The organism is Gordonia sp. DT30 (assembly GCF_049844915.1).
In the GTDB taxonomy this organism is placed as follows: domain Bacteria; phylum Actinomycetota; class Actinomycetes; order Mycobacteriales; family Mycobacteriaceae; genus Gordonia.
Genome location: NZ_JBNCLY010000006.1, coordinates 170,725 through 217,657, shown reverse-complemented (window position 1 = coordinate 217,657; position 46,933 = coordinate 170,725). Strand labels below are relative to the sequence as shown.

Here is a 46,933-nt window from a genome sequence, read left to right as displayed (position 1 = left end):
CATCCCCCTCGAACGGCCGCGCCGACCCACCATCACCGGCACCACGATCCGCACCCGTATCACCCGCCGGACCATCCCGGCGAGCATCCCCGACCGACGGACGATCCACCGGCAGCGGCCCGCCCCGCTCACCCGGGCCACCCCCAGACACCGGCCGGGCGCCTTCCGGAACCCCCGCCGAAACCTGCGACCCCACACCACGATCCACGCCCGCACCCTCAACACCCACCGCCGACGACACCGACTCTGCCCGCACCGCCGTCAACATCCGCGGCACCCCCGCACCGTCAGGCCGCGCCGACACCACCGCACCCGACGCCGCCGGATGCTCCGCAATCGCCGACACCACCGGACGGCCCCCACCAACACCCGACCCAGCACCCGATCCGGCAGCCGCCGCACCACCCGACACCGAGCCCGCGCCCCCCGACACATGACCCGCCGCAGCGACCGCGGCGGGCGCCGCCGCACCCGCCGCGGCCGGCGCCGCACCCCCCGACATCGCCGCTCCCCCCGACGTCGCCGCTCCCCCCGAGGCCGACGCCGACGGCGTAGCCGCTGCAGTCGACGAACCCGATTGCACCCCAGCACTTTCCGAACCCCCGTTCACCAAAGGAGCAGTACTGCCCGCCCCCTCACCCGACGCCGCCACCGAACCCTCGGGATGAGGCTGCGCCTGCGGCACCCCAGAACCAGCAGCCCCCTCACCAGAATCCCCACCACCATGCGCAGCCCCCGCAGCCACCGACGACCCCTGACCCCCCACGCCACCGCCGGACGCAGCCGCCTCGGCGGGTACGCCGCCGGACACGATCGCGCCATCCAGGTGCCCAACAATTCCGTGATCACCCAACCCCGCCGCGTCCCCGTGTGCCGGCGAACCACCCACCACACCGGTAACCGATTCCCGCCCAGTCAACCCCGCAGTCAGCCCACCACCCTCAGGCTTCCCCGGCAACGAACCCATCAACGACGACCCAAAAAACCCGCAGCATTGAAATGCCCGCCGGTCAACAACATCGCCCCACCATTACCCGCCGCACCACTGACATAACCGATCACCCCACCACGAGCCAAAATCGCGGCCTTCGACGTGTTCTCGGAGACCTTCCCGAACAGCCGGTCAGCGAACTTACTCATCCCCACACTCGACACCCCGCCGATCGCCCCACCCAACGCATACGACTCCACCACCATGCCGAGCTGCTTCACATCGATCTCCGACCGATGCCCCTGCGACATCTGATAACCCTGAATACCGAGTTCCTGCACCACCCCCAACGCCGACCACTTCAACGTCTCAGCCACAATCTTGCCGACCGTGGTCTGAACCAACTCCTTGATCGTGGTCACCGCAACCGTCTTACCGACCTGCTCCACGATCTCCTTGATCAACGTGCGTTCCATCACCGCGATCGCCGCACGAGTAATCGCCTGAACAATCGGAATATCGGCCAACGACCCGCCACACGTCTCCCACGCATTAGCGAGCGCAAAAGCAATCTGCACCGCCGCAATACCCAACGACGCCAAAATCGTCAACTTCGTGTACTGGATCTGAGTACCCGTCGCCGACGCCAACTCAGCCAAACCATCCATACCCTCGGCCAACTTGTCGACCGCATAATCACCCGAGAACATCTTCGAGAACTCATCAGCAATCGCCTGCGCCGAAGCACCCTCGATCACCGACAACGTCTCCTGAGTAACCGAATTCAACTCCGGAACCAAATCCCGCAACCGATCAGCATGCGAACGCCACGAATCAGCGATACGCCACATCGCATCCTCATCACCCTGCGGCCACTTCTCACCAGCCAGATACGACACCCACTGCAACGACCCCGGAATCCCGATCGTCACAATGCAACCCCACTCGCGTGAGAACGAAGCTCAGAACAACCGTTCACATCCCCGCCGAGTCGCCACCCCATCACAGTGGCTCCCCCCACGACGCACAGCAACTCGTCGAACGCGAACCCGAGTCGCTCGTCCGCCACACTTCCCCCACCTAGGCGCCCTGCACAGTCGTCCGCAATACTTCCACAGCCGAATGACCGCCGCGAGCGGACCCCGACACAGTTGTCGAACCGCGGCCTCGGCCTGCTTCGTGGTCGAGCCCACCAGCACGGCGCCCGCGACACCGCGCCATGTCGGCGCCGGAGACAACATCGCCACCCGGGCGCTCGGCCACGCGATATGCTGGCACCCCGGGGACAGCGTCGACGAAAAAGCCCCCCACCTGCCTGAGCAGGTGAGGGGCTGCCGTGGAGCTGCCGGGAATTGAACCCGGGTCCTCCGTCGGGTCGGCGGGGCTTCTCCGTGTGCAGTTCACTATGTCTCTACTCGGATCTCCCGGTCACGTGAACCAGCCGAGATGACGATCCCAGTCGCTGTTGGTTGTCCCATCCGCACCCGCGACCGGTGCGAACGGTGAGCTCTCAGAGATGATGCCGGCACCGGACTTGAGAGCAGAGTCCGGGCCGACAGACTACGGGCCCGCTGTCAGGCAGCGAGGGCGTAGTCGCGCTGATTCTTATCGGCGCTTAATTGGTTGCCGCGACGCTTATACGGTGGTCTCTGGCCTGCACCGACACGCTTCCCCCGCCTCGGCGTACAGAGTCGAAACCGATCAGCCCCGAGACAGGTGTCCTCCGATCTCTCGGCGGACAGTCCATTGTAACAACTCGTCGTGTCCGGTTCATTCCCTTATCCCCGGATCGTCATGTCGCCGGATCGTCATGTCGCCGGATCGCCCGTGTCACTGGATCGACAGCACCACCGTGTCGTCGACCCCGACCCGCACGGTCAGTGCACCGTTCGCGGCCTGATACCGGCGGCCCGTCCACGCGTCGACGGCGGAGACCGACGCGTCGCCGGTCAGTCCGAGGCTGGAGAGGGTCACCGTCATGGTCCGCGGGTGATCGGCCCGGTTGGTCAACGACACGACCAGCCCCTTGGCACCGAGCGCGCGGCTCCAGATCTCCGGGTCGTCACCGACCACGGCGCCGGCCCGGACGCGCTCGTCCTGATCGATGCCGATGATCGCCTCGTTGGCCAGGATGTCGCGGGTGCGGGCGCTCATCGTCGTTAGGTCGTTGCCGGCCATCAGCGGCGCGGCGGTCATCGCCCACAGCGCCATCTGGGTGCGTTCCATCGCGGGGGTGAGCTGATTGCCGACCCCGACGACGAGTGAGTCCATGTCGAGGAAGCTGCCGTCGGTCACGCGAGCGCCGATCTTCGATACGGCGTCGATGATGTCGACGATGCCCTGATTTCCCGACGCCGGCGTGGAGGTGGCGCCGGGCGGCCGGGTGGTCCAGGCGGCGGTGATGTCGTTGGTGGCGCGCGTCGTCGTCGCCACTCCGCCCCAATCGAATTCGGCGCCGGGCACCGATCCGGCGACGCCGCTGTTGGGGTTGATGCTGTAGACCATCCGACGTCCGGTGGCCCGGATGGCGTCGCGCATGGCGGTGAACGACGCGACCTGATCGTCATGGTCGGCGTCGCTCGAGCACCAGTCGTATTTGACGAGGTCGACACCCCAGGAGGCGAAGGTGCGCGCATCGGTCGACTCGTGGCCGCCGCTGCCGGTGGCGCCCGGACGGGTACCGCCGAACTGGGCGCAGGTCTTGTCCCGCGCGCCGGCGTAGATGCCGAACTTCAGCCCGCGCGAATGCACGTATGCGGCCAATGCGGCCATCCCCGACGGGAATCGGGCCGGGTCGGCCGTCAATGCACCGGCTCCGTCGCGGGTGGGCGCCGACCAGCAGTCGTCGACGACGACGTATCGATACCCCTTGGCGGCCAGGCCCGTCGACACCAACGCGTCGGCCTGCGCGCGCACGATCTGCTCGGTGATGTTGCAGCCGAAGGTGTTCCAGCTGTTCCAGCCCATCGGCGGGGTGGCCGGCAGGCCGCTGATAGCGGGCGGGTTCCCGCCGATGCGGGCGTTGTTGTCGGCGGTGTTCGGTGCACAACCGAGGACCAGTGCCGTCAATGCCACCAGCACCAGAAGACCGCGCAATACCGGCCCGCGCAGCACCGGTCCCCGCAATACCGGTCCGTGCGGCATGACCAGACGACGGCCGGTGGCCCGGTGCGAGGGCGTCGAGGCCGTCAGCACCGGATCACATGCCCTTGACGCGCCGGCCGATCTCGCGGGCGACCTCGCGTTGCGCGGTGCGTCGCGCGATGTCCTGGCGTTTGTCGTGGGCCTGTTTACCGCGGGCCAACGCGAGTTCGACCTTGGCGCGGCCGTCGCTGAAGTACATCGACAGCGGCACCAGGGTCAGGTTGCCGTCGCGGATCTTGCCGATGAGGTTGTCGATCTCACTCCGGTGCATCAGAAGTTTGCGGTTGCGGCGCGGCGCGTGGTTGGTCCACGATCCGCTGCCGTACTCGGCGATGTTGAGCCCGCGCAACCAGACCTCGCCGTCGTCGATGGTGGCGAATGCGTCCACCAGCGACGCCTTGCCCTCACGCAGACTCTTCACCTCGGTGCCGAGCAAGGCGATACCCGCCTCGTAGGTGTCGAGGATCGTGTAGTTGTGTCGCGCCTTACGATTGGACGCGATCAGGTTGCGTCCCTTTTCTTTCACCATGTCGGTGGATTCACCTCCTCACTCGCGAACGTAGACACGCAGCGTGACATATCCGGTCACCGCTGCCAACACAATTCCGCCGATGACGAGCCACGGCGAGACGAACAACACGTCGCCCGCGGTCACTCTGGGCACGATGTTGACCCCATACAACCCGGCCAGCGCCCGGTCGAAGAAGAACACCTTTGCCAGGAACAGTCCGCCGACCGCCAACAATGATCCGATCAGCGCGGCGATCACCGCCTCGAGCAGGAAGGGCAGTTGGGTGTACCAGCGGGTCGCGCCGACGAGTCGCATGATCGACACCTCGGTGCGTCTGGTGAAGGCCGCGATCTGCACCGTGTTGACGATCAGCAGGATCGCGGCGACGGCCAGGATCGCGGCCACCGAGAATGCGGCATTTCGCACGCCGTCGAGAACCCCGAAGATGCGTTTCACCAATTCTCGCTGATCGAGTGCGCCTTCGACCCCGAGGTCTTGTCTGCCGGCAAACGCGTTGTACGCCTCGTCGAAGCGGTCGGCATCGGCCATCCGGACCTTGAACGACGCCTGCGAAAAGGTGTCCTGGGTGATCTGGTCGGCGATCTCCGGAGAGGTCTCGGCGAACATCTCCTTGGCCGCCTGATATCCCTCTTGCGCGCTGACGTAGGTGACCGACCCGACGCCGGCCTGTTTCTCCAGGTCGGCGCGCAAGGTGGTGCACGGTGCCTGCCGGCAGTTGGGGTCGGCCTTGGAAACGTCCTCGTTGAGAAAGAACTGCATCTCGACGCGGTCGAGGAAGATCTGTTGACTCTTGTCGGCCATCTGGATCACCAGCAGTCCCCCGCCGAACATGCCGAGCGTGATCGCGGTGGTGATGATCATCGCGGCCGTCATGGTCAGATTGCGGCGGAAGCCGTTGAAGACCTCACTGAAGATGAAATTGGCTCGCATCGGATGTCCTTTGGTCGTCGTGGTGGCCTCGGTGACGGGTCGCTGGTCACGCACACGTGCGGATCGCGACGACGGCGTCAGCCGATGCCGTAGACGCCTTGCTCGTCGTTACGTACCAGTCGTCCGTTGTCGAATTCGAGGACCCGCCGGCGCATGGCGTCGACGATGTGCCGGTCATGGGTGGCCATCACGACGGTCGTGCCCCGCCGGTTCACCCGGTCGAGGACGTCGACGATCTCCTCGCTGGTCTCCGGGTCGAGGTTCCCGGTCGGCTCGTCGGCCAAGAGCACCAACGGCCGGTTGGCGATCGCGCGTGCGATGGCCACACGCTGCATCTCGCCGCCGGAGAGCTCGTAAGGCATGCGTTCGAGCTTGCCCTCGAGACCCACGTAGTCGAGCACCTCGGGCACGACCTTGCGGATCATCGACGGTGGCTTGCCGATCACCTCCAGCGCGAACGCGACGTTGTCGGCGACCGACTTCTGCTGCAGGAGCCGGAAATCCTGGAACACGCAACCGATCGACTGCCGCAACTTGGGCACGAGCCGGCTCTTGAGCGTGTTGACGTGGAAGTCGCCGACGTAGACGTTGCCCCTGGTGGGCTTGTCCTCCTTGAGCAGCAGCCGGAAGAAGGTCGACTTCCCCGAACCCGACGGCCCGATGAGGAATGCGAACTCGCCCTTCTCCACCTCCAGAGACAGCTCGGCCAGAGCCGGCCTACTGGCGGCTTTGTACTTCATCGTGACGTTGTCCAGCGTGATCACAGGGAGCAGTGTAACGACGACGCCTGAGAAGCCCGCTCAGGCGCACGTGGGGCGCGCCGCGATCCGAACCGGTCCGATCAGACGGTTCGAGAATGCCTGTTCATCGCCTCGCGAGGCCCGGCCTGCTGCATCATCGCGAGGGCACCGTCGTGGTCTCGGTCGTGGTCTCCCATGGCATTTGGAACCCGGGGACGATGCCGTTGGTCGGAGTGGTCGGTTGCCCTGATCCGGTTTCCGATACCGGACCGCCGCCCGAGCCGGGCCGGCTCGGCCCCGACGACGCGCCCGAGGACTCACTCGAAGACGAAGGCGACGACGACGTGCTCGACGAGGGGGTGGTGGACAATCTACTGAAGGTGGGCTCGGTGGTGCGGACGACCTGACGCGGCGCGTTGACCGGCTCGGGTGGCGGAGCATATCGCTGCGAGGTGTACCCGTAGATCACCCAGCACACGATGAACATCACGATCAACACGGTGGTGCTGGTCCTGATACGTGTGTGATAGAGATGCCCCCAGTTGCGTGCGCGCCACGCGCTGCGGTGCCGGCCGCCGCCGTTGTCGCCGCCCGCGGTGACCGGCCGTTCGCCGGCCTGCGTGGGTTCGGCCTGCGTGGGTTCGGCCTGCGTGGGTTCGGTCTGCGTGGGTTCGGTCTGCGTGGGTTCGGCCTGTGTGGGCTGGGCGTGCTCGCCCGCCGATTCCTCGGGGCCACCGCTCTGCTCGGCCGGGTGCTGGGGCGTGGAGGGTCCCGGGATCACCGGTATGGGGTCGGTGGCGGCGGGATCTCCGCGCCTGCCGACTTCCGGGCCGGGCCCGGATGCTCGCCTTTCATCCGGGATCTCGTCGTCGCGCCCGGGCCCGCCTTGGTGATGGGTCATGTCTGCTCACCTCGGCCGACGGGGTCGGCGGCGTGGGTTGCCGGCGGTCCGGCAGCCGCTTGAGCGTCGCGACCCGGTGCCACGCTGATGCCCTCCCGGGCGAGCGCGCGGACGATCGCGATCCGCAGCGCACGACTGACCTCGAACTGTTTGCCGGGCAGGGTCCGCGCCACCATGCGCACGGTGACCGAGTCGAGTTCGAGATCGGTCACGCCCAGCGAGGACGGCGCGTCGAGAAGCAGATCGTGCCACCTGGTGTCGTCGTAGAACTGTTGACCGACCCGGTCGAGCGTCTCGTTGGCCAGTCCGATGTCGGCCTCGGCCGGCACCGGCACGTCGACCACCGCGCGCGCCCAATCCTTCGACAGGTTGGTGGCCTTGATGATCTGCCCGTTGGGGACGGTGATGACCTCACCCTCGCTGGTACGCAGTTTGGTCACGCGCAGGGTCACGTCCTCCACGGTGCCATCGGCCTCACCGTTACCGGTGGTGGTCAGACTCACCACGTCGCCATAGCCGTACTGCTTCTCGGCGACGACGAAGAACCCGGCCAAGATGTCCTGTACGACGCGCTGGGCACCGAAACCGAGCGCCGCACCGATCACCGCTCCCGGTCCGGTCAGACCGGTGATCGGGATGTTGAGGATCACCAGGAAGCGGATCAGGACCACGATGATCACCGCGACGATGAGCACCCACGCCACGACGTCGACGAGGGCGCGCCGATGTTTGGAGTCCTCGGTCTGAACGATCAGATCACTGTTGTGGAAGCTGCTGTCGACGCGCGCGGCGTACTTGTCGGCCGTCCAGCGGATGAGCCGGATGACGATGAGGCCACCAAGCGTCCAGGTGACCATCTGCAACCCGTTGGTCACCAACCAGACGTAGATGGATCCGATCAGCTGTCGGGTGGCGTCCTGCGGGTTCGCCGCCGCCAGCAACTCAGGCGCCGACATCAACTCAAGCGCCGACATCGGCCATTCGCCAGCGGATACCCGCCTCGATGAACTGGTCCAACTCGCCGTCGAGTACGGCGGTCGGGTTGTTGCTCTCCACGTTGGTCCGCAGATCCTTCACCATCTGATAGGGGTGCAGGACGTAGGACCGCATCTGATTGCCCCAGCTCGATCCGCCGTCACCCTTGAGTGCGTCGAGTTCGGCGCGCTCCTCTTGGCGTTTGCGTTCGAGCAGTTTGGCCTGCAGCACCCGCATCGCCGACGCCTTGTTCTGCAGCTGACTCTTCTCGTTCTGACAGGTGACGACGATGCCGGTGGGCAGATGCGTCAACCGCACCGCGGAGTCTGTGGTGTTGACCGACTGACCGCCGGGGCCCGACGACCGGTAGACGTCGACCTTCACCTCGTTCTCGTCGACGTCGATGTGGTCGGTGGTCTCGACGACCGGCAGCACCTCGACCTCGGCGAATGAGGTCTGACGCCGTCCCTGGTTGTCGAACGGGCTGATGCGGACCAACCGGTGGGTCCCCTGCTCGACCGAAAGCGTGCCGTACATGTAGGGGGCCTTCACGGCGAACGTGGCCGACTTCAGACCCGCCTCCTCGGCGTAGGAGGTGTCGTAGACATCGACCGAGTAACCGTGCTGTTCGGCCCAGCGCACATACATCCGCATCAGCATCAGCGCCCAGTCTGCGGCATCGACGCCACCGGCGCCCGACCGGATGTTGACCAGCGCATCGCGCTGGTCGTATTCGCCCGCGAGCATCGTCTTGACCTCCATCGCGGCGATGTCGGTACGTAGGCTCTGCCGCTCGGCGTCGGCGTCGGCGAGTGCGGCGGTGCGGTCGTCGCCCTCCTCCGATTCGGCGAGTTCGTAGAGCACCGGCATGTCCTCGACCCGCTGGCGTAGTTCGGTGACCCGGCGCAGTTCCGCCTGCGCGTGGGAGAGCTCGCTGGTGACCTGCTGCGCGTGCTCCTGGTTGTTCCACAACTCGGGGTCGGAGGCCTGCATCTCGAGTTCCTCGATGCGGCGGCGCAGTTCATCGACGTCGAGCACCTTCTCCACGGTCGTGAGAGTGGCGTCGAGGGATTCGAGATCTGCGGTCACATCGGGATGCACGGTTACTCAGGGTACCGGCTACCGGGCCGGTGGTGGCATCTCGCCCGGACCGGGCGCCTGCGGCGGCAGTTCGCCGAAATGCCAACTGGTCTCGGCCTTACCCGGCTTGTAGACGACCGGATGGTACGAGCCGATCTGCGGCCACGGCTGGCCGTCGGCGAGCACCAACGTGCCGTATACCTCGGCCGGTTCGGTACCGGGACCGATGATGGTGCCCGAAACGGTGCAGTACGCGTCGCCCTTGCTGTCGGCCTCGGGCCGATCACTGACACCGGTCACGGTGAGCCGGCCCTGCACGAGTCCGGCGCCGCCGCGCGCCCCGCCGCCGAACCCGACCCGGCGGCCACGCATCTGCATGATCATCGCGACGGCGATGACCGCCAGGAGGATGGCAATCGTCACGGTGATCCACATGCGGCCAAGCTTACCGGGGAGATCAGCCGCGTTAGGCTGTCGCGCGTGACGACCATCCCCGACACCGATCTCGATCTCGCGCTGTCGTTGGCCGCAGCGGCCGACGAGCTGACGATGTCACGCTTTGGCGCCCTCGATCTGCAGGTGACGCGCAAACCCGACCTCACCCCGGTCTCTGACGCCGACCTCGCCTGCGAACGGATGATCCGCGATCGGCTGGCGCAGGCACGCCCCGACGACGAGGTACTCGGCGAGGAGTTCGGTGGCGAGGCCGCGCTGACCGGACGGCAGTGGGTGATCGACCCGATCGACGGCACCAAGAATTTCGTGCGCGGGGTGCCGGTGTGGGCGACGCTGATCGCGCTGCTCGTCGACGGGATTCCGGTGCTCGGCGTCGTCTCCGCACCGGCGTTGCGGCGCCGCTGGTGGGCGCAGGACGGCGCGGGCGCGCACGCGGAATTCGACGGCCGGACGCGTGCGCTGTCGGTGTCGCAGGTGGGTGAGGTGCCGTCGGCCAGCCTCGCGTTCTCGAGCCTGTCCGGCTGGGCCGACGCCGGTATCCGCGAGCAGTTCCTCGCACTGACCGACAAGGTCTGGCGTGTGCGTGGTTACGGCGACTTCTTCACCTATTGCCTGGTCGCCGAGGGTGCCGTGGACATCGCCGCCGAACCGGAGGTATCGCTGTGGGACCTCGCACCCCTCGACATCCTGGTCCGCGAGGCGGGCGGGCGGTTCACCGCGCTCGACGGGGCCCCGGGGCCGCGCGGGGGCAGCGCGGTGGCCACCAACGGATTGCTGCACGACGCGGTACTCGGCGCTCTGCGTCCACGCTGAGAGTCCCCCGGCGGCGACATCAAGCGCGCGGCCTCGGTATCTCGACGGCGGCGTAACGTCGGTCGCATAAGCGATACCGGGCGTGCACGGCAGCACGCCGAGGCGGAGATTCGGCGTAACTGGAGACTCGGCGTGACACGATTCGATCGTTCCCGACGCGGTTCGAGCGCGGCGCTTGTGCGGCACGGGTGGCTCGTACTACTGATTCTCACCGCCACCGTGATCACCGTCTTCTCGGTGATACGCCTCGGCTACGGTGCCGACAATTCGTCCCCCGCGCGCGCCGAGGACCGCCAACCGGTGTCGACACCCGAGCCGAATGCCACCGACGTGCCGGCGAAGCCCGATCCATGCGCAGGCAATACCGAACCGCGGCGGGTGACGGTGAGCATCTCCGCGCAGGACCTGTGGTTCTGTGAGCGGGACAAGGTGATCCGCTACTCGCCGGTCACCACCGGGACCGCCGAGCATCCGACGCCCACCGGCTCGTGGCGCATCCTCTACCACGAAACAGATCGGGACCTGTCCGGCCCCGGCTACGTCGTGTTCGTCCGTTATTGGCTTCCGTTCTCCGGCGACTTCGGATTTCACGACTCGCCGTGGCAGAAGTTCCCGTACGGCGACCGCGACCGGTACAAGACCTCCGGTTCACAAGGCTGCGTCCACGTGCCGGAGCCGACGATGGCCGCACTGTATGACTGGGCGGGCGACGGGACTGCGGTGACCGTCATGGCGTGATGGTGACCAAATACACTGCCGCCCAACAGTATTCAGAATTCGGATGAGGTCAGAGGCTGCTCGGCGCCTCTGGGTCGAGAACCCGGAATTCCGTTGCGCCGTCCTTCATCTCCGACAGCCGCGCGTAGTGGATGCCGGTGCCCGCGTCGGAGAGGATCGCCTGGTGGATCGGCACCGCGACGCGCGGCGCCATCGCGCGCAGGTAGTCCACCGATTCACTGAGTTTCATCCACGGTGCCGCCGACGGCAGTGCGAGCACGTCGATCGCCTCGAACGGGATGTAGAAGGCGTCGCCCGGATGCATGAACCGGCCGGCGCCCGCCGCCGAGTCGAGGATGTAGGCGATGTTGTCGACGACCGGGATCTCCGGATGGATCACCGCGTGCCGGCCACCGGTCATCCGCGCGGTCACCGTGCCGATCTCCACCTGATGCCCGGGGTGCGCCGCGGTCCACTCCCCGGCCGAGTCGGCATCGTTGAGTTGCGTGGCGGTCTGCGGGTCGGCAAAGCGCAGGGCCTGCGGATTGCCTGCGATCAGGTCGGGCAGCCGGGCGAGATCACAGTGGTCGGGATGCTGATGGGTGATCAGGATGGCGTCGAGTCCGGTGATCCCCTCGAATCCGTGCGACATGTTGCCCGGATCGAACAGGATCTTCTTTCCCTCGAGTTCGACCAGGAGACACGAGTGACCGAAGTGCGTGAGATGCATGGTCTCCACTGTGCTCCCGCACCCACCGCGGTGCCAGCCATCCGCGCTCCCGGCGTTGCGCACCGCGGACGTGACAAACTTCTTACCGCAGAGTAAGGTGCCATCTTACTGCCGGGTAAGATAGTGTTCCGGAGCCGGACCCTGCATCAATTGCTCTATACCACTGCGAGAAATGGTGAACATGTCAACTCACACCGAACCCCGCGACACCTCCGCCGTCGGGAAGAATCGGCATCCACGCAACTTCATCGGCACCGCGATGCGTGTGCTGACCACCGTGACCGGCTCCGAGTTCGCCGAGAAGTATCAGATCCGCGAGCCGATCAACCGGATCGCGTACCAGGCCACCAAGACCGGATTCCAGACCCTCGGCGCTGCCAACCGCGCATTCCAGAAGGTCCAGGGCGGCTCCGCACCGGCCAAGCGCCTGACCACCACCCCCAAGGGCTACTTCAACCTCAACCCCGACGACGAACAGCAGATGATCGCCGAGACGGTCAAGGAGTTCGCCGAGGAGATCCTGCGTCCGGCCGCCTATGACGCCGACGCCGCGGCCGCCGCGCCCGAGGAGATCGTCAAGCGTTCCGCCGAGCTCGGCATCACCATGATCAACGTGCCCGAGGAGTTCGAGGGAGCGGCCACCGAGCGCGGAGTGGTCACCAACGCGCTGGTCGCCGAAGCCATGGCCTACGGCGACATGGGTCTGGCGCTGCCGCTGCTCGCGCCGAGTGGCGTGGCCACCACGCTGACCAACTTCGGCAGCGACGGCCAGCAGAAGACCTACCTGCCCGACTTCGCCGGTGAAAGCGTTCCGCAGTCGGCCGTCGTGATCGCCGAGCCGCGGCCGCTGTTCGACGCATTCTCCTTGCAGACCAAGGCAACTCGCGTGCCCAGCGGGTACCGGCTCAACGGTGTGAAGTCGTTCGTCCCGGCCGCAGGCTCCGCCGAGCTGTTCATCGTCGGCGCCCAGCTCGACGGCCGGCCCGCGCTGTTCATCGTCGAGTCCGACACCAAGGGCCTGATCGTCGAGGCCGACCCCGGCATGGGCGTGCGCGCTGCCGGCATGGGGCGCCTGCTGCTGCAGGATGTCGCGGTACCCGAGACCGCGCTCGTCGGTGAGCAGACCGGCGACGCGGCATTCGCCGCTTACCGCGACGTCGTGCGTCTGTCGCGTCTGGGCTGGTCGGCGCTGGCCGCCGGCACCGCCAAGGCCGTCCTCGACTACGTCATCCCCTACGTCAACGAGCGCGAGGCCTTCGGCGAACCGATCTCCAACCGGCAGGCCGTCGCCTTCATGGTCGCCACGATCGCCACCGAACTCGACAGCATCCGTCTGGTCACGCTGCGCGGTGCATCGCGCGCCGAGCAGGGTCTCTCGTTCGCCCGTGAGGCGGCACTGGCCCGCAAACTGACCATCGACAAGGGCCTGCAGATCGGGCTCGACGGCATCCAGCTGCTCGGTGGGCACGGCTTCACCAAGGAACATCCGGTCGAGCGCTGGTACCGCGACCTGCGTGGCGCGGGCATCGGCGAGGGCATCGTCGTCCTCTGACGACGCCAGAACCAGCGAGGTAGAAGACATGAGCATCAATCTGGAACTGCCGAAGAAGCTCGGCGTCACCATCGATCAGGCCCATCAGGCCGCGGCGGAGATCTTCCGTCCGATCTCGCGCAAGTACGACCTGCGTGAGCACGACTATCCCGTCGAACTCGACACCCTGGCCAGCCTGTACGACGGGCTCGCCGAGACCGGCCAGGCCGGTGCGGGTGCCGACGCCGGCCGCGGCAAGGAGTCGTCCGAGCCCAAGCCCGCGGGCACCGTCGTCAACGGCGGCAACATGCAATCGGTCGTCAACGTCATGGAGACCTCGTGGGGTGACGTCGGCTTGATGCTGTCGATCCCCTACCAGGGTCTGGGCAATGCCGCGATCGCCGCGGTCGCCGACGACGAGCAGCTCAAGCGCTTCGGCAAGGTGTGGGCGGCCATGGCCATCACCGAGCCGAGCTTCGGGTCGGACTCGGCGGCGGTCACCACCACCGCCACCCGCGACGGCGACGACTACGTCATCAACGGCGAGAAGATCTTCGTCACCGCCGGGTCGCGCGCCAGCCACATCGTGGTGTGGGCGACCGTCGACAAGAGCCTCGGACGCGCCGCGATCAAGAGCTTTGTGGTGCCGCGTGAGCATCCGGGCGTCGAGGTGGCCCGACTCGAGCACAAGCTCGGAATCCGGGTGTCCGACACCGCGGTCATCCGATTCGAGAACTGCCGCATCCCCAAGGAGAATCTGCTCGGCAGCCCCGAGGTCGACACCAAGAAGGGCTTCGGCGGGGTCATGCAGACCTTCGACAACACGCGGCCCCTGGTCGCGGGTATGGCCGTGGGGGTGGCCCGGGCTGCGCTCGAGGAGTTGCGGCACGTCCTCGAGGACGCGGGCATCGAGATCGACTACGACAAGCCCGCCGTCGACCAGCACGCGGCCGCAGCGGAATTCATCCGCATGGAATCGGATTTCGAGGCCGCCTACCTGCTGACGATGCGCGCCTGCTGGATGGCCGACAACAAGCAGCCGAACTCGCTCGAGGCCTCCATGGCCAAGGCGAAGGCCGGCCGCACCGGCACCGACATCACCAACAAGGCGGTCGAATTGGCCGGCACGCCAGGCTATTCCGAGCGTCTACTGCTGGAGAAGTGGGCCCGCGACTCGAAGATCCTCGACATCTTCGAGGGCACCCAGCAGATCCAGCAGCTGATCATCGCCCGCCGTGTGCTCGGCAAGAGCAGCGCCGAACTGAAGTGAACTGAGTTCCATCACCTGAGCTCGACCGTCTGAGCTCGACCATCGGTGGCGCACTCCCTTGCGGGGTGCGCCACCGATTGCGTTGGGAGGACTCAGTACAACAGCGTGCGATAGTTGCTCTCGGCGTACCGCTGCTCCAGCGCCGCCTCGTCGAGTTCGGGCATGAGCTTCTTGGTCAGCTGTGCGGTACTGGGCAGGTCGTCGGGATGCCAGGTCTCCGGATGCCAGAGGCCTGAACGCAGAAAAGCCTTGGCGCAGTGGAAGAACACCTCTTCGACGGTGATCTCCAGCGCGAGGATCGGACGGCGCCCCTTGACCGCCAGCTCGTCGAAGTAGTCAGGTCCACCGCGGTCGTCCCCATCACGATGATCACAGTCGACGATGCGCGCAGTCCCGTTGATACGCAACGTGTCCCCGCGTCCCGGCACGATCGCGATCGTGCCGACGTGCGGATTCGCCAGGACGTTCAGATATCCGTCGACCCGCTTGTTGCCGGGCCGCTCGGGGATGACGATGGTGCGCTCGTCGAGCACATGCACCACCTTGCCGGGCGGATCCCCCTTGGGCGAGACGTCCATCCGGCCGGCGCCGTCAGAGGTGGCGACGAACACCATCGGCGACGCCGACAACCACTCGATGTGCACGGGCTCGAGCGCGGATTTCACCTTCTTCACCACCATCTCGGCGGGCTCGCCGACGATCGCGCGCAACTGTTCCTCGGTGGTGATCTCCATGCCGCCATGATGGCAGATCGGCCGCGACCCACTCCGGGGCGATCGTCAGCCGACGTCGGTATCGGCCGGCACCAGCAACAACGGCACGCGGCGTTTTCCGATCATCCGTTGCGCCACCGACTGGCCGAACCATCGATCGAGGTGTGACACCAGTCCCCCGCGTGGGCTGCCGATCGCCACCAACAGCGCCGAATACCGGTCGGCGACGGTCGCGATCAGGTCGGCTGCCGAGCCGTGACCGCTGTGATAGGTCCACGATGCCGGCAGCGTGTCGAGCAATTCTCGCGCGGCGAGCGCGTCCTCGTTGACGGTGGCGGCGAATTGCGCATCCCAGTCGGGCGCATCCGGATCGAGGGGCTCGTCATCGAGATCGACGATGTGGACGACGTGCACGTGTGCGTCGAGTTGATGCGCGAGCATCACCGCGAAGCGGACCGCGGCGACGCTGTCGGGATGGCGGTTCCAGCCGACGACGATGGCCGCCCGCGCGGCCACCGCCGGTTGTGGACCGCGCCGATGCCGACGCAGCGGGCCGTCGTCGTCGGACTGCCCGAATCCCCGGGTCTGCGAACCGTGTGTTCCTGCCATCCGTCGACCTCCTCAGATCGCCCACGCGAGGGCGAGTCCCCCGGCACACGCGGCCACCGATCCGACCACCGACCCCACCGCGTTGATCAGTCCGAGTACCCCGTGCCGTTGTTGGACGAGCCGGACCGATTCCACCGACGCGGTGCTGAATGTCGTGTAGCCGCCGCAGAATCCGGTGCCCGCGATCACCTGCAACTCGCCCGGAGCACCGTGCGAGATCACCAGGCCCGCAAGCACTCCCAGCAACAACGAGCCGGTCACATTGATGAGCAGGGTTGCCCACGGGAACGTCGTCGGCCGCCATTGCTTGATGGCGCCGTCCACCACGAAGCGTGCGACGGCACCGAGCGCGCCGGCCACCAGTACCGCGATCACCGTCATCGGACCTCTCCCTTCCACCACCGCAGCGCCGTTGCGGCCGCTGCGATCCCGAGCCAGGCGCACCCGATGCCCGCCACCACACTGATGGCGGCGTAGGCGATCCCGAGGCCGACCGCCCCATGGTGTCCGAGCTGTGTCGTCTCCAGCGCGAACGAGCTGTAGGTGGTGTACGAACCGCAGAATCCGGTGCCCACCAGCACCCGCATCCGGCGGCGCCACCCGTTGTCGGGCCCGGACAGTGCCAGCACCTCGAGGACCGCGCCGAGGAGAAAGGCACCGCTCAGGTTGATACCGAAAGTGGCCCACGGCCATCCGATTCCGTGGGTCGGGAACAACTCTTCGATGAGGTAGCGCAGACCGGTGCCGACGATGCCGCCGACGAAGACGAGGGCAACCGCCACCGGCTGCAGATGCAGCGGGCGCGGTGCCGGGCTGTCGGGATCGATGGGCACGGATGCGGCGAGCGCATCGGAAGCCGGTTCCGGGGTGAGATCTGCACCCACGACAAAGCTCCTTCCGTCAGGCGGAACAGGAACTATCAGCCGACGACGGCGGTTCGGGCCACGCGGCCCGGGCGAGATCCATCACCCGCGGCGAATACTACTCGACACGGATCTGCCGAGACCTGAGGGCGACCACGGCGGGCACACCGAGCCCGATCACGGCTGCCACCACCAGCCCGAGCACCGTCTCGCCGACCCGTTCACCGAGGCGACCGGGCGCGGTGCCCGCTGTCGTCGCACCCAGCATGAGGATGACGAGAAAGGTGGTGAACGTCGGCAGCACATACCATCGGCTGCCGCGGGTCCCGGCCGCCGTCGCGAGTGCGATCCCGACCATCACCGCGACGACCCATGCCGGCGCGTACTGCACCAAGATCACGGCAAGTGCGCCGCCGGTGACGACGGAAACGAACCGTCCCGCAGTTCGCCACAATTGCATGTCGGGGTCGGGGCGCATGACGAGAAGTGCGGCGGCACATGCCCATCCGACGTGATCGAAATCGAAGGCGTAGCCGATGCCCGCGGTGAGGGCACCGACCACGCCGACCCGCAGGCCGTAGTTCAGTCCGGGCGACCGGCCGCCGACGCGCCCGGCGGCGTCGGCAGGCAGCAGTCGACCGGGGATCACGATCGCGACCGTGAACGCCGCGGCCGCGCCGAGCAGGAACAGTCCGGTGATCCGTAGCCCGCTCTCGATGCCCGCCGAACTCAGACCGACCCCGGTCAGTGGCGGCGCGATGCCGATCAGCACCGCCGATACGCGGGGACCCGCCCAGGCGAGTGCCGACCACACCGCCAGCAACGGCAGCACCGCCATCACGGCGACCGCCACCACCGGAAAGGGCGAGACCGCCGAGCCGATGATGATCGGCAATCCGACGATCAGTGCCGTGCCCGGGATGATCAGCCTGGCCCGCCGCGAACGCGGGATCCCGGCGATGAGTGCGGGGATGAGGCCGATCGCGAGTGCGGCGCCCGCGCCCACATCGACCACCGCGGTCACCACGACTGCCGGAACGGCCGCGATCAATGCAGCCACCGCGGGCACCCAGTGCCAGGCCAGAATCGGTTGCGCCGGTGCGTCGGTGGTCACCCGCTCACGGTATTCGCGCCGGGCCGAGCATGTGCGGTATCCGCCTCGGGGGTTACCGAGCCGCCCGACGCCGGGGTTCAGTCGCCGAGCTGTCGTGCCAATGCCGTCAACACGTCGGCATCCTCGATGGTCGAGGGCACCGCGTACTCCTCGTGGTCGGCGATCTGGCGCATCGTCTTTCGCAATATCTTGCCCGAACGAGTCTTCGGCAGGCCCGGCACCACGGTCACGTCGCGGAAGGTTGCCACGGCCCCGATCCCGTCACGGACCATGGCGACCAGCTCATCCCGCAATGTGCCGGGGTCGATCTCGACACCGGACTTGAGGACCACATATCCACTCGGGCGCTGCCCCTTGAGATCGTCGTGAATGCCGATCACCGCGCATTCGGCCACCGCCGGGTGCGCCGCGACGACAGCCTCGATGCTGCCCGTGGACAACCGGTGTCCGGCGACGTTGATGACATCATCGGAGCGGCCGAGGACGAACACATATCCGTCGGCATCGATATAGCCGGAGTCGCCGGTCAGGTAGTAGCCGGGAAATGCGTTGAGATAGGAACTGCGATAACGCGGCTCGTCACGCCATAAACCCGTCAGGTTTCCCGGTGGCAGCGGTAGCTCGATGACGATGTTGCCCTCGGTCCCGGCGTCGACGACGTTGCCCGCGGCGTCGACGATCCGGACCTGGTATCCGGGCACGGGTACGGTCGGCGAGCCCGGCTTGATCGGCATCGGGTCGAGTCCGCGCAGATTGGCTGCGATCGCCCAGCCGGTCTCGGTCTGCCACCAATGGTCGACGACGGGCACGCCGAGTACGGCACCGGCCCACTCGTAGGTGTCGGGGTCGAGGCGTTCGCCTGCGGCAAACAGGGTGCGTAGCGATGAGACGTCGTATTCGGCAAGCAGTTTCGCGTCGGGGTCGGCCTTGCGGATGGCGCGGATGGCGGTCGGCGCGGTGAACAGCGCCTTGACCCGGTGCTCGGAGATCACCCGCCAGAACGCACCCGCATCGGGAGTCCCCACCGGCTTGCCCTCGTACATGATCGTCGTCGCCCCGGCCAGCAGTGGCCCGTAGACGATGTAGGAATGGCCGACGACCCAGCCCACGTCGGACGCCGTCCACCACACGTCGCCGGGACCGATGTCATAGATGTTGGCCATCGACCAGGTCAGGGCAACGGCGTGACCACCGTTGTCGCGCACCACACCTTTGGGTTTCCCCGTCGTGCCGGAGGTGTAGAGGATGTACAGCGGATCGGTCGCGGCGAGCGGCACCGGCTCTACCGGCGACGCCGACGTCAGCGCGTCGTCCCAGTCGAGCCAGCCGTCGTGGTCGGCGGCCGATCCGGGCACCTCGTCCCGATTCTTGACGATGACCGTGGCCGGCGGCTTCTGCGCGAGTGCGAGCGCCTTGTGCACGATCGGCAGGTACTCGACGGTGCGGCCCGGTTCGAGGCCACCGGACGCGGTGACGACGGCGACCGGCTCGGCGTCATCGATGCGGGTCGCCAATTCCGGCGCGGCGAACCCACCGAAGACCACCGAGTGCACCGCGCCGATCCGCGCGCACGCGAGCATCGCGATCGCCGCCTCGGGGATCATCGGCAGGTAGATGACGACACGATCGCCGGCCCCGACGCCCGCGGACGCCAGCACGCCGGCGAAGCGCGACACCTCCGCGAGCAGTTCGGCGTAGGTGAAGCGACGTACCGCGTCCACCATCGCCGAATCCCAGATGAGTGCCATGCGGTCACCGTGGCCGGCGGCGACGTGCCGGTCGAGCGCATTGAAACAGGTGTTGAGTGTGCCGTCGGGAAACCAGCGGTATATCGGTGCCTGCGAATCGTCGAGCGCGACCGACGGCGGCGTCGACCATTCGACCTCGCCGGCCGCGGTGAGCCAGAACGACTCACGATTGTCGATGCTTTGCGCAAACGCGTCGCTATAGCCGGCCACTGGCGTCCTCACGTCGATAGATCGCGCGGCAACCGGGTGCTGGGCCCCGGTCACCGCATTGCGGGTTCGAGCGTAATCAGCGCAGGCAGCGATTGCCCGGACTTCGTCCGGATCGGCGACGGTGTCACCCCAGAAAGGGTGTCACCCCAGAAAGGTGTCACCCCAGAAAGGTGTCACCCCGGCAGCTGTCATTCCAGATAGTTCTCGACCACATCGGCGGGCCGGGCCGACGCGTCGTCGGGATCTTGTCCGGCATGCCGCCGGGCCTGTCGCTGCCGGAGCAGGTCCCAGCACTGGTCGAGGGACACCTCGAGTTCACGCAGTCGGGTGTGCTCGGCACTCTTGCTGATCTCCCCTTGCCCGAGTTGCCCGCGCAACTCGTGCTCTTCGCCGATCAGCTCGATGATGTGGTCCCGGATGGACTTGTCGCTATTGCGAATCTCGTCGGCCATACCCTCGACCGTACCCGCGAAGTGAACTCAGCTGCTCACTTAGCGGCGTCGTATGCCTCGATGATCTCGCTGGCGATACGTCCGCGATCGCTGACCTCATATCCGCTTTCGCGGGCCCATTCGCGCACCGCTTTCAGGTCGCGCGACGACGAGCGGGATCCGCGTGCCGTGCGCGACCGGCGGGTTCCCGCCGAACGTGAGGCAGTGACGTATTTATCGAGATCCTCCCGGAATTGCTTGGCATGTGCCGGCGAGGTATCGAATTCATAGGTTTTGTTGTCGACGCTGAAGGTGATCGTAACCGCATCCTTCAACTCTTTTCCGTCAAGATCATCGACGTATGCGACAACGGTTCGGCGTGCCATTGCGAGCCCCCTCATAGAACTGTCAGTGTGAATGCAATCGAACGATAGCATCGCCGTGCATTTACTTCCCCTATCCGGGGCGCCATTTCCATCATTCGGCTCGAACATCAATAAATAGTTGACAACCGTCTATCTATTGAGGATTCTTCGCGGTCCACAAATATGGGACAGCCGCGACAATCTACGCAACGCCGACAGCGCTCGCCATGACACCGACAGCGCGCACCGGGTCGCCGACCGCGTTTCCGACGATACCGAGCAACTCACCCGGCGTTGCCCAAAGGGCGTCTGTCACAGGCCGAGCAGCGCCGTCACGTCGGCCGTGAGGGCAGTGATGCGTTCGGCGGCGGCCGCGTGCGGGACGTCCTCGCCGCGCATGATGACCTCGAGGTAGCACTTGAGTTTCGGCTCGGTGCCGGATGGTCGGACGATGACGCGGTCGTCGGCCGCGGTGCGGTAGAGCAGTCCGTCGGTCGGCTGCAGGCCCGCGCCGCCGTCCTCGAGATCTCGGGACTCGACGACCGGCGATCCGGCGAATGCCGCGATCGGTGCCGAGCGCAGCAGAGCCATCGCGTCGGCGATCGATTCGGGATCGTCGACGCGGAAAACCAGTGTCGCCGTTGCGTGTAGCCCATGTGTCCGAGCCAGCTGATCGAGCTGGTCCTGAAGGGTCTGGTCGGCCGCGGCGAGTTCTTCGACCAAACTGATGATCCGCACCGCGGCACCGATGCCGTCTTTGTCGCGCACGGCATCCGGGTCGGTGCAGTAGCCGATCGCCTCCTCGTAGCCGTACCGCAGACCGGGCGTGCGCGCGATCCACTTGAATCCGGTGAGCGTCTGCGCGAAACGCAGGCCGTGCGCCGCGGCGATGCTGCCCAGGAGCCGGCTCGACACGATCGAGCACGCCAGAGTCTCGCCGGGACGTGAGTCGTCGGCGGCGGCCTGTTCACCGAGCAGCGCACCGATCTCGTCGCCGGACAGTTGACGCCAGTCGCCGTCGCGGCCGACGGTGGCCACCGAGCAGCGGTCGGCGTCGGGGTCGAGCGCGACGACGACGTCGGCGCCGATCTCGCGCGCTCGCGCTATGGCGAGGTCGAGGGCGCCCGGCTCCTCGGGGTTCGGGAACGCCACGGTGGGAAAGTCGGGGTCCGGCCGGAACTGGGCGGTGACCGGGTGGACGTCGGGGATGCCGGCGGCCGCCAGCACCCGCAGCGCGGTCGTGCCGCCGACTCCATGCATCGGGGTCAGCACGACGCGCACGGTGGACGGCATCCGCGAACGCCGGTGCCCGGCCATCCGGGCGATGTAACCGTCGACGACCGACGCGTCGGCCTTCGCAATGTGCTCGGTGCTGCGCGCAATCGCGTCGGCCGGTGGGGCGGCCGCGATCCGGGCGGCGATCTGCGCGTCGGTGGGCGGCACGATCTGCACGCCCGCGCCGTCGGCATCGGTGGCCCGGCCACCGAGATACACCTTGTAGCCGTTGTCGGCGGCCGGATTGTGCGACGCGGTGATCATGATTCCGGCATCGGCGTCGAGCGCACGCACGGCGTAGGCGGTGACCGGTGTGGGGAGTTGCCTGGGCAGGGCGATCGCACGCAGTCCGGCACCGGAGAGAACCTCGAGAGCCGCATCCATGAAGGCCGAAGAGCCATGGCGCGCATCGCAACCCACGACCACAGTGGCATCGGCGCCGACCGTGTCGCGGAGATGGCCCGCAAGTCCGGCGGTGGCGCGAACGACGACGGCGACGTTCATCCGGGATACGCCCGCACCGACGCGCCCACGCAACCCGGCCGTGCCGAACTCCAGGGGTCCGGCGAATCGTGAGTCGAGGTCGGCACGGGCCGCCGCATCACCCGAACGCGCGGCGACGACGAGGTCGGCGAGTTCGGTGCGGGTCGCGTCATCGGGGTCGTGCTCGAGCCAGGCCGTCGCCCGGTCGATCACCGCGTCGATCCCCACACTCACTTCTCAGCCTTCCGGTCATTCGCGTCGACCCGAAGGTACCAAGCGGGAGACCGCTCGCCCGACACGGCGAGAAAGCGGTTCGGCCCCCGACCGCTGATGCGATCGGGGGCCGAACCTCCGTGGTAGCGGGGACAGGATTTGAACCTGCGACCTCTGGGTTATGAGCCCAGCGAGCTACCGAGCTGCTCCACCCCGCGTTGCGACACCCAGCATACCGGTCGCCGAAGGGTGAGACGATGCCACCCCTCGTCGGACCTCGTAGCGTCTGGACAGAGAAGCGCATGACCGAGGAGGAGCCCGTGCCCGAGGAGGAGCCCGTGCCCGACGTAGACCTGGACATGCTCGTCATCGCGATGTCCGACAACGGCGACATCGTCACCAACTACCTCGATCCCGCGACCGGCGACGACTACCGCGACATGGAAGTCTTCATCGCCCGGATCCGCGACGATCAGCTGTCCGAACAGTCGCGCGGGTGCCCGCGCCGCCCGCTCCTCGCCGTGGGTGCGCGACGGCGGCTCCTGGCAACTCCTGCACCACCAGGGCACACCGATCCCGCCGGTCGGGACATAGGTGGGACATAGGGACATAGGGACATAGCATTCAGGCCCGGGACCTTGATGAAGGTTCCGGGCCTGAATGGCGTTGGTAGCGGGGACAGGATTTGAACCTGCGACCTCTGGGTTATGAGCCCAGCGAGCTACCGAGCTGCTCCACCCCGCGTTGGTGAACACCACGTTACAGGGTGGTTCGTCGCGGATGCAAATCGGCTTCCGCACCGCTCCTGCAGGTCGCAAACCCGTGTGGCCCCAACCACATTCGAGCTCAGGACGTCAGCTACCACCGCCGGCGGCCTGGTACTGCTGAACCGCCTTGTTGAGCTGATCGAGCGCCTGCCCGTAGGCGCCGAAGTCGCCATTGGACTGCGCCTGCTTGAGCTTGTTGAGCGCGTCACCGATCGCATTCACGGCCGCGTCGCGCTGCGGATTGCTCGGTGTGGACGGCTGATTCGGCTGCGGAGCCGGCGCCGGTTGATCGGCGCCCGCCTGCGGGGCGCTGGGTTCGCCGTTGAGCGGCGACGTCGCGTCGGCCGGACTGATCCCGATCTGTGCCAGCGCCTCGGCCGTCGTGGCGGCATAGCCGACCTTCGGGTTGCCCGCCGCGGCGTTGTAGTACATCAACACCCGGTGCAGCTTGGGCACGCCACCACCGTTGTTGGTCTGCGTGTACAGCGGCTGGACGTAGAGGATGCCGCCGCCGCCGACCGGCAGCGTCAACAGGTTGCCGTAGGTGACCCGGGTGGTGCCCTCCAACTGTTTTCGGTCACCGAGCACGGCGCCGTAGTTGTTCATGTTGTCCTGGGCCTGCTGCGGGCCGACGCCGGACTGCCGGTCGGCCGGCAGCACCTTCACCGTGATCTGCCCGTAGCTGCCGGGATCCGACGACACCGTCATATAGGCGGCGAGGTTCTTTTCGCGGAAGCCGGTGTACACCGTCGTCAACTGGAACTGCGAATCGGTGCCGCTGCTCTCGCGCGGATTGCGCGCGGTGAAGTAGTACGGCGGCTGATTCAGCTGACGGCTGGCGTTGTCCTCGTTGCTCGGGTCCGGGGGCACCGACCAGAAGTTGTTGTTCTGGAAGAACGCCGTCGGATCGGTCACGTGATACTTCGCGAGCAGCTCACGCTGGATCTTGAACAGGTCCTCGGGGTAGCGGACGTGCGCGGCGAGATCGGTCTTCTTGTCGAATTCCGACCGCGGTTGCACCGTCCCCGGGAACACCTTCATCCAGGTCTTGAGGACCGGATCATTCTTGTCGAACTGATAGAGCGTGACCTTGCCGGTATAGGCGTCGACGGTCGCCTTCACCGAGTTGCGGACATAGGAGATCTGTTTGTTCGCCTGACTGCGCTGCGCCTGATTGTTGATCAGATCCTGCGCGTCGGTCGTCGCATCCTGCAGTGAGGTGCGCTGCGAATACGGGTAGTTGTCGAGGGTGGTGTACCCGTCGACGATCCATTTGATCGATCCGTCGGCCATCACCGCGGGATATGCCTTGGAATCGACGGTCAGCCACGGCGCAACCTGCTTGACGCGGTCGCGCGGATCCCGGTTGTAGAGGATTCGTGAATTGCTGTTGATGGCATCGGAGAGCAGGAAGTTGCGGTCGGTGTACTTCACCGCATACATCGCGCGCGTGAACCAATTGCTCAGCGACACACCGGAGTCGGCGGTGTAGGTGTATTGACGGCCGTCCTCGTCGTATTCGCGGGGGCCACCGGTGCCGCCGACGATCGAATAGTCGGGCGAGACATTGGCGATCAACTCACCGAAGTAGATCCGCGGCTGGGTCACCTTGATCGGCGCGGTCTTCTGGTAGTCGGGGTTGCGGATGGTCTGCAGGTCGCTGACGTTGAAGACGGGCAGGCCGCCACGGTCACTGCCCGACGTGGCGTCACCGGAGGCCTCGTCGACCTGATTGGCCGGTGCGGCGACGAACCCGTTGCCGTGGGTGTAGACGGTGTGCTTGTTGAGCCAGTTCTGCTGCTGATCACCATATTTGGTGGGATCGAGTTCGCGCACCGCGACGATGTAGTCGCGCTCTTGGCCGTCGACCTTGTATCGGTCGATCGCCAGTTGCGAGGGGAATCCGTAGAAGTTCTTCAGGAACTGGCGCTGATTGAACGTGGGTCCGATGACGTTCGGGTCGAGGATGCGGATATTCGACAGCGTCGGCTCGTCGGAGTTCACCGCCTCCGCGCTCGGCGCCGTGGCACCCCAGTCGGTCTGGTAGTCCACGTTGCGGTCGGCGACGATGCCGTACGCCTGCGTCGTCGCCGCGATGTTGCGTTTGATGTACTCCGATTCCTTCTGCGCGGCATTGGGCTTGACCGAGAACTGCTCCATCGTCAGCGGCCAGCCCACACCCATGACCAGCGCGGCCAAGAGCATCAGCACAGTGGCGATCGCCGGGATCCGCAGATCCTTGAGCACCACACCGGCGAAGAACGCCAGCGCGCAGATGATCGCGATCGCCATCAGGATCAGCTTCGAGGGCAGTACCGCATTGATGTCGGTGTAGCTGGCACCGGAGAAGATCTCCTGTTTACGATCGCTCGAGAGCAGGCTGTACCGGTCGAACCAGTAGGCGGTCGCCTTGAGCAACAAGAAGATCCCGGCCAGCGCGGCCAGTTGGATACGGGCCGAGTTCGTCAGCGAACCGCTACCCCCGCCGAGCCGGATGCCACCGAAGATGTAGTGGGTGATCAAACTCCCCACGAACGCGATGACGACGACGACGAAGAGGAAGTTGAGGATGAATGTGACGAACGGCAACCGGAACGCATAGAAGGAGATGTCGAGGCCGAACTGCGGGTCGGTCACCCCGAAGTCGGTGCTGTGCAAGAAGGTCTGCACGGTGGCCCACGATCCCTGGGCGACCAGCCCGGAGATCACGCCGACGAGGACCGGCGGAACGATCGCAAACCAGCGGATACGCCCCATCACCGCGGCCCGGTAACGCGCGAGTGGGTCGCCCGGACCGGATGCGGGGACAAACACCGGCCGGGATCGATAGGCCAGCGCGATCGCGCCGTAGATGATCGCGCCGACGATCACGCCGACGATCAGGAACAGCAGGATGCGCGTCCACAAGATCGTGGAGAACACCTCGGAATATCCGAGGTCGGAAAACCACAACCAGTCGGTGATCAGACCGACGATCCGTGGCCCGACCAGCAAGATGACCAGCAACGCCACCGCGATGCCGATGATGATCTTGCTCCTGCGCGACAGTGTCGGCAATCCTGCCGGCCCGCGTACGCCCACCTGTCCCACTCTCCAAAGTTCTCAATTCGGACATGCGCCTGCGACCGCTCGTTCGCGGCCGCAGGCGACGTGGCCCCACTGTACTGGGCACTGCGGCGCACCGACGCCATCACCGGCGCCGGGGCAACCCCGTCAAGGCACCAACGCAGGCGGGCGGTCGCCGAGTTCCCGACCACTCGCCTGCGGTCCCCGCCCGACGGCCGGGCATGATGAACAACGATGCCGCACGCCAATCGCTACTCCCCCGACGATCTCGGCCGCACGCTGCGCGAGGCTCTCGACTTCCTCGTCCCCGACGGACCCGATCAGACGCCCACGGTGTTCGCCCTGGTCCCGACACCTGTGCTGGCACAGATGCATCCCGAGCTCGTGGCACCCGACGACGACTCGGTGCTGAGCCTGCTCGCCGAGGAAGCGCTACCCGGGTCCGGCCGTGGGCCCGGCACCGAACCGTATGCCGCGCTCGAGGAGTTCCTGGCGACCGCATCGTGGCCGGAGTCGGTGGTCGGCGCCGCAGTGGTCCTCGACATCGTGGTGCTGCCGCCGGGCTCACAACCGGACCTGCCGCCCGAGCAGCAACCCGAGCGCCGTGCGGCCCGGCTCGCGGTCGGCGCGCTGCGCGGCGGGCCGCGCCTGGCGCTGCTCGAGCTGGTCCCCGAGAATCCGGACGAGGCCCGGGAGTTGCGCACCCACCCCGACCTCGCGTCGGATCTGCAGGACGCCCTGAGCGCCGCACTCGAGGACTGAGCTCCGGCGAGCCGCTCTCAGCAGTGGGGTGCCGGCTTGCCTGCGCCGATGGCGCCGAGCGCATCGAGCGCGGACGTCAGCGACTCCACCTTGACCAGCGTCAGTCCGTCCGGCGCATCGGAAGCCGCCTCGGTGCAGTTCTGGTCGGGCACGAGGAACACCGTCGCACCGGCGTCGCGTGCGGCCCGGGTCTTGTGGGTGATGCCACCGATGGGCCCGACCTCGCCGTCGTCGGCAATGGTGCCGGTACCGGCGATGAACTTGCCATGGGTCAACTGCGTGGTTCCGAGGCGATCGATCACGGCCAGCGTCAGCATCAAGCCGGCCGACGGGCCGCCGATGTCACCGACGTTGAAGGTGATCTTCAGGTTCGGATCGGCGTTGCGCACCTCGGGGGTGACGCCGATGTAGGCGACGGACCGTTCGCCCGGCCGCGCAGCCGCCTTGATCGCCACCATCCGGGTGATGCCGTCGCGTCGGATCTCGAAGGGGATCTCGTCGCCCGGCTTGTGCGCCCGCACCACCTTCTGCAGGTCCTCGGAGGTGGCCACCGCGGTGCCGCCGACCCGCACGATCACGTCGCCGGACTTCAGCACCGACGCGGCCGGTCCGTCCTTGGCCACCAGTTCGGCCACGAGCTCGGTGGGCCGATTGAGATACCGCAGCGCCGCCGCCTGCGCGGTGCTCTCGGAGTTGCTCATATCCTCGACGTTTTGCTGCTGGGTCTCCTCGGTGGACTGGTTCGGCGGAAACACGGTCTCGCGTGGCTGCACCGAATAGGTTCCCGACATCCACATCCCGATCGCCTGGAACAGCGACAACCCGTCGGTCACCGAGACCGTCGTCAGGTTGAGGTGACCGTCGGTGTGCTGGGTGGGGGCGCCGCTGATGTCGACGACGGGCAGCTCGCGATTGTCGAGTTCGATGTTGCCCAGGGTGTTCACGGTCGGGCCCGGGCCCAGCGCCACGAAGGGCACCTGCACCGTGGTGCCCACGACGACGAGCACCAGCAGGACCAGCACGGTGACTGCCACGGTCAGAACGCGGCGTGAGGAGGTCCCCTTCATTCCGACCACCCTAGGACATCGCCCGACAGGAAATCGCCCGGTGCGGCCTACGCTCAAGGCGAAATCGTCGAGGGGGTGGGCGCGCCTCGCTGACGGTACCGTGGAGACATGACTGATTTGCCCTTCGGTTTCTCGTCTTCCGGTGATGACGACGGCAAGGACGAGGACACCGGCGCCGGTAAGGGTGGCGCAGGCGGCTCGCAGAATCCGTTCGGCTTCGCGCTCGGCGGCGAGGGCTTCGACCCGTCCGCCGGACTCGATCCCTCGGCGCTGGGCCAGATGTTCAGTCAGCTGGGCAACATGTTCAGCGGGATGGGGTCGTCGATGTCGGGCCCCGCCGCCGGCGGCCCGGTGAACTATGACCTCGCCGCGAAGCTGGCTCGCCAGCAGATCGGCAACTTCACCCCGGTCCTCGGCAAGGAGACCGCGGCGGTGGCCGACGCGGTCCGTCTCGCCGAGGTGTGGCTCGACGACGTCACCACCCTGCCCGCGGGCATCAGCAAACCGATCGCGTGGACGCCGGTGCAGTGGCTCGACGAGACGATGCCCACGTGGAAGGGACTGTGCAATCCGGTTGCCGCACAACTTGCGAAGACCTGGGAGCAGAATCTGCCACCCGAGGCCGCGCAGTTCGCCGGCCCGATGATGGGCATGATGACCCAGATGAGCGGTATGGCCTTCGGGACCCAGCTCGGACAGGGTCTCGGCCAGCTGGCCAAGGAGGTCCTGACCTCCACCGACATCGGCCTGCCACTCGCTCCCGAGGGCGTCGGGGTACTGCTGCCCGAGGCCATCGCCACCTTCGCCGACGGACTGGATCTGCCCGCGCAGGAGATCATCGTGTTCCTCGCCGCCCGGGAGGCAGCGCACGTGCGGCTGTTCACCCACGTGCCGTGGCTGCGCCAGCGGCTGCTCGCCACCGTCGAGGAGTATGCGCGCGGGATCAGTGTCGACTTCTCCGGCATCACCGACGCCACCGCCGGGATCGATCCCACCGAGCTGTTCTCCGACCCGTCGAAACTCGAGGAACTGATCAGCTCCTCGGCGTCCTTCGAGCCGACCACCACGCCCGAGCAGAAAGCCGCCCTCGAGCGCCTCGAAACGTTGCTCGCCCTCATCGAAGGCTGGGTGGAAAATGTTGTCACCCAAGCACTTTCCGATCGAATCCCGAGTACGGCGGCATTGACCGAGACGATGCGCCGCCGCCGTGCCAGCGGCGGGCCGGCCGAACAGACCTTTGCGACCTTCGTCGGTCTGGAACTGCGGCCCCGCAAGCTGCGTGAGTCCTCGGCGCTGTGGCTGTCGCTGTTGCAGGCCTCCGATGTCGCCACCCGCGACAAGGTCTGGGAGCACCCCGATCTGCTTCCCGACGGAAATGATCTCGACGCCCCGGCATCGTTCATCGATCGGATGATCGGCGGCGGCACCTCGGAGCTCGACTCGGCGATCGCCGAACTCGAGAGGTCCCTGGCCGCCGATGCCGATGCCACCGATACCGATGCCACCGACCCCACCGATGACCCGGCCGGCCCCGACAAGGGCGACGACGAGGGCGGTCCGGCGACCCGCTGAGCAAGTCGGTCCCTGCCTGTGGATAACTGCGTCGGCGGCGGCCGATCGACGCCGGTCGATGGCAAGGTGATCGCATGACAGCGGCGGCCGCGACACCGTATCCCCCTTCGCGGCGGGCGTCCGTGCCCGCCGGCACCGCACTTCCCGTCCTCGTCGATGGCACGGCCGTGCTGATCCGTCCGGACAATCGGATACACATCGGGGCGGACCCGCACACTGCACTCGTACTCGAACTGCCGGCTCGGGTATCCGGTCGTGCGGTGGCAGCATTGCTCGGTTCTCTGCGTACACCGCGAACCCGAACCGAGATCTTCTCCGACCTCGTCGACACCGGACTGACCCGTGCCGATCTCGACACCATCCTCGACCGGCTCGTCGCCGCCGGGAAGGCGCTACGCCCGGCTCCGGGCTCCCGGACCTCGACCCTGCGGATCCGGGTACACGGCACCGGCCCGCTCACCGCCCTGCTGATGTCGTCGTTGACCGACGCCGGGTTCGGCGTCACGCGCAGCGCGCGCCGGCCGATGGTGCCGGCGAATGCGGCTGCCGTATCGCCTTTGGCCATACCCAATCTCGTCATACTGGCCGACCATCTCGTCCACGAACCGTGGATGGTCGAACGGTTGATGCGGACACGCACACCCCATCTGCAGGTGCGGCTGCGCGACGGAGCCGGTCTCATCGGGCCGCTCGTGCTGCCCGGCCTCTCGAGTTGTCTCGATTGCGCCGACCGGCACCGTGCCGATCGGGATTCGGCGTGGCCGGTGCTGGCCGCCCAACTCGTCGGAGCCACCGGCCACGCGTCCACCTCGATCGCCCGGGCCACTGCCGCTCTCACCCATGACCAGGTCGAGCACCTGGCCGACGCCTTGGCCGAGGACGGCACCGTCGGGCCTCCGCATTTGGTGAACCGGGTTCTCGAACTCCGCCCGCAGCCGTCGCGTCTCGAGAGCACGACCTGGTTGCCGCATCCGCTCTGCGGATGCCACGAGGTCACGGTGCCGCAGCAGGCGCGGCCCGGGCACCCGCCTGCCCGTCCTCTATCCTGAGGAGGCGAAAGGAAGCCATGACCGACATCACACGGGGGCAAGGTCGCCGTAACGCCAAACTCGTCTCGCTGCCCATCGGCATGGCCGGACGCGCCGCTGCCGGGTTCGGCAAGCGGATGGCCGGCCGGGACAAGGACGAGATCAACCAAGAGCTGCTGGAGAAGGCCGCCGACCAGTTGTTCGCAGTTCTCGGTGAACTCAAGGGCGGGGCCATGAAGGTCGGCCAGGCCATGTCCATCATGGAGGCGGCCATCCCCGACGAGCTCGGGGAGCCGTTCCGGGAAGCTCTCACCAAGCTGCAGGCCGAGGCGCCGCCGCTGTCGGCGCCGAAGGTACATCGGGTCCTCGACCAGCAGCTCGGCACCACGTGGCGTTCCCGTTTCCGGGAGTTCTCCGACGAGCCGGCCGCCGCCGCGAGTATCGGCCAGGTACACCGGGCGGTGTGGTCCGACGGCCGCGACGTCGCGGTCAAGATCCAGTACCCGGGAGCCGATCACGCCCTCAAGGCCGACCTGAAGACCCTCTCGCGCATGTCGAGCCTGATCCAGAAGCTCTCCCCCGGCACCGACGTCAAATCGATGATGGACGAACTCATCGATCGCACCGAGGCAGAACTGGACTACCTCGGCGAGGCCGACAACCAGCGCGCGTTCGCGAAGGCCTTCGCCGACGACCCGAAGTTCGTGGTCCCCAGGGTCGTGGCGAGCTCACCGAAGGTCATCGTCTCCGAGTGGCTCGTGGGTACGCCGCTGTCGAAGGTCATCACCACCGGCGACAAGGCCACGCGCGATCGTGCGGCCGCGCTCATGTCGGAGTTCGAGGTCTCCTCACCGTTCCGCGTCGGATTGCTGCACGGCGATCCACACCCGGGCAATTTCTTCATCACCGACGACGGACGGTTCGGCGCATTGGACTTCGGTGCCGTCGGCCACTACCCGAACGGTCTACCACCCGAGACGGGTCCGATCCTGCGCCTCGCGCGCGACAAGCAGTACGACGAACTCAAAGAGCACCTGGTCGCTGCGGGATTCATCCTGCGCTCTCAGGTGGACAAGGTCAGCCCGACCGACCTGCAGGCGTATTTGCGGCCCTATGTCGACCCGCTCTACACCGAGTCCTTCCATTTCAGCCGAAAGTGGTTGCAGCGCGCCGCCGGTCATGCGACCGATGTGCGCGGTGACGTGTACAAGACGTCGCGCCACCTCAATGTGCCCAAGCAGTACGTGATGGTCTTCCGGGTTCTCGCCGGCTGTGTGGGCATCGCCGCGCAACTCGACGCCGAGGCGCCGTATCGGTCGATCATGGAGAAATGGGTACCGGGCCTGGCCTGAACCGAAGCGAGTGGGGTGCGTCGGCTGCGACGCGATGGCCGGTCGGTCTGATGACGAAACCGGCCGTCCCCGAGCCACTTTCGTGACGGGAACGGCCGGTTCGCTCAGGCGGCATTCTTGCGCGGACGGCCACGCGGCCGCTTGCGTGCCACCACGGCACCGCGCTCGAAGATCTCGCCGCCCCATACGCCCCACGGCTCACCGCGTTCGATCGCCGCCCTCAGGCAGGCCTGCCGCAACGGGCAGTCGGCGCACATCACCTTGGCGCGCTCGAGGTCACGGGGATCCTCGGCGAACCACAGATCGGCGTCGGCGAGCTGGCAGGGCAATTCGGCCTGCCCCGCGGCCGGGACGGGCGCAACGCCGACCGCGTCGATGCGATCGGCGGACATACAGGATTCGAGAACGCACTCGGTCGTCATTGTTGTCTCCACCTCTACTCGGATTTCGGATGTTCTCGACCCGAGCCCCCGGTGGATCCCTGTCCCGCGTCGATGCGACGGGTGGGTGGTCAACCAGAAAAGGCCACGGGTTCGCTTGCGCGATTCGCCCGTGGCCGTCGTTCCGACGCGGTCAGCGTCTGAATCGGTGGTGATGCACGGGGAACCGCTTGTCGGCTCGTGCTGCGGCTACTGCCGTCAGTGCCCGAGCCGGTCGGCCGGCGGGCTGCGCCGGCGCGGCGGCGTGATGAGCGGCGGCATGGGCGCTCGCGTCCGGCCAGAAGCGGTCACGACGGGCGACGGGCTGCGAGCACATGGTCATGCCGCTGCCGATCACTGCTGCCGACTTGTCGGCGCCGAGAATGATTCCGTTCACTGATCCGCTCCTTTCTGGTCTCACGTGCTTACGGTCGACAGCCGTTGCCGTGGCGGCACTCGACCGTCCCATGCAGATGCTATCCCCGTGCTGATGCGTATAACAGCCTAAATGCGGCCGCCGGAATCGCACAACCTATTTTTGACCTGCGTTTTTGACGAGCTCGATGACGTCGGCGCCGTACTCGTCGAGTTTGGCGGCCCCGATCCCCGAGATCGACACCAAACCGGCCGGATCGGTGGGGCGCTGCTCGGCGATGGCCAGCAGCGTCTTGTCGGAGAACACGACGAACGCAGGCACCTTCTTGGTGTCGGCGCGTTCGCGTCGCCACTCCTTCAACGCGACCAGCAGATCTTCGTCGAGATCGGACGGGCAGGTGGCGCATCGGCCGAGCAGTGTCGCGGTCGAGTCGATGAGCCGCGACCCGCAGACCCGGCAGGTCGGGCCGCGTCGCGGGGTGCGCTGGGGGGCCACGCGTGCGGCCGGTGAATCGTCCGGGATGAGTCCCGACAGGAAGCGCGACCGCCGACGGGATCGGCCACCCTCGTTGCGTGCCGCGGCCCAGGATATCTGCAGATGTTCGCGGGCCCTGGTGATGCCGACGTAGAACAGACGCCGCTCCTCTTCGATCGCTTCGGGCGATCCCTTGATGGCCTGGCTGATCGGCAACGATCCGTCGGTGAGTCCGACCAGGAAGACCGCGTCCCATTCGAGGCCCTTGGCCGCGTGCAGCGACGACAGGGTCACCCCCTGCACCGTCGGTGGGTGCCGGGACTGCGACCGGGTGCGCAACTCGCCGACCAACTGCGTCAGCGTCAGATCCGGGGTCTCGGTGACCATGTCGTGCGCCAGATCGACCAGGGCACGCAACGATTGCCACCGCGCCTTGGCCTGCGCACCCGACGGCTCCTCGTCGTCGAGACCGAGTTCACGCAGCACCGCGGTGACCGCGGTCGGAACGTCGACGTCCTCGCGCAGCCCGCGCTCGGCCACCGCCTCGAGCCGGCGCATGGCCTGTCGTACCTCGGTGCGTGTGAAGAATGCCTCACCGCCGCGTACCTGATAGGCGATGCCCTCCTCGGTGAGCGCCTGCTCGTGGTTCTCCGACTGCGCGTTCACGCGATAGAGGATCGCGATCTCCGACGGCGCCACGCCATCGTTGATCAGCCGCTTGATCCGCTTGGCGACGGCGGCCGCCTCGGCCGGCTCGTCGGGGTAGTCGACGAAGCGGGGTTGTGGGCCCGCCGGCCGCTGGCCGACGAGTTCGAGTCTCGTGCCTGCGATGCGTCCGTGCGCGGCCCCGATGACCCGGTTGGCCAGGCCGACCACCTGCGGGGTCGACCGGTAGTCGCGGACCAGCCGCACCAGGGTGGCCTCGGGGAAGCGCCGCGGAAAGTCGAGCAGATGGTCGGCCTTGGCGCCGGTGAAGGTGTAGATCGTCTGGTTGGCGTCGCCGACGACGGTCAGATCGTCGCGCTCACCGAGCCACGCGTCGAGCAGGCCCTGCTGGACCGGCGTGACATCCTGGTACTCGTCGACGACGAAACAGCGGTACCGGGACCGGAACTCTTCGGCCACAGCGGGTTCGACGCGAATCATCTCCGTCATGTAGATGAGCAGGTCGTCGAAGTCGAGGAGCCGGTCGCCTTCTGGGGACACCTTCGAGTCCTCGTAGGCCGCATACACCTCCGCGACCTTTTCCGGCGCCGTCGGCGTCTCGCGCATCAGCTGCTCTGCCGCCTGCACATAACCTTCGGCGCCGATGAGCGAGGCCTTGGCCCATTCGATCTCCGAGAGCAGGTCGCGCACGGTGTCGGTGGACGTACTCAGCCCGGATCGGCGGGCGGCGCGGGCCATCAGCGGGAACTTGTTGTCCAGCAGTTCCCAGGACGCGTTGCCGAACACCCGCGGCCAGAAGAACCGCAACTGCCGCAGTGACGCGGCGTGGAAGGTCTGCGCCGATACCGACGGCCCGGACACGCCGATTCCCAACGACCGCAAGCGGGTACGCATCTCCCCCGCCGCCCGGGCGGTGAAGGTGACCGCCAGCACCTGCGACGGATTGACCTGCCCGGTATCGATGAGGTGCGCGATCCGGCGGGTGATGGTGCGGGTTTTACCGGTGCCGGCGCCGGCGAGCACGCACACCGGGCCGCGTGGCGCGAGCACCGCCTCACGCTGCTCGGGATCGAGGCCGTCGAGGACGCCGCCACGGTGGTGCGGCGGGGCGTCCGACACCTCGAGAGCGGATCGGGCAGAACGTTGCGGCACGCGTTCCACTATGTCAGCCGCCTATGACATCGGCGTCGCCGCGCTCCACAGTGCGGCGCGGTCCGCGGCTGCGCGGCCGACGTCAGACGCCGAGCTTCGACCGGACGTCGGCGATGCTCGGATTGGTGGCGGTGGTGCCGTCGGCATAGCGCACGGTGGGAACCACGTGGTTGCCGCCGTTGACGCTGCCGACGAACTCTGCGGCCTCTGGATTCGTCTCGATGTCGATCTCGTCCCACCCGATTCCAGCGCTGCGCAGACCGGTCTTCAGTCGTGCGCAGAAGCCGCACCAACTCGTCGTGTACATGGTCAGCTGGTCGGCTGGGTTCGTCTCGTTCGCGGATGCGTCACTCATGGGTGGGGTAACAGCATCGACCGGTGCGGTGTTCCATGACGGGGTGTTCCATCGGGCCTACGCGGGGGCGTGCGCCCAGCCGGTGATCAGGGCGTGTGCGATCGAGATGGTTCCCGGCAGCAGCAGACGCGGCCCGGGCGCACGCGGATCGGGGTCGTGCGGATCGGGGTCGCCTCGTTGCCATTCGTCGCCGCTCGCGAGCGCCTCGAGTATCTCGTCGCGGTGGAACCATTGCGCGTCACCGATCTCGCCGTCGAGGAACCGCAGCGGTTCGTCCGGGTCGCCGAGCGCGGTGAAGCCGAGCATCAACGACCGCGGGAACGGCCATGGCTGGCTGCCCAGGTATTGCGGCCCGGTCACGGTGATGCCGACTTCTTCGTGCACCTCGCGGATCACGCACTGCTCCAACGATTCCCCGGGTTCGACGAAGCCGGCGAGCGTGGAGTACCAGCGTTGCGGCCACACCGCCTGGCGTCCGAGCAGGATCCGGTCGGCACCGTCATGCACGACGGTGATGATGGCCGGATCGGTACGCGGGAACTCGTCGGCACCAGAGTCGACGTGGCGCCGCACCCACCCGCCGCGCGCCGGTCGCATCGGCCGACCGTCCACCGGCGAGAAGCGCGCCCGCTCATGCCAATTCAGCACTCCGAGTGCGGTGGCGAGCAGCCCGGCCTCATCGGCGGAGAGCCGGGCCGCGCCGCGGCGCGCATCGGCGGTGCGGCCGTCGAGCGCGTCGACGCGCAACGCCCAGAGATCGGTGTCGATGTGGGCGAGGAAGACCGCGTCCTCCGGCGGCTCGTCGGCGATCTCGGTCGCGGGCCGCCACGCGAGGCCATGCTCCCCGGTCACCGGGTATCGTCCGGCCGGATCTATCTGCAGGACCTTCGCGCTGGGCCAGCCCGAACGCATGCGATCGGGATCGTCGCGAACCTCGTCGGCGCGGTCGAAGGTGCCCTGGGTCAGCAGCGGCGGTTGGTCGAAGACGAAGGCACCCATATCAGTCGGACGGTCCCTTGCGGACGTACAGCAGCCGGTCGCCGGCCTCGATCTGTTCGACGACGCTGTCGTCGACCCGGTGCAGCACTCCGTTGCGCACGACCCCGAGCACGATGTCGCGGGTGTGTGACGGGGAGCCGCCGGTCTCGGTCGGGTCCACCTCACGTTCGGCGATCGCATATCCGGCGTCGGGGGTGAGCAGATCCTCGATCACCTCCACCACCGACGGCGTCATCGTCGCGATACCCAGTAGTCGTCCGGCCGTCTCCGAGGAGACGACCACGGAGTTGGCACCGGACTGGCGCATCAGATGGGTGTTCTCCGATTCCCGGATCGAGGCGACGATCTTTGCGCGCGGATTGAGTTCGCGCGCGGTGAGTGTCGCGAGCACCGCGGTGTCGTCGCGGTTGGTGGCGACCACGATGCTCGCCGCGTGTGCCACCCCGGCCAGCCTTAGCACGTCGGATTTGGTGGCGTCGCCACGCACCGTGACCAGCCCGTCGGATTCGGCGGCCTCGAGCACTGTCGGATCGGCATCGACGATGACGATGTCGGCGGGTTTGATGCCGTCACCGATCATCGCGTCGACCGCGGTGCGGCCCTTGGTGCCGTAGCCGATGACCACAGAGTGATTGCGCAAGCTGTTCCTCCAACGCTGGATCTTGAGTGCCTGACGCGACCGTTCGGTGAGCACCTCGAGGGTCGTTCCGATCAACACGATCAGAAACAGCACACGCAACGGGGTCACGAGGAGCAGATTGAGCAGTCGCGCCGACGGCGACAGCGGCGTGATGTCGCCGTAGCCGGTCGTCGACAGCGTCACCGCCGAATAGTAGAGGGCATCGAGGAACGACAGGGCGTTGTCCTGTACGTCGCGATAGCCGCTGCGGTCGAGATAGACCAGCACCGCGGTGAAGAACAGCGCGAAGATGGCGAAGACCACCCGCTTTCCGATGGCGCGCGCCGGGCTCTGTTGCAACTCCGGGATACGAACGACACCGACCAACGCATAGTCGGGCCCCTCGGAGAGGTCCTCTCCGCGAAATCGGCGGCGGAATCCGCGCGTCCTCATCGCTCGCCTCCGCGCGTGGACCGGGCCCCTGATGTCACAGTGTGGAATCTAGCTCATCTGGCCAGCAGAGCCGCGAGTGCCGCGGCATCCGGGAGCTCGGCCGGCGCCAATGTGCGCCCGGTCCGGACGTAGTGGAATGCGGCCGACACCCGCTCCAACTCGACGCCGGCGAGCTGCGCCCACGCGATCCGGTAGGCCGCGAGCTGGATGAACACCGACGAACTGTCGGCGGCCGGCTCGGCGCCGGTCTTCCAGTCCACCACCACCCACGACCCGTCGGGTTGGGCGAACACCGCGTCGATCCGCCCGCGGATGACCGTCTCACCGATGACGGTCTCGAAGGGCACCTCGACCTCGCTGGGGCTGCGCGCGGCCCACGGCGATGCCAGAAATGCCTCGCGCAGCGCGTCGAGATCGGCGTCCGACGGCGCGCTCTCGTCGGCGGCGCCGGGCAGCTCGTCGATGTCGAGCAGGCGGGTGGCCCCGAACCACCGCTCCACCCACGCGTGAAATGCGGTGCCGCGCCGGGCGATCGGATTGGGCCGGTAGGGCGTCGGGCGGCGCAGCCGGCGCGCGAACTCCCGCTCGTCGGTGTCGAGGTCGACGAGCTGGCTGACCGACAGATGTGCGGGTAACTCGACGTCGACCTCCGCCTGGTTGCCGCGCCCGTGTTCGGCGAGCAGCACCGCCACCTCGGCGCGCCACGCCGCGATCTCGTCGGCGGGGTCGGCGTCATCGTCATGGGCGTGACCGGCGTGCTCGGTGGCCGCGGCCGGGTCGGCGAACAGCACCGGCGCCCCTCGGTGCCGCAGTTCGTCGAGCACCAGGTCCGCGGCGGCCTGCACCGCGTCGCGTCGCGCACCGAGCCGATCGCCCGGCCACTCGCGCACGGCAGCGACCTCGGCCAGCGGGTTCGATGCGCCGTCGGGCGGATCGGCGGTGCGCACGTCAACCGCCAAACCCGCTGACTGCGTGGCAGTTCCGTTCTCGAGGGTGTCGGTGACGATGGCGAGCAGTTCGTCGAAGAACGGCGACCCGCCACGGGGCTTGTCACCGGTCTCCGACCAGTGATGCGCCGACACCAGCAGATCGTGGCGGGCACGGGTGATCGCGACGTACAGCAACCGGCGGTCCTCTTCGAGCCGGCGTTGCCCGATCGCCTCCTTGTGCTCGGTCAGGGCGTCCTCGAGTTCCTTGCGGTCACCGACCCGGCTCAGGTCGAGCACCGGGAAGCCGTCGCCGGCACCGGCGGGCCGGGCGGCCGCGAGCTTCGCGGCCTGTGGGCCGCGCGGTTCGGGGTCGGCGAGGTCGCCGCGCAACGGCCCGGGCAGTTCACGGGCGCTGCGCATCCACGTCGTCTCCCCCTTGGCCGACGGGAAGATGCCCTGACACAGGTGCGGAATGGCCACCACATCCCACTCGAGTCCCTTCGCGGCGTGCACGGTGAGGATCTGTACCCGCGCCTCGGCGACCTCTACCCGGCCGGGTTCGAGTCCCTTCTCGATGGTCTCGGCCGTGTCGAGGAATGCCAGCAGGCCGGGCAGATTCGCCCCGGGGCGGTCGGCGTAGCGCGTGACGTAGTCGGCGAAGGCGTCGAGGTGCTCGCGACCGGTGATCGCCCCGCGCATCCGGCGGGCCCGGATCTGCGCCTCGATCGCCACCCCGATGGTGTTCTCCACGTCGGCGACGAGCTCGGGCAGCGGCTGACCCATCCGGCGGCGCAACGACTCCAGTTGCGCCCCGAAGGCACGGATGCGGGCGTATCCCTCGGGGCTGTAGGCCGCCGGATCGCCGGGATCGACCACGGCGTCGGCGATCCCGGCGCGATCGACCACCTCGGTGGGCAGCACCGCGTCGAGGGCGTCGTCGAGCTCGGCGCGCGACGTCACCACCCCGCCGGCGGCGATCTGACCGGCCGCGAGGTCGGTGGCACGGCGCCACAGCGCCGCGAGGTCGCGCGCGCCGAGCTGCCAGCGCGCGCCGGTCAGCAGCCGCATCGCCGCGGTGCCTGCCATCGGATCGGCCATCAACCTCAGCGTGGCGACGACGTCGATGATCTCCGGTACGTGCAGCAGTCCGCCGATGCCGACCACCTCCGTGGGGATTCCGCGGCTCTCGAGTTCGGCGGCGATCGGTGCCGAATCCTCGTTGCGCCGCACCAGGACCGCGACGGTCGGCGGCCCCGCCCCGTCGACATCGTGATAGCGCGCGGCGATCTGGTCGGCGAGCCAGGCCCGCTCGTCGAGGACGGTCTCGGTCAGCGCGACCGTCACGCTGCCGGTATCGGCGTCGGGTCGTGGGCGCAGCACACTGACCGGAACCCCACGGCGGCGCAGTTCCTCGGACGCCTCGTTCGCCAGGCGCAGGGTCTGTACCGGATTGCGCCAGCTCGTCAGCAGCTCACGCCGGTGGGCGGGTGACCCGTCGGCGCGCGGGAAGTCGGTGGCGAACCGCGGCAGATTGGCCGCCGAGGCTCCGCGCCAGCCGTAGATCGACTGGATCGGGTCGCCGACCGCGGTGACCGCGACCGGATTCGCCGCAGGACCGGGGCGACCACCGAACAACGCCGAGAGCAGGACCCGCTGCGAATGCCCGGTGTCCTGGTATTCGTCGAGCAACACCGCACGAAACGATTGACGTTGGGCGGCAACCACTTCCGGGTTGGCGGCCACGAGACGTGCGGCAAGTGACATCTGGCTGCCGAAGTCGAGGACCGCCTGCTCGGCCATGGTGCGCATCAGGGCCGCCACCAACGGCAGGAGTTCGCGGCGTTCGTCGATCACCTCCTGGACGGTGCGCAACGCGGCATTGGGTCCACCCCGCTGCCGCGGGGCCTTGGGAAGGTCGTCGACCATGCGGTACAGCTCATCCCCCCACGTGGTGAGGGCGTCGAGGTCGACCAGATGCTCCGACATCTCACCGAACAACCGCAGCACCGCCTCGGTGACGCTCGCGGGCACCTTGGCGGTCGTCAGCGGCCCCGTCCAGGACGAGACGACGCCGAAGGCCATCTGCCACAGTTCTGTCTCCGACATCAGCGTCGCGTGCGGTTCCACGGGCAGCAGCAGCCCGTAGTCGGCGATGAGCCGTCCGGCATAGGCGTGATAGGTGCTCACCTCGGGATCGCCCGCACCCAGACGCGCCGCGAGCGAACCATCGGGATCCCAGTTGACCAGGGCCGGCGACCCGGCCAGCATCGACAGCCGCCGCCGGATGCGGGCGCCGAGCTCGCTGGCGGCCTTGCGGGTGAAGGTCAGCCCCAGGATCTCATCGGGCCCGATGATGCCGTTGGCCACCAGCCACACCACGCGCGAGGCCATCGTCTCGGTCTTGCCCGCTCCCGCGCCCGCCACCACCAGCAGCGGTTCGGTGGGCGCCTCGATGACCTCTACCTGCTCGGGAGTCGGCGGGGGCAATCCCAGCGCCGCGGCCAGGGAGGCCGCCGAAACCCTTGGGCGCGCGGCGGTGGGCGAGTCGACGCGGGTGCCCTCAGTCATCGGTGACCGCCTTTCCGCGCAGCTGCGCCGGACAACTGGTCGCCAGTGCGCAGTGCGCACAGCCCGGATTGATGGTCGCCTCGAAGACCGGCCCGATACCCGATCGTGCGGCCCGACGAACCAGCTCGCGCCACTCGTCGAGCAACTCTGGTGTCAGCGGCGGTTGTTCGCGTTCGGTGGCCCCGGTCGAGCGGTGCGCCGCCGACACGTACACCAGCCGGCCGCCACCGGGTTGTACCTCGGGACCGGGGAATTCGCGCGCCCCGCCGTGCGCGATGGCGACCTGATACGCGGCGAGTTGCGCGTGGTCGGCGGCGTCGGCCTTGGTGATCGCGGATTTGGCCGTCTTGACGTCGACGACCACCGGCCGTCCCGCAGCATCGCGTTCGAGCCGGTCCACCCGGCCGCGTAGTCGCACCGGCAGATCTGAGCCGTCCGCGGCCGGCGCGCCGGTCGCCGGTTCGTCGGACTCGACTGCGGGGGGGATGGTCGCGTCGATGACGGACTCGACACCCACCGAGGTGAGATCGTCGCGCGAGATCTTCAGCCAGTCACGGAAATTGGTGAGCATCGCCTCGGCCCGTTCGAGTTCGCGCGCCGAATACCAGGCGGCGCCGGTGTCCACCCGGTCCCAGATCTCGCGGAGCGCGGCGGTCACCTCGGCGGACTCGATCTCGCCGGCGACGGCCTGGACGAGGGTGTGTACGAGCGTTCCGGTCAGGGCCGGGGTGCCGTCACCGTCGCGGCCACCGGCGCGTTCGAGCATCCACCGCAGCGAGCACCGCGACAGCTGATCGACATTGGACGGTGAGAGCACCACCGGTCCGGCGTCCCGCGTCCACAGCGGCTCGTCGGTGCTCGGCTGCGCCAGCCCGAACCACTCCCGCGGATGCGCACCCGGAATATCCGAATCGGCCAGTTGCGCAAGCAGTTCGGCAGCCGCGCGGGTGCGCTCGTCCGGCTGGTCCGCGCCGGCGACGACGGCCGCACGCAGGGTCGCCACCAGCGACGGCAGCGACAGCACCCGCTCGACGCCGGGATCGATGGGCAGATCGGTGTCGGGCTCGGTGTCGAGTGTCTCCGGGTCGCGGGTGTCCGGGCCGCGGGTGTCCGGGTCGGGTCGCTGCTGGGCCCGCCGCGCGTCGATTCGCAGTGCGTCGGAGATCTCGGCGACAAAGCGTGACGGCGACGACTCGCCCCCGCCGTCCTCGACGGCGGTCACCAGCAACCGCCGGCGCGCGCGGGTGCATGCGACCAGCAGCAGCCGGCGTTCGTCGGCGAGCGCGCCGGCGCCCCGGGACACCTTGTCTATCGCCGCCGGATCCATTCCATCCAGCAGGTCCACCAATTGTGCTGTGCCGAGCACACTTCCGCGGCTGCGCAGCGACGGCCACAGACCGTCGAGCACACCGGCGACCGCGACGACCTCCCACTCGCGACCGGCCGCCGCGTGCGCGGAGAGCACCGACACCGAGTCGGCCACCGCAGCCGGCGTCCGGCTGTCACGAGGGATCTGCAACTGCGACAGGTAGTGCACGAATCCGCCCGGGCCGCCGGACGGCAAGGTGTCGGAGAAGTTCGCCGCCGACTCGAACATCGCCATCATGGCATCGAGGTCGCGATCGGCCTGTTCACCGGCCGGCCCACCGCGGATCGCCGAACCCGCCCAGCGCCGTTCCAGTCCGGTCGCCTGCCATGCGGCCCAGAGGATCTCCTCGACGCTGCGCCCGGCGCGATGTGCCGCCGCGCCGGCGCCGATGACGTCGAGCACGCGGGCCAAGGGCGCGGCCTCGTGTTCGGTCAGCGCCCGCAGATACTCCGCGCCGAGGCCCGGATCGCACAGGGCCAGCCGCAGGGAGGTGAGCGAGTCGCGCCCGGCCCGCTCGGCACCGGCCTTCTCATCACAGCGCCGGATTCCGCGCCGCAGGCGGCGCATCGAACCGGGATCGGCCATTCCGACCGGTCCGGTGAGGACGGCCAGCGTGTCCTCGGCGGAGAAGTCATCAGGCGAGAGGTCATCGGGGCCGGGATCGGCCCCCGCACGTGCGGCCCCCTCGCGTGCGGCCCACTCGCGTGCGGCCACCGCACGCAGCACCACCATCAGTGCGGCGACCGAGCGTTGCCGGTGCAACGGCAGATCGGTGGTCGGGGTGGTCAGCGGCACCCCGGCCGACCGGAACGCGCGGCGCAGCGCGGGCAGTGCGAGGTGCGCCGACCGCACGATGACCGCCATCTGCGACCACGGCACCCCCTCGAAGAGATGTGCCCGGCGCAGCAGATCGGCCACCGCCGTCGCCTCTTTCGCCGCGGAGCTGTACACGCGTACCGATGCGCCGCCGGGCGGAGTGGGGTCGTCGTCGGGCACCACCGGGAATCGGTGCGGCCGTGCGCCGGGCAGCCGGGCAGCCAGCGCCCGGCCGAGGACCGCGATCTGCCGGTGATGACGAAAGTCGGTGCGCAGCACAATGTCTCGCTCCCCACCCGACGGCGCCAGCGAATCGGCGAAACGTGGACTGGCGCCACGGAATCCGTAGATCGACTGGTCGGTGTCGGCGGCGATGATCGTCGAGTCGGTCCCGGTGCCCACCAGCCGCACCAACTGCGCGGCCTGCGGATCGAGGTGCTGGGCGTCGTCGACGATCAGGTGGCGGATGCGGCGCCGCTGGCCGGCGAGGAGGTCGGGATCGGTGGCAAACGCCGACAATGCCGATCCGACGAGTTCGGCGGCGTCGACGGCCGGTGCCGAGGCACCCGGCGTCTGCGAACCGACCGCTCCACGCAGCAGGACGTTCTGTTCGTACTGGGCGAAGGCGTGCGCGGCGGCGACCCATTCGGGACGTCGATGGCGTTTGCCCAGCGCGGCCAGTTCTTCCGGGCCGACGCCGCGTTCGGCTGCGCGCATCATCAGGTCCCGCAGTGCCTGCGCGAATCCGTCGGTACCCAACGCCGGCCGCAGGTGCGCCGGCCAGTAGTGCGCACCGTCCTCGAGATCACCGGCGAGCAACTCGCGCAGCACCACATCCTGCTCGGAGCCGGTGATCAGCCGCGGCGGCAGATTGCCGTGCGCCTGCGCCTGCAGACGCAGGATCGCGAACGCGTACGAATGCACCGTCCGCACCAGCGGTTCACGCAATGCCCCGCCCAGGACCGGGCCGTCGGACGCACCGGCCAGCACGCGACGGGTGATCTCCTCGCGCAGCGCCACCGCGGCACGCCGATCGGCGGCGAGGACGAGGACCGATTCCGGATCGGTTCCCGGCCGCGTGAGCCGCGCGACGGCCGCGTCGACGACGACAGCGGTCTTGCCCGACCCGGGACCACCGTGCACGCGAAAGGGCCGCCACGGTTGCGCCGACGCGTCCTCGGCAGGGCCGTGGGCGTCGATGACACGCTGCACGGCTACCGGCCACTCACGCGGGTGGAGCGCGCCGCCGCCGGCACCCACCAGATGTGCGCGCAGCGCGGTCCCCGAACGCTTCGGCGGGTGGTCGGGCCCCGAACGTGCCCGCGCCGACGACGCCGCGCCCCGCTTCGGGGACGCCGGCGCCGCCGGGGTCGAGAGACGCTCGCGAGCCATGGGTCCATGCAAGCACGCGACACCGACAGTCGTGGCGACCCACCCGGCCCGCCGCACGACCACAGCCGCACGACCACAGCCGGGCCGACGCCGTGCACCCGGCCCGGACGCGGCATCATTGTCCGGGTGACAGAACTTCATCACGTCGAGTTCGGCGACCACCGCGCACCGACGGTGCTGGCTTTGCACGGCCTGACCGGGCACGGGATGCGCTGGGCCCCACTGGCCACCGAGCAACTGCCCGATCTGCACGTCGTCGCACCCGACCTGATCGGACACGGCCGCTCGCCGTGGCGTGGCCCCTGGGCGATCGAGAACCATGTGCGCGCGTTGTCCGAATTCATCGACACGGTGATCGATCCGTCGGCGCTCCCGCTGGTGGTGATCGGCCATTCGTTCGGCGGCGCCCTGGCCATCCACCTCGCCAACCAACGCCCCGACGCCGTGCGCGGACTCGTACTGCTCGACCCGGCGCAAGGACTCGACCCGGAGTTCGCGCTGTCAGTGGCCACCGACAGCCTCGATCACTGGGACTACCCCGATGCCGACGCCGCGCGGACCGCCAAACGCGCGGAGGGCTGGGCGGCGGTGCCCGATGCCATCCTCGAGGCGGAGATCACCGAGCATCTCGTCGCCCGCCCGCACGGCCGGGTGGGCTGGCGGGTCAGTGCGCCGGTGGCCGCGGCGGCGTGGGGCGAGATGAGCCGGCCGCCCGCACTTCCACCCCGCGGCGTCCCGACGCACGTCGTCGTCGCCGACCGCGTCGACCCGCCCTTCGTGCGTCCGGCATTCCTCGCGGCGTGCGCGAGTGAACGCGCCGACGAGGTGCACGTCGTCCACGCCGACTGCGAACACATGGTGCCGTTCCTCGAGCCGGAACTGTGCGCGCGCTCGGTGCGCGCACTGCTGTGAGTGCGCTGCGGTGAGTGCGATCTCCGAGGAGGACGTCGAACGGGTGCGTGCACTCGTGGCGGCCATCCCCTGCGGGCAGGTGAGCACCTACGGAGACCTCGCCGCAGCGGCCGGCCTCTCGTCGCCGCGCATCGTCGGTTGGATCATGCGCACCGATGCCGCCGATCTGCCGTGGCATCGCGTCATCTCGGCGAGTGGTACGCCCGCACCACATCTGGCCGCGCGTCAGCTCGCGCGGCTACAGGAGGAAGGGGTACCGGTCCGCGACGGCCGGGTCGCCCTGCGCGAATGCCGCTGGGAGATCGACCCGGACGGCTGAACACCCGTCGGGCGCACGGCCGGAACACGCGTCAGCGCAGGAGTGCCGCCTCGGTGCGGTACGGGCTGACCGCCGCACGCATCCGGGTCACGATGAGGTCGACGATCGCCGGATCGGCGCCGAGCGGCGCGCCGACGACGTCGGCTCCGTAGGTGTGCAGCCGGTCGTGAAACAGACCGGGCGCCAACAGGTATGACGCCACCACGACGCGCCGGCCGGTGGCGCGGGCCGCGGCGATCGCGTCCGGAACGCTGGGCGTCGCGGTGGTGATGAATCCGACGCGGATGTCGCCGCCGATGAGACCCTCGAGCTGGCGGGCGGCCAGATGTACCTGGCCGCAGGCTGATCGGTCCGAGGAGCCGGCGGCCGCAAGAACGACGGCGTCACCCGGCCGCCAACCGGCCTCTATCAACCGGCGGCGCAGCACCCCGGCGATCGCCGGATCGGGGCCGAGCGCGCGGGTGACGATGGTGCCGGCGGCACCGGATGCCTGAACATGATCGGGAATGTCTTGGCGCACATGGTATCCCGACGCCAAGAAAGCGGGTACCAGCACCGCGGGCCGGGACAGGTCGGCGAGCACCTCGCTCGGCGTGGGCCCGAGGACGTCGACGAAGGCGGTGCGCGTCGGACCGACGACGGCCGACACCTTCTCCGCGATCTGGGCGATGACCGCCACACCCTGCGGATTGCGGGTTCCGTGCGCGACCAATACCGGCTCGACGTC

At 68.0% G+C, this 46,933-nt stretch carries 42 protein-coding genes, 2 tRNA genes, 1 other RNA gene and 1 riboswitch (1 of these 46 cut by a window edge); of the genes, 11 read left to right on the top strand and 34 right to left on the bottom strand.

Annotated features, from left to right (window positions below):
* From ACLQ3C_RS08730 to ACLQ3C_RS08680, 11 genes are all read right to left on the bottom strand, one after another.
* A partial coding sequence (locus tag ACLQ3C_RS08730; RefSeq protein WP_425704647.1) for a hypothetical protein occupies positions 1-502 on the bottom strand: 502 nt, incomplete at its 3' end.
* A gap of 464 nt (positions 503-966) precedes the next feature.
* The gene (locus tag ACLQ3C_RS08725; protein WP_425704646.1) at positions 967-1,863 is read right to left on the bottom strand and encodes a WXG100 family type VII secretion target; all 897 of its coding nucleotides are present in this window, start codon (positions 1,861-1,863) and stop codon (positions 967-969) included.
* 402 nt (positions 1,864-2,265) lie between these two features.
* Positions 2,266-2,640, bottom strand: a transfer-messenger RNA (tmRNA) gene (gene ssrA, locus ACLQ3C_RS08720).
* Between the two features lie 121 nt (positions 2,641-2,761).
* Positions 2,762-4,126 (bottom strand): glycoside hydrolase family 27 protein, encoded by a 1,365-nt coding sequence (locus ACLQ3C_RS08715; protein WP_425704645.1) that lies wholly within the window; start codon positions 4,124-4,126, stop codon positions 2,762-2,764.
* A 4-nt stretch (positions 4,127-4,130) separates the two neighbouring features.
* The gene (gene smpB / locus ACLQ3C_RS08710) at positions 4,131-4,604 is read right to left on the bottom strand and encodes an SsrA-binding protein SmpB (RefSeq protein ID WP_425704644.1); all 474 of its coding nucleotides are present in this window, start codon (positions 4,602-4,604) and stop codon (positions 4,131-4,133) included.
* 18 nt (positions 4,605-4,622) lie between these two features.
* The gene (gene ftsX, locus ACLQ3C_RS08705; protein ID WP_425704643.1) at positions 4,623-5,537 is read right to left on the bottom strand and encodes a permease-like cell division protein FtsX; all 915 of its coding nucleotides are present in this window, start codon (positions 5,535-5,537) and stop codon (positions 4,623-4,625) included.
* A gap of 77 nt (positions 5,538-5,614) precedes the next feature.
* Complete coding sequence (ftsE, locus tag ACLQ3C_RS08700; protein ID WP_425704642.1) at positions 5,615-6,301, bottom strand: cell division ATP-binding protein FtsE; 687 nt, start codon at positions 6,299-6,301, stop codon at positions 5,615-5,617.
* A gap of 130 nt (positions 6,302-6,431) precedes the next feature.
* A complete protein-coding gene (locus ACLQ3C_RS08695; RefSeq protein WP_425704641.1) occupies positions 6,432-7,178 on the bottom strand; it encodes a hypothetical protein in 747 nt (248 codons plus the stop codon).
* On the bottom strand, positions 7,175-8,134 hold the full coding sequence (locus ACLQ3C_RS08690) for a mechanosensitive ion channel family protein (protein WP_425704640.1): 960 nt from the start codon (positions 8,132-8,134) through the stop codon (positions 7,175-7,177). Before ACLQ3C_RS08690 ends, ACLQ3C_RS08695 begins: the two co-directional genes overlap by 4 nt.
* Positions 8,135-8,138: 4 nt before the next feature.
* The gene (prfB, locus tag ACLQ3C_RS08685; protein ID WP_425704639.1) at positions 8,139-9,254 is read right to left on the bottom strand and encodes a peptide chain release factor 2; all 1,116 of its coding nucleotides are present in this window, start codon (positions 9,252-9,254) and stop codon (positions 8,139-8,141) included.
* An 18-nt stretch (positions 9,255-9,272) separates the two neighbouring features.
* Positions 9,273-9,668 (bottom strand): hypothetical protein, encoded by a 396-nt coding sequence (locus ACLQ3C_RS08680; protein ID WP_425704638.1) that lies wholly within the window; start codon positions 9,666-9,668, stop codon positions 9,273-9,275.
* Between the two features lie 45 nt (positions 9,669-9,713).
* Between ACLQ3C_RS08680 and hisN the strand changes: the two genes are divergently transcribed.
* Together hisN and ACLQ3C_RS08670 are read left to right on the top strand one after the other, a co-directional pair.
* Positions 9,714-10,502, top strand: coding sequence for a histidinol-phosphatase (gene hisN / locus ACLQ3C_RS08675; protein ID WP_425704637.1), 789 nt, complete (start codon positions 9,714-9,716; stop codon positions 10,500-10,502).
* A gap of 132 nt (positions 10,503-10,634) precedes the next feature.
* On the top strand, positions 10,635-11,240 hold the full coding sequence (locus ACLQ3C_RS08670) for a L,D-transpeptidase family protein (RefSeq protein ID WP_425704636.1): 606 nt from the start codon (positions 10,635-10,637) through the stop codon (positions 11,238-11,240).
* A 49-nt stretch (positions 11,241-11,289) separates the two neighbouring features.
* Here the strand turns inward: ACLQ3C_RS08670 and ACLQ3C_RS08665 are convergent, their stop codons facing one another.
* Entirely contained in the window at positions 11,290-11,949 is a 660-nt protein-coding gene (locus ACLQ3C_RS08665) for an MBL fold metallo-hydrolase (RefSeq protein WP_425704635.1), read from the bottom strand.
* A gap of 181 nt (positions 11,950-12,130) precedes the next feature.
* Between ACLQ3C_RS08665 and ACLQ3C_RS08660 the strand changes: the two genes are divergently transcribed.
* Both ACLQ3C_RS08660 and ACLQ3C_RS08655 read left to right on the top strand, forming a co-directional pair.
* The gene (locus ACLQ3C_RS08660; protein WP_425704634.1) at positions 12,131-13,501 is read left to right on the top strand and encodes an acyl-CoA dehydrogenase family protein; all 1,371 of its coding nucleotides are present in this window, start codon (positions 12,131-12,133) and stop codon (positions 13,499-13,501) included.
* A 28-nt stretch (positions 13,502-13,529) separates the two neighbouring features.
* Entirely contained in the window at positions 13,530-14,750 is a 1,221-nt protein-coding gene (locus tag ACLQ3C_RS08655) for an acyl-CoA dehydrogenase family protein (RefSeq protein WP_425704633.1), read from the top strand.
* A 92-nt stretch (positions 14,751-14,842) separates the two neighbouring features.
* Here ACLQ3C_RS08655 and ACLQ3C_RS08650 read toward each other — a convergent pair whose 3' ends face one another.
* From ACLQ3C_RS08650 to ACLQ3C_RS08605, 10 genes are all read right to left on the bottom strand, one after another.
* Positions 14,843-15,484, bottom strand: a complete 642-nt coding sequence (locus ACLQ3C_RS08650; protein ID WP_425704632.1) for an MSMEG_1061 family FMN-dependent PPOX-type flavoprotein — start codon at positions 15,482-15,484, stop codon at positions 14,843-14,845.
* Between the two features lie 45 nt (positions 15,485-15,529).
* Positions 15,530-16,072 carry a universal stress protein gene (locus ACLQ3C_RS08645; protein WP_425704631.1) on the bottom strand — a complete coding sequence of 181 codons (543 nt, stop codon included), beginning with the start codon at positions 16,070-16,072 and terminating at the stop codon, positions 15,530-15,532.
* 12 nt (positions 16,073-16,084) lie between these two features.
* Entirely contained in the window at positions 16,085-16,453 is a 369-nt protein-coding gene (gene crcB, locus ACLQ3C_RS08640; protein ID WP_425704630.1) for a fluoride efflux transporter CrcB, read from the bottom strand.
* Positions 16,450-16,956, bottom strand: coding sequence for a fluoride efflux transporter FluC (locus ACLQ3C_RS08635; protein ID WP_425704629.1), 507 nt, complete (start codon positions 16,954-16,956; stop codon positions 16,450-16,452). The genes crcB and ACLQ3C_RS08635 overlap by 4 nt, the downstream gene beginning before the upstream one ends.
* Before the next feature lie 19 nt (positions 16,957-16,975).
* Positions 16,976-17,051, bottom strand: a riboswitch (Fluoride riboswitch).
* A gap of 2 nt (positions 17,052-17,053) precedes the next feature.
* Positions 17,054-18,049 (bottom strand): FUSC family protein, encoded by a 996-nt coding sequence (locus ACLQ3C_RS08630; protein WP_425704628.1) that lies wholly within the window; start codon positions 18,047-18,049, stop codon positions 17,054-17,056.
* A gap of 77 nt (positions 18,050-18,126) precedes the next feature.
* Positions 18,127-20,007: a propionyl-CoA synthetase gene (locus ACLQ3C_RS08625; RefSeq protein WP_425704627.1), complete on the bottom strand. Its 1,881-nt coding sequence runs from the start codon at positions 20,005-20,007 to the stop codon at positions 18,127-18,129.
* 188 nt (positions 20,008-20,195) lie between these two features.
* Positions 20,196-20,459, bottom strand: a complete 264-nt coding sequence (locus tag ACLQ3C_RS08620; RefSeq protein WP_425704626.1) for a DUF2630 family protein — start codon at positions 20,457-20,459, stop codon at positions 20,196-20,198.
* A 35-nt stretch (positions 20,460-20,494) separates the two neighbouring features.
* The gene (locus tag ACLQ3C_RS08615) at positions 20,495-20,824 is read right to left on the bottom strand and encodes a histone-like nucleoid-structuring protein Lsr2 (RefSeq protein WP_425704625.1); all 330 of its coding nucleotides are present in this window, start codon (positions 20,822-20,824) and stop codon (positions 20,495-20,497) included.
* 291 nt (positions 20,825-21,115) lie between these two features.
* On the bottom strand, positions 21,116-22,774 hold the full coding sequence (locus tag ACLQ3C_RS08610; protein ID WP_425704663.1) for a phospho-sugar mutase: 1,659 nt from the start codon (positions 22,772-22,774) through the stop codon (positions 21,116-21,118).
* Between the two features lie 141 nt (positions 22,775-22,915).
* Positions 22,916-22,992 (bottom strand) — tRNA-Met (locus tag ACLQ3C_RS08605).
* An 84-nt stretch (positions 22,993-23,076) separates the two neighbouring features.
* On the opposite strand from ACLQ3C_RS08605, the gene ACLQ3C_RS08600 reads away from it, so the two are divergent.
* On the top strand, positions 23,077-23,379 hold the full coding sequence (locus ACLQ3C_RS08600) for a hypothetical protein (RefSeq protein ID WP_425704624.1): 303 nt from the start codon (positions 23,077-23,079) through the stop codon (positions 23,377-23,379).
* Positions 23,380-23,441: 62 nt separating this feature from the next.
* Here ACLQ3C_RS08600 and ACLQ3C_RS08595 read toward each other — a convergent pair.
* Both ACLQ3C_RS08595 and ACLQ3C_RS08590 read right to left on the bottom strand, forming a co-directional pair.
* A tRNA-Met gene (locus ACLQ3C_RS08595) sits at positions 23,442-23,518 on the bottom strand.
* Positions 23,519-23,628: 110 nt separating this feature from the next.
* The gene (locus ACLQ3C_RS08590) at positions 23,629-26,622 is read right to left on the bottom strand and encodes a UPF0182 family protein (RefSeq protein WP_425704623.1); all 2,994 of its coding nucleotides are present in this window, start codon (positions 26,620-26,622) and stop codon (positions 23,629-23,631) included.
* Positions 26,623-26,841: 219 nt separating this feature from the next.
* On the opposite strand from ACLQ3C_RS08590, the gene ACLQ3C_RS08585 reads away from it, so the two are divergent.
* A complete protein-coding gene (locus ACLQ3C_RS08585; protein ID WP_425704622.1) occupies positions 26,842-27,369 on the top strand; it encodes a PPA1309 family protein in 528 nt (175 codons plus the stop codon).
* A 17-nt stretch (positions 27,370-27,386) separates the two neighbouring features.
* Here ACLQ3C_RS08585 and ACLQ3C_RS08580 read toward each other — a convergent pair whose 3' ends face one another.
* Positions 27,387-28,436 carry a YlbL family protein gene (locus ACLQ3C_RS08580; RefSeq protein WP_425704621.1) on the bottom strand — a complete coding sequence of 350 codons (1,050 nt, stop codon included), beginning with the start codon at positions 28,434-28,436 and terminating at the stop codon, positions 27,387-27,389.
* A 108-nt stretch (positions 28,437-28,544) separates the two neighbouring features.
* Between ACLQ3C_RS08580 and ACLQ3C_RS08575 the strand changes: the two genes are divergently transcribed.
* From ACLQ3C_RS08575 to ACLQ3C_RS08565, 3 genes are all read left to right on the top strand, one after another.
* Positions 28,545-30,008, top strand: coding sequence for a zinc-dependent metalloprotease (locus ACLQ3C_RS08575; RefSeq protein WP_425704620.1), 1,464 nt, complete (start codon positions 28,545-28,547; stop codon positions 30,006-30,008).
* Between the two features lie 74 nt (positions 30,009-30,082).
* Entirely contained in the window at positions 30,083-31,057 is a 975-nt protein-coding gene (locus tag ACLQ3C_RS08570; RefSeq protein WP_425704619.1) for a hypothetical protein, read from the top strand.
* A gap of 17 nt (positions 31,058-31,074) precedes the next feature.
* Positions 31,075-32,388: an ABC1 kinase family protein gene (locus tag ACLQ3C_RS08565; protein ID WP_425704618.1), complete on the top strand. Its 1,314-nt coding sequence runs from the start codon at positions 31,075-31,077 to the stop codon at positions 32,386-32,388.
* Positions 32,389-32,492: 104 nt separating this feature from the next.
* Here ACLQ3C_RS08565 and ACLQ3C_RS08560 read toward each other — a convergent pair whose 3' ends face one another.
* The 8 genes from ACLQ3C_RS08560 to ACLQ3C_RS08525 form a co-directional block, all read right to left on the bottom strand.
* A complete protein-coding gene (locus ACLQ3C_RS08560; protein WP_425704617.1) occupies positions 32,493-32,810 on the bottom strand; it encodes a WhiB family transcriptional regulator in 318 nt (105 codons plus the stop codon).
* A 151-nt stretch (positions 32,811-32,961) separates the two neighbouring features.
* Positions 32,962-33,204, bottom strand: coding sequence for a hypothetical protein (locus tag ACLQ3C_RS08555; protein WP_425704616.1), 243 nt, complete (start codon positions 33,202-33,204; stop codon positions 32,962-32,964).
* Between the two features lie 135 nt (positions 33,205-33,339).
* Entirely contained in the window at positions 33,340-35,442 is a 2,103-nt protein-coding gene (locus tag ACLQ3C_RS08550; RefSeq protein ID WP_425704662.1) for an ATP-dependent DNA helicase UvrD2, read from the bottom strand.
* 115 nt (positions 35,443-35,557) lie between these two features.
* Positions 35,558-35,830 carry a mycoredoxin gene (locus tag ACLQ3C_RS08545; RefSeq protein ID WP_425704615.1) on the bottom strand — a complete coding sequence of 91 codons (273 nt, stop codon included), beginning with the start codon at positions 35,828-35,830 and terminating at the stop codon, positions 35,558-35,560.
* A gap of 57 nt (positions 35,831-35,887) precedes the next feature.
* Complete coding sequence (nudC, locus tag ACLQ3C_RS08540) at positions 35,888-36,829, bottom strand: NAD(+) diphosphatase (protein WP_425704614.1); 942 nt, start codon at positions 36,827-36,829, stop codon at positions 35,888-35,890.
* Position 36,830: 1 nt separating this feature from the next.
* Positions 36,831-37,901, bottom strand: a complete 1,071-nt coding sequence (locus ACLQ3C_RS08535) for a potassium channel family protein (protein WP_425704613.1) — start codon at positions 37,899-37,901, stop codon at positions 36,831-36,833.
* A gap of 53 nt (positions 37,902-37,954) precedes the next feature.
* Positions 37,955-41,398, bottom strand: a complete 3,444-nt coding sequence (locus ACLQ3C_RS08530; protein WP_425704612.1) for an ATP-dependent helicase — start codon at positions 41,396-41,398, stop codon at positions 37,955-37,957.
* Positions 41,391-44,975, bottom strand: coding sequence for an ATP-dependent helicase (locus tag ACLQ3C_RS08525; protein ID WP_425704611.1), 3,585 nt, complete (start codon positions 44,973-44,975; stop codon positions 41,391-41,393). Before ACLQ3C_RS08525 ends, ACLQ3C_RS08530 begins: the two co-directional genes overlap by 8 nt.
* Before the next feature lie 126 nt (positions 44,976-45,101).
* On the opposite strand from ACLQ3C_RS08525, the gene ACLQ3C_RS08520 reads away from it, so the two are divergent.
* Positions 45,102-45,887, top strand: coding sequence for an alpha/beta hydrolase (locus tag ACLQ3C_RS08520; protein ID WP_425704610.1), 786 nt, complete (start codon positions 45,102-45,104; stop codon positions 45,885-45,887).
* A gap of 10 nt (positions 45,888-45,897) precedes the next feature.
* Positions 45,898-46,206, top strand: coding sequence for an MGMT family protein (locus tag ACLQ3C_RS08515; RefSeq protein ID WP_425704609.1), 309 nt, complete (start codon positions 45,898-45,900; stop codon positions 46,204-46,206).
* Between the two features lie 31 nt (positions 46,207-46,237).
* On the opposite strand, the gene ACLQ3C_RS08510 is transcribed toward ACLQ3C_RS08515, so the two are convergent.
* Positions 46,238-46,933, bottom strand: partial view of a sirohydrochlorin chelatase gene (locus tag ACLQ3C_RS08510; RefSeq protein ID WP_425704608.1) — the 3' portion only. The gene runs 48 nt beyond the window's last position; 696 of the gene's 744 nt are visible here — the last part of the coding sequence; the start codon falls outside the window, past its right edge; its stop codon occupies positions 46,238-46,240.

Coding starts and splice junctions, on each gene's coding strand:
- smpB (WP_425704644.1), bottom strand. CDS start 4,604: ATGGTGAAAGAAAAGGGACGCAACCTGATCGCGTCCAATCGTAAGGCG.
- ftsX (WP_425704643.1), bottom strand. CDS start 5,537: ATGCGAGCCAATTTCATCTTCAGTGAGGTCTTCAACGGCTTCCGCCGC.
- ACLQ3C_RS08695 (WP_425704641.1), bottom strand. CDS start 7,178: ATGACCCATCACCAAGGCGGGCCCGGGCGCGACGACGAGATCCCGGAT.
- ACLQ3C_RS08690 (WP_425704640.1), bottom strand. CDS start 8,134: ATGTCGGCGCCTGAGTTGCTGGCGGCGGCGAACCCGCAGGACGCCACC.
- ACLQ3C_RS08680 (WP_425704638.1), bottom strand. CDS start 9,668: ATGTGGATCACCGTGACGATTGCCATCCTCCTGGCGGTCATCGCCGTC.
- ACLQ3C_RS08665 (WP_425704635.1), bottom strand. CDS start 11,949: ATGCATCTCACGCACTTCGGTCACTCGTGTCTCCTGGTCGAACTCGAG.
- ACLQ3C_RS08660 (WP_425704634.1), top strand. CDS start 12,131: ATGTCAACTCACACCGAACCCCGCGACACCTCCGCCGTCGGGAAGAAT.
- ACLQ3C_RS08655 (WP_425704633.1), top strand. CDS start 13,530: ATGAGCATCAATCTGGAACTGCCGAAGAAGCTCGGCGTCACCATCGAT.
- ACLQ3C_RS08650 (WP_425704632.1), bottom strand. CDS start 15,484: ATGGAGATCACCACCGAGGAACAGTTGCGCGCGATCGTCGGCGAGCCC.
- ACLQ3C_RS08645 (WP_425704631.1), bottom strand. CDS start 16,072: ATGGCAGGAACACACGGTTCGCAGACCCGGGGATTCGGGCAGTCCGAC.
- crcB (WP_425704630.1), bottom strand. CDS start 16,453: ATGACGGTGATCGCGGTACTGGTGGCCGGCGCGCTCGGTGCCGTCGCA.
- ACLQ3C_RS08620 (WP_425704626.1), bottom strand. CDS start 20,459: ATGGCCGACGAGATTCGCAATAGCGACAAGTCCATCCGGGACCACATC.
- ACLQ3C_RS08615 (WP_425704625.1), bottom strand. CDS start 20,824: ATGGCACGCCGAACCGTTGTCGCATACGTCGATGATCTTGACGGAAAA.
- ACLQ3C_RS08600 (WP_425704624.1), top strand. CDS start 23,077: ATGACCGAGGAGGAGCCCGTGCCCGAGGAGGAGCCCGTGCCCGACGTA.
- ACLQ3C_RS08585 (WP_425704622.1), top strand. CDS start 26,842: ATGCCGCACGCCAATCGCTACTCCCCCGACGATCTCGGCCGCACGCTG.
- ACLQ3C_RS08580 (WP_425704621.1), bottom strand. CDS start 28,436: ATGAAGGGGACCTCCTCACGCCGCGTTCTGACCGTGGCAGTCACCGTG.
- ACLQ3C_RS08575 (WP_425704620.1), top strand. CDS start 28,545: ATGACTGATTTGCCCTTCGGTTTCTCGTCTTCCGGTGATGACGACGGC.
- ACLQ3C_RS08570 (WP_425704619.1), top strand. CDS start 30,083: ATGACAGCGGCGGCCGCGACACCGTATCCCCCTTCGCGGCGGGCGTCC.
- ACLQ3C_RS08565 (WP_425704618.1), top strand. CDS start 31,075: ATGACCGACATCACACGGGGGCAAGGTCGCCGTAACGCCAAACTCGTC.
- ACLQ3C_RS08560 (WP_425704617.1), bottom strand. CDS start 32,810: ATGACGACCGAGTGCGTTCTCGAATCCTGTATGTCCGCCGATCGCATC.
- ACLQ3C_RS08545 (WP_425704615.1), bottom strand. CDS start 35,830: ATGAGTGACGCATCCGCGAACGAGACGAACCCAGCCGACCAGCTGACC.
- nudC (WP_425704614.1), bottom strand. CDS start 36,829: ATGGGTGCCTTCGTCTTCGACCAACCGCCGCTGCTGACCCAGGGCACC.
- ACLQ3C_RS08535 (WP_425704613.1), bottom strand. CDS start 37,901: ATGAGGACGCGCGGATTCCGCCGCCGATTTCGCGGAGAGGACCTCTCC.
- ACLQ3C_RS08530 (WP_425704612.1), bottom strand. CDS start 41,398: ATGACTGAGGGCACCCGCGTCGACTCGCCCACCGCCGCGCGCCCAAGG.
- ACLQ3C_RS08525 (WP_425704611.1), bottom strand. CDS start 44,975: ATGGCTCGCGAGCGTCTCTCGACCCCGGCGGCGCCGGCGTCCCCGAAG.